Here is a 57,671-nt window from a genome sequence, read left to right as displayed (position 1 = left end):
AGGTTTCTATGTGTATATCCGACGCACCCTCTTTTATCGCTTCGCCTAACATGGCGTTGATAAGCTTGATGATAGGTGCATCATCTTCACTGTCTAACAGGTCTTCAGTGTCAGGCAAGTCTTCGGCAAGGGCGAACAAGTCGCTTTCGTTGCCAAGGTCTTCCATTAGCTGTTTAGCTGCAGAACTATCGCGCTGAAACGCACTCGTTAATAGGTTTTCAAACTCGTCAGCAGGGATAGTTTTAGGTACAAACGGTTCCCCATAAAAGCGCCTAACTTCGGCAAATACGTCAAATGGCGTATTCTCTGTAAAATACAGTACAGCTGGTGTCTCGTTGGTTTCAAGCAGCACCTGATTGCGCTTTGCAAAACTAAACGATAACTGCTTGGGGCCAGCCTCTTCTTCGGGTAAACCGGCCTCTTCACCCATGGCTTCTAGGGCTTCTTCTTGCGCCTCTAGTGCTTGAGTAAGTTGTTCATCCGCCATACTACTCGTTACCTTCTTTTTGCTTCTCTTTCTCTGAAAGGTACTCTTCAAATGAAGGTGGTAGGGCTAGTGCATCGTTCCACTCAGGCATGCTTGGCGTTTCAGCCGATGGCATTAAAGATACGCCCTCTTGCTGACGCTTAAGCTGTAGCGCTCGAATATAGTTATATTTACGGTGACTGATTGAATTCATAGTAGCGCCATCACGCACAATCGTAGGCTTTAAAAACACCATTAGATTACGCTTACGTTTACTGGTCGACGTGGTTTTGAAAAGGTGACCAAGAATAGGGATATCGCCTAAAAGCGGCACTTTAGACACACTTTCTTGTACGTCTTCATCAATCAATCCACCTAGTACGATAGTGCCGCCATCATCAACAATAACTGTGGTTTTAATTTCACGCTTGTTAATTGAAATATCTACCGAGGTTGCGCCGCTTACGCTCGACACTTCTTGTTCAATAAGTAATTGAACTGCATCGCCCTCGTTAATCTGCGGCGTTACTTTAAGTTTGATACCCACTTCTTGACGGTCAACCGTTTGGAACGGGTTAGAGTTGTTCGCGCCTGTTGTAGTACCGGTAATAATCGGTACTTCCTGACCTACAATGAAAAACGCTTCTTCATTGTCCATAGTGGTAAGGTGAGGTGTGGCAAGAATATTAGAATTGGTATCAGTGCTTACCGCTTGGACAACTGCGCCCCAGCCATTTTCGATAACACCGGCAATCAATCCATTAGCACCACCTAAAAGGCTGGCTAATGAAGTATAGTCGCCTTCATCGGTGGTAGTCACAGTTACCACTTCACCGTCGTCGGTAACATAGGCTTCAGTGTCTGTATCATCTTCTGCTTGCTTAAGGGCTACGGCTAATGAACCTACAGGAACCACACCGTTACTAAATTGCGTGCCGCCACCTTGTTCTGAAACCCATTGTACACCTAGCGTTGTGCCATCGCCTTCAAACACTTCAACAATGATAGCTTCAACTTGTACCTGAGCACGGCGAATATCTAGCTGTCGCACCACTTCCTCAAGCGAGCGCATCATATCCGGCTCTGCGGTGATTACGATGGCGTTAGAATCTTCATGTGCGTCAATACTGATTTCGCGGTTTGAACTCGCTCGACGTGACGTGGTGCCGCTGCCTTGCTCTTCTGCTTGAATACTGGCCGATACGCCTTGAAGTACCTTAACTAAATCTTCTGCTTTTGCGTAGTTAAGGAACAATACGCGAGTGTTGCCGTTAGACTCAAGTTCTTGGTCCATGCGCTGAATAAGGTTAATAAGACGCTGACGTGCTTTAACATCGCCACTTACGATAACTGAGTTTGTTCTATCGTCAGCTACTACGCGAGGCTCAGACTTTGCACCAGTATTCGCTTTGCCTTGAGACTTATTAATGCTTTCGATAATACGCACCATTTCAGATGCTGACGCATAACGCAGTTTTACGATTTCGACTTCTTCATCGCCCGCGCGGTCTACGCGTTCAATAATTTCCACAAGACGATTTACTACCGCAGCGCGGCCTGTCAGCATCATAACGTTTGATGGGTCGTGACTTACCACGTTACCGCCACCTGCTTGGTCATTAAGCTGTCGTAAAATGGGCGCAAGCTCTCGCACTGGCACGTTGTATACCGGCACTACGCGGGTGATAAACTCATCGCCGTCTTGTTGCGCGCCTTCTACTACTGGAATATTTGAGGTTTTCGCGTCTTTAGAGCGTACAACTTTTAAAATACCGCTTGGCATTTCAACTACAGCAAAGTCATACACTTGAAGTACGTTTAGGAAAAACTGATAGTACTGATCTTCATTAAGCATGTCGTAACTGCGTACGCTAATTTTGCCGCGTACGTTTGGGTCGACGATAATGGTGCGCTCAAGATTTTTGCCAACAATATTGATGAATTCATTGATGTCAGTATCTTTGAAATTAGGCATGTATTCAGCGGCAGTCACCGAGAAACACAGAAGCGCCGTACACATAGCTGTGCCTAAGCGAGATAATAGTTTATGGCTAGTGCGCCTTTTCATTCTAACTTCCTTCATTTCCTAACATGTCGATGGCTGAATTGCTTGCACAGTTACTGTGCTGACCTCTACACAAACGTTTACCAGTAAAAAACGAGCCGTTACCGTTTTAGTTGTTGTTACGCCTCGGGTAAATCTAAGTAGAGTGTGGTTAAACTGCCATCTCGAATAATCGTTAATTCTATATTTTGTGCATTGCGTAGCTCAGACAGTGCCTCTTGCGATTGTTGCAAGTCGGTAAGATCTAGCCCGTTAATTTGGGTAATAACATCGCCAGCCTGAAGCCCGGCCGATTTGAATAACTCAGGCTCTTTCCCAGGACTAACTTGATAACCAATAAGTTGGCCTTCCTCGGTTTTCGGCGATATTGAAATAAAATCTGTAAAGCTAGCAGGTCGTTCACGAAGTGCCGCGGTTGCTTCTAATGCTTCTTCGCTTAACTGTGATTTATCTTCTTCCTGCTTTGGTGCTGGGCGTTGTCGGGCCTGCGTTTCACGGCGACGATTAGCTTCGTCGTAGTCAATGCCGTCTAGCATCAGGGTTTCGTTTCTTACCCCGTTTTTAATAATGACGCGATCGTTATACACTTTCTGCAGCGTGGCATTCGTGCCTTCAATTTTGTCGCCTAACCCATACACCGCCTGGCTTCCACGGTTTTCGATGATGGCCGTGCCAGCTTCTTGTTCTGAACTTGCTACTACACCCGTTAAAGTTAGATTCAAACGCGTTTCCGGGGCGTCGGTCACTTCGGCAACGGGTTCAGCAGGTTTAGCTGCTGCATTACCAAATAAATTCAGCTGTTGTATTTTCGCTATGTTGACCCCACTTTTGCCTGATGACGATGAAATAACCGGAGCTCGGCTTACTGTGGGTGTCGCAGATAGTTGAGGTTCAGGTATAATTCGCCACACGAGTTTGGCAGCAAATGCAATTAAATACAGGCTAAGCAGAACCACTACTATGGTATGTAGCTGTTTTTGATGCTGGCTTAGATAAACAACCAGAGATTGTGGATTGGGTTTATTGAATGTCATGCTGCCACTAATGGTACTGCTTTATTATAATATAGTGAATTTTTGGTTAACCGCGCTTTAGCAAACCCATAATAGCCTAGTAAAGGTGAGGGTCAAACACTAAAGCCGCACCATTACGAAATTATTACATGAGCCAATCGGAAAGTAACAATACACCACAAAATGTTAGGCTGGACAAGTGGCTATGGGCTGCAAGGTTCTTTAAGACTCGCGCCATCGCTAGAGACATGGTGCAGTCGGGAAAGGTCCAGTACAACGGGCAACGAGCCAAACCTGGTAAGCATGTAGAGCTTGGTGCCATGATTAAAGTTCCCGCGGGATGGGATATTCGTGAAATAAAGGTGCTAGGCTTAAGTGATAAGCGTTTAAGTGCGCCTTTAGCGCAGGCGCTTTTTGAAGAAACGGCTGAAAGTGTAACAAAACGTGAAGAAAACCAAGCCGCTCGAAAAATGAGCGCGTTTCACAGTCCTAAACCAGATCATAGACCTGATAAAAAGCAGCGACGACAGATTATTAAATTTAAGCAGCAATAGTGTGCTGCTCAACAGGATCATTTATGAGCGATTTCGATAAATTACACCGCTTCCTATTTACTCAAGCTAACGTTCGTGGCGAGTTAGTTCGCTTAGATGAAAGCTTAAAAAACATAGTGCACAGCTATGAATACCCAGTGCAAATTCAAACCTTGCTAAGTGAAATGGCAGCGGCGACGTCACTTTTAACGGCAACGCTTAAATTTAAGGGTGAAATTTCACTGCAAATTCAAAGTAAAGGGCCGGTAAGTTACGCGGTATTAAATGCCACACATGAGCAAACGCTTCGCGGTGTGGCGCGCTGGGATGAAACACTGGAAACGCTGCCAGATACCTTTTCTGAGCTATTGTCGCAGGCCGTGTTGGTTATTACGATTACACCAGATGAAGGTGAGCGTTATCAAGGTGTAGTAGCTTTGGATAAACCGTCTCTTGCTGAATGCATTGAAGGTTACTTTGCACAGTCAGAACAGCTCGCAACCAGTGTTCATCTGATGACAGACATGAGCGACCCTAAAAACGCGAAAGCGTCGGGCGTGTTATTGCAAGTACTACCTATCGATGCAAGCGCAACTGACGTGTCGCAGGCCAATGAGTTTGCTCATATCTCTAAACTTACCGAAACACTAACTAAAGAAGAGATGTTCTCTTTGCCAGTTGAAGACATTTTATATCGTCTTTATCATCAAGAAGACGTGGAAATGTACCCAGCAAAAGACGTATCGTTTGCGTGTTCTTGCTCGAAAGAGCGCAGTGCAGAAGCACTTCGTCATGTAGAGAAATCTGAACTTCACGCAATTATTGCGGAAGAAGGCGCGATCAAAATGAACTGTCAGTACTGCCATGCAGAATACCGCTTTGACAGTATAGACGTTGAAGCTATTCACAGCGGCAACTTCGACGTATCCGCTTCGAGTCAGTAGCTATTTGGGTCAATGAATGGTTTTAGGCGTTAGCCACATAGCGAATCATGACTCCCAATACGGTTACTATAGAGAAAAGCACTTCTAATGGAGTGCTTTTTTTGCATTAGATGGATCCAGGAATAATTAACATACTTCACTTGTGGCTAAAAAATGCCCAGTAGTAAGTGTTTAAGTTTTCAACGACCTGTTATCGTCTCGTCTTATTGAGTTTATTGTAATTTTTCACTTCAGCTTTCAAAAAAAACACACGCTTTTTATTTTGAAATTCATCGATCATATAAGCTTCGCTACCCATAATTTCTGCATTTATATTTAGGGAAAACGTTTTTATTGTAATTAATTTACAATATTTATGAAATTGCAGTATTTTGAATAGTGATTATATCCCGTATAAATGCGTCTAAGCCCTTATTTACTTTACACTTGAAGAGGTGATACTTTTTTGAAAGTGCTTTTGAAAAATTACATATAGGGTAACAGCCATGACCGCAGCAGCCTCAATTCAAACGGAACTGAAAGTAACGCCACTTATCGACCTGCCAAATGCAGAGCTTATCGAACGCGCCGTATTGCGCGGCGAAGGTGTATTAGACAAAAACGGTGCGCTTGTCGTTGAAACCGGCAAACGTACGGGCCGCTCTCCAAACGATAGATTTATCGTTAAAGAGCCAACAACAGAGAACGACATCGATTGGGGCAAAGTTAACAAGCCTTTTGACGCTGACAAATTCGATGCACTGTGGGATAGAGTAGAAGCTTACCTGTCTACCCAAGAACACTTTCTTTCACACCTGCAAGTGGGCTCTGACCCTGAACATGCTTTATCTCTTGAAGTAAGAACGCAAACAGCTTGGCAGCACGTTTTTGCCCGTAACCTTTTTATCATCCCTGAGCAGTGGAATGTTAAAGGTGACCAGCCATGGCAAATTTTAAACGTACCTGGCTTCACTTGCGATCCAGAGCGCGACGGTACAAACAGCGATGGTACGGTTATCATCAACTTCGCTAAAAAGCGTGTGTTGATTGCAGGCATGCGTTACGCAGGTGAAATGAAAAAAGCCATGTTCTCAGTACAAAACTTCCTGCTTCCAGCAAAAGATGTGCTACCTATGCACTGTTCTGCCAATGTGGGTGAAGAAGGCGATGTTACTCTGTTCTTTGGCCTTTCAGGCACAGGCAAAACTACGCTTTCAGCCGATCCTAAACGCTTCTTGATTGGTGACGACGAGCACGGCTGGGCACCAGGTAGCGTATTTAATATTGAAGGCGGTTGCTACGCTAAATGTATCGACCTATCTCAAAAGAACGAGCCAGTCATTTGGAATGCTATCAAGTTTGGTACCATCCTAGAAAACGTAGTGCTTGATGAAACGCGCACGCCAGATTATACAGATACATCGCTAACCCAAAACTCACGTGCGGCTTACCCGCTTTCGCACATTGAAAAGCGCGTTGCTGAGAACCGTGGTGGCGAACCTCGCTCAGTCGTATTTTTGACCTGTGATGTAAGTGGTGTATTGCCTCCTGTTTCAGTACTAAGTGAAGAAGCTGCGGCATATCACTTCCTTAGCGGTTACACAGCGAAAGTCGGCTCTACTGAAATTGGCTCTACTAGCGATATTGAATCAACCTTCTCAACTTGTTTTGGTGCGCCTTTCTTCCCACGTCCAGCAGGTGTTTACGCAGAACTACTTATTAAGCGTGTAAAAGCGTTTGGCGCTAAAGTTTACTTGGTTAATACCGGTTGGACAGGGGGCCCTTACGGCACAGGTAGCCGTTTTGATATCCCTACTACGCGCGCCATCATTGATGCGATTGTATCGGGCAATCTGGCTGATGTGGAAACTCAGCACATTGACGCGTTAAACCTAGATGTGCCAGTGGCAATAGACGGTGTAGACAGCAATTTGCTTGTGCCTCAGAACACGTGGGCTGACAAAGAGAAGTACAACGAATACGCCGCTAACTTAGTTAACGACTTTAAACAGAACTTTGAAAAATACGACGTTAGCGACGCTATCGTTAAAGCCGGGCCGGGTAACTAATACTCGGTTCGCCCCTTCCCAACGTTCATCACACTCAACGTGATTGATGTTTTGCCCGCACCGTGTTGCGGGCTTTTTTATGCGGATTGGTATTATTAGGCTTTCGAGAACTAGCTGCTTTAATGGCACCTTTAATATTAGAGCATTGAGTTAAACCAATTTGTGGATACTGGAGTAAAGTTGATGTCGGCCTTGTACTGAAAAAGTTCGCTGTCCATATGACTATCTCTTATCCAGTATTTTCGTTTATCGATAGAGATAAGCCTTAGGGTGTAAGGCACGCCAAATGGATCTAGAGGAGCAGTTTCGATAAGTAGCGAAGTATCAAAAATACGAATCTCTCTTTGTTTGTTGTTTGGTGGGGGAGTTAATTTGTTTTGAGCATCATAAATAACTGGGACATGTAAATACACAACACCTTGTGGGAGGTTATGTTTACTGACAACCTCAAATAACTCTTCGCGATCAAATCCCGATTGTTGGATGTCCCAACTGGAGTCAATAAATACTGTCGCTAAAGCGACGTTATTATCTCCAACATGAATAAATGCGCTAGGCTGAAATAATCTGACAAAGCAATAAAACCCAAATAAAGATGTAATGACACCAAATAACATCCATCGCATTATTCATTTCGCTCTAGATTAACCTTATTCGGAAAGGTTGGCATCGGCGCATAATCAGTTGATGGCATAACGAAGTATTCTCCCATGATTAATAGACTCCCTGTTTATACATCTTTTTATATCAGTAAGTGAGCCAAAGAGATAATCATTAATAACGCAATTGTTGTTAACAAATTTAACATTATGAATACGTATGTTTATTTAAGTTGAGCAATGCACTGGCTATCATTCACCGTACACAAGTAGGCTTTAATTAAGCGCGCATCGTTAATTAAATGTGGTTCGCCAATTAGGTGCGCTTCGCTATGAAGCATAAAGAAGGTTTTAAGCATGATAGACAGGAAACAGCGTATAGCACTTGCATGTGCTGGTTTGGCATTTTTCTCGGTAAATACACTAGCCGAAGTTCAAACAGCGACACTCGAAAAAGCAACGCTAAATATTGATACGGATACCAATGACTTCACGATAAGCGCGTTGCACGATAGTGGCTTTCAAGTAACGTATCTTACTGATGATAATGGCACGCCTTACGCAAATCTACCGTCTATGGCGCTTCCCGAGCCCGCGTTGACTGATGTTACAAACAAAACAGTTAATGGTGTAGAGCTAGTTGAAACTGCGACAACCCTAACCTTAAAGCTCAACAATATTGCAGCGCATGTTGATAAGGCGACGCACGCTATCAGCTATTCTGTTAACGGCAAAATCGTCGCGAAAGAACAAGGCGGACTAAGTATTTCCAGTAAAGGCGTCAGCCTGTCGTTTGCGTTAGATGAAAACGAAAAACTCTATGGTGGCGGCCAGCGGGTATTGGGTATGGATCGTCGTGGTCATAGCATGCCGCTATATAACAAAGCACACTATGGTTACACCACCTCTTCAAATCAGATGTACTTTGGCTTGTCGGCCGTGATGTCGTCAAAAAATTACAGCGTATTATTTGATAACACCGCTTCTGGCGAGCTAGATATTGGCAAAACGAACAGCGACGAGTTGCTATTTAAGGCGCAAGGCGGCCGTGCAAGCTACATCATGGTGTTGGGTGAAAATTTAGAAGATACGGTAAGGTCTACCGTTGCAGTTACGGGAAAACAGCCGCTTCCTCCACGCTGGCTATTAGGTAACTTTGCTTCTCGCTTTGGCTATAAGTCGCAGCAGCAGGTAATGGATGTTGTCGACCAATTTAACACGCAAGATATTCCTGTTGATGCTGTGGTGCTAGACCTTTACTGGTTTGGTAAAGACATAAAAGGGCACATGGGGAACTTAAGCTGGGACACTGCTACTTTCCCAGAGCCTGAGAAAATGATTAGCGAGTTACGCGCTCAAGACGTGAAAACCGTGCTTATAACGGAACCGTTTATTCTTACGACGTCAAAGCAATGGGAAAGCGCTGTTGCCAATAATGCTCTAGCACAAAATGATAATGGCACCCCGTATACCTTCGATTTCTATTTTGGCAATACCGGCCTTGTTGATGTATTCAGTGAGTCCGGCCAAAACTGGTTTTGGCAATACTATGAAAAGCTTGCTGCACAGGGTGTTGCCGGCTGGTGGGGCGACTTGGGCGAGCCTGAAGTACACCCTGATGATATACAGCACATGTGGCAGTCGAAAAAAGTAAGCGGCGCAGAAGTTCATAATGGTTATGGCCACCAGTGGGCGAAAACCGTGTATAACAATTTAACTGCACTACAGCCGGATACGCGCCCCTTTGTGCTGATGCGTTCAGGATTTTTGGGAAGTCAACGGTACGGAATGGTGCCGTGGACAGGCGATGTGAGTCGAAGCTGGGGCGGACTTAAACCTCAGGTAGAATTAGCACTTCAAATGAGTGTTTTTGGAATGGCGTATATCCATTCCGATTTAGGTGGGTTTGCTGGAGGCGAAACCTTTGATGCCGAGCTTTATACAAGATGGCTTCAGTTCGGTACTTTTTCGCCGGTATTTAGGCCTCATGCACAGGATAATATTGCCCCAGAGCCTGTTTTCCATTCCGACCCAGTGAAGTCTATTGCACGCAAGTTTATTCAGCTTCGCTACGACATGCTGCCCTACAATTATTCATTGGCGTTTGAAAATGCACTGAACGGCACACCGCTAATGCGGCCATTGGCCATGGAGTATAGTGAAAGCTCATGGTTTGAAAACGCTGACAGCTATTTATGGGGCGACGCGCTGTTGGTGTCACCCGTTACCAGCCCTGATCAGACTCAATGGCCGACAGCTCTTCCTGAAGGCGTTTGGTTCGACTTTTTCTCAAACACCAAATACCAAGGCGGGCAAACGGTAGATTACCCGTTAACTAAAGAAAACTTCCCTGTATGGGTTAAAGCAGGCAGCTTTATGCCCATGGCAAAAGGGCTTGATCGTACCGAGCAGTTTAATGCTCGCCAGCTAGAGATACATTACTGGCACGACAGCTCTGTAGCTTCATCTTCTTACACCTATTACGAAGATGACGGTAAGAACCCAGCGTCTGTTGAAAAAGGTTTGTACACGATTTTACAGCTACGCTCGTCAGTTGATGATAACGCTGAGTTAACCCTTTTGCTTAGCAGTGACGGCAGCTATATCGGTATGCCGAAGCAGCGCAACATCACCTACGTGGTGCACGGCTTTAGTCAAAAACCTTCGCGTGTTTTAGTAGATGGCCATAGCGTACCAGTAGCATGGGATGAAAAAGGGAAAACGCTTTCGCTTGCATTTAACTGCGACTATCAGCAGTCTGTTGAAGTTGTGATCATGCGATAATGTAAGTTGGGCTCATGAGATAAGAAAGGCCGTTGAGCTGTCTTACTAGGCAGTTTAAGAAGGGTTCACTTTCTAAGTTAAGGGCACTACCTAGATTGTGCCCTTACAAGTACATCCGCTGTAATCCAACTGATATCAACTGTGGAGCCTAAATGAGCCGACTTCCTGCTACCATTGTTATCTTTTCCGGTTTTTTCTTAATTGGTAAGTTATTTCTTTTATGGGGAATACTTTTGCCTGATATTGCCGCCGATCTGAATATGTCAGAGGTCGTCAGTGGTGCTTTGTTCTCGCTGTTTTCTGTGGGCATGATGTTAGGTGCGGTAATTGGTGGTAAATACGCCAGCCGATTTGAGTACATGCCCCTGCTAGCTACCCTATTCAGTATAAATACGGGGCTTCTGCTTTTGGTTTCAGTACTATCATCTTGGCAATGGTTTCTAGTGTTAGCCGTATTAATCGGTGTGGTGAGTTCAACGATTTTTACCATAGGACACACATTGATTGCGCGGATGTACGTTGAAAAGCGCTTTACTATGATGGGCTTAATGGACTTTATGTTTAGCCTAGGTACGTTTGCCGCCTCGTTTTTTGTAACACTGTTATATCTTATTGAACAAAACTGGCGATTGCCCATTCAAGTAGTAGCAGGCGTTATGATTATTCTATCCTGCTATACCTATATTGCTGCGCGGTCGCAGGCGAAAGTCCTCAAAGGTCAACCAAAACAGCCTAAGAAAACCTTGGCATTTGGCACCATCATCAAACAGCCTGTTTTTATATTTCTAACTTTGCTCACGTTTGGCTATGGCGCGGTAGAGTTTGGTAACGCGAACTGGTTTGTCAGCTATGCGCAAAACGGTTTAGGCTTTACTGGCGAACAGTCTAGAAACCTATTGGCTTGCTTTACCGCTGGTATGGTCATAAGTCGCCTGACCTTCCCATTTCTTCTTCGTTTTGTGTCAGTCCATCGCATGATAGTACTTATGGCCACCGCTTCGCTTGCTGGCGTTTTTGCACTTAAAATGATGCCGACTTTCTATGGCATAGGCGCGGGTAATTTATTGCTTGGTTTAGGGCTCGGCGGGCTATTCCCGCTTGCTCTGTCTGCGGCAATGAATATCGACAGCGACAACGGTCCTGTGCTTTCTGGCATTGCGATTATCGGCAATTCTACTGGGGTGCAGATTGCTTCTTTTTCTACCGGGCTTTGGGCTAACTTTGCCCCTCTTACTACGGCATTTTGGGTGATCCCAATAGGGGGTTGTGTATTGTGGCTAGCATCTTACGGTTACAGCAGAAAGATAAAGTACCACAATGATCCCGTAGGCCGAGCGGTCAGAGAAGGCTAAAGGCGGAAAAAGCTGGCTTTGCGCAAACAAACATTTCTAGCCAGTATGCATAGCGCTACAAATTAACGGGGCAACGCAGGTCTATTTCTTTTTAGGAAGCTCTGCGAGGTAGGGCAAGTAAAACTCGGCGACCAGGCCTTGCTGCGGGTGGTTTCTAAGCGACACTTCGCCGTCGTGAGCCTCTACTATTCTTCGAATTATGGCAAGCCCTAGACCAGAGCCAGACGAATTACGCGCTTTATCACCTTGCGCAAACGGCATGAAAACACTGTTTAATTCCTCTTCTGGAATACCTCGCCCGAAATCACGCACTTTGCAGTACACACGCTTTTCGTGACGGTTATAGAAACTGCTAATGGCAATTTCATCAGAGCCGTATTTAAACGCATTTTCAATAAGGTTGTCGATGACTCGCTTCATTGCAATGCGCCGCAGTGATAGTGGCGGGATGGCGTTAAGCTTTAATTCAATATGATGTTTATCATCTAAGTGCCTTGCTTGCACCAGCTCTGCAATAATAGTATTTAAATCGGTTTCTTGGGTTACTTCTTCGGTATCGTAACGTGCATAGTCAATGAACTGGTCAATGATGGCGTTCATGTCCTCTATGTCGTTCACAATGCCGTCTTTTATCCAATCCTGATCTTCTGGCAGCATTTCTGATGCAAGGCGAATACGGGTAAGCGGCGTGCGCAAGTCGTGAGAAATACCTGCTGTCATGATATTACGGTCGTTCTCTAGCTGCTTTATGCCCTGATTCATACGGTTAAAAGCGCGAGTAACCTGGATCATTTCCGTGCTGCCTTGTTCGCGAAGCGGCGCAGGATGCTCACCTTTACCCACGGCAATAGCTGCTTTTTGTAAGGCTGATAAAGGCCGCGTCATTCGCCTAACAAACAACCAGCCACCGGCTACGCTCAATATCCCAATTACCATTAAATACATAGTCAGTGGGGAGATATTCGCTTCGTTTAAGCCCGAAATGGGAATAGAAATCCAGGTGTCTGGGTAGCGATTAAGAGATATCCATACAATGTAGGGCGCGTTCTCGTCGCTTGCTTGTGAGGTTGTGCTAATGCGTACATCGGCAAGCTGCCTAAGCTGTTCACTAACCTGCGTTGATATATAGCTGTAATAAACCGCGCTTTCTAGGCCGTTCTTTCTCGCTACGCTTTCATCAAATACTTGCACCTGCGTTTGCTGAAAGTAGTTGTCCCGTGTTTCTTGGTTAGTTACCAGTAAATCGTTAGCCAGTACCGACTTTACTTGTGTGGCCAATAAACTATTAATTTGCTGGTAGCTTGGATGAATAAAGTAATAGGTGACCGAGATGTAAGACACAATTTGATTTATGAGCAACAACACGCCAATGAGCATGACGGTTTGACCAAATGCACTTTTGGGAATTAAACGCATAGCGCACCGTCTGCTGTATTGCTCATAGGTGGTTAAACTTGCTCGCCATCTGGGACAAAAACATAGCCCAAACCCCATACGGTTTGAATGTAGCGCGGGTTGGCTGGATCATCTTCAAGCATTCTACGCAGGCGAGAAACTTGAACATCAATACTGCGTTCTAGGGCGCTATAGTCTCGGCCTCGCGCTAAGTTCATCAATTTGTCTCGTGACAAAGGCTCGCGGGGGTGAGTAACCAAAGACTTTAATACTGCAAACTCGCCGCTTGTCAGAGTCAACGGCGTATCGCCCGCTGTCATCTCACGGGTGGCGAGATTAAGTTTATAATTGCCAAACTCCACAATTTGCACGTCTTTAGACGGCGCGCCCGGCGCTTCGCTGCTGCGTCTGCGCAATACTGCTTTAGCGCGGGCTAAAAGCTCGCGCGGGTTAAATGGCTTTGGCAAATAATCATCTGCGCCCATTTCAAGGCCAATAATGCGGTCAACTTCATCGCCCTTTGCGGTAAGCATTATAATGGGCATGTCGTTTTCTTGCTGACGCAGACGGCGACAAATAGATAAACCATCTTCCCCTGGTAGCATAAGATCTAAAACCATAAGGTGAAAATTCTCGCGCTCAAGCAACCTATCCATTTGCTCTGCATTAGCGGCACTGCGAACTTGATAGCCTTGTTCTAACAAGTAGCGCTCTAATAGGCTTCGCAGACGCATGTCATCATCGACAACGAGAATTTTAGAGGTTTCCTGACCCATACTCATACCTTTTGTTTTACGTTTGTTTCACTATAACCACAAGATGTGAAATACAAAAGCGACAAAAGCGTAAAAGATAGAGCATGTTTGTTACAAATAGTGTCTAAAGCGGGCAATAACCCATGATGCTATATAACGCTAATCAAAAGTGGCGACATTAAGGGCTTTGGTATTTGCCGAGCCGTTAAGTGTCTTTAGATATAACTGTGTTATAGCATTAGTGCCCTGGTGCGACTGTTCAAAGAACTGATCGCTGACTTTTAAGGCGAAGCGCTGCCATGCACCCGCGTACTTTGCTAAAAAGGCCTCATGTCCCCATTCCCCTTGGCGCAGTTTTACGCGTGCTGGTGCGAAGAAAATCTCTGCATTAAGCAGTTTGGGGTTTGGCTTCTCTTCGGCTTTCCAATCTGTTGCACCAATTAAGGTTACCTCGCTTAAGCTATTGCCAAGCAGCTCGCTAAGGTTATTGATTAGCGTGCCGTTAGCTGCGAAATCAAGAAGCCAGTAGCGCGAATCGCTACTGTCACTTGTAAGCGCAGATAGGTCATCATAGCTATACACTGCATCGTAGCAGCCCGATGCTTTGACCATATCCACATTAGACTGAGAGGTTAACCCAACCACTTGATAGCTGGCGTTTCGCGCCGATTTTTGATCTTTTAGTAGTTGCGCTGTACCTAGTGCGGTTTTACTTGAAGCGCTAGATAACAGTAAGATTTCACCCTTTGCTTTCTCAGCAACATAGTCATCAAGCACAAACGAGGTCATATAAAGGGGTCTGAAATTTAGCTGCCATGCTTCACGGTCTTTGTCGTAGCCAGGGTCCGCCGCACAGCGTAGGTATTGGTCGTAAACTGGGCTGATACTTTTGCGCATTTCATGTACGTCTGAAAACCCGTGTGGGGCGACTTTTCCGGCCTTTATTACCCAGTGGCTCGCCATGGGTAGGTAACCAAATACCTTCTCGCCTTCTTTGATATCAGGATGACAAGACGCTTTGACAGTGGCAAAGCCCCAAACGGGTACTATGCCAAAGCCGTTTGAGTTAATACCATCGTCATTACTTTGTGGTGGAAAAAAGCCCCAGTAGCCCATTTTAAAACCCAATGCCGCGTAGGTGATGTTATTGGCAGAAAAGCCGAAAGTATCGGTCTCAAGCAATACTTCGTCTTGCTGTAAATCGCTTACGTTAATATCGCAGTGAACAACTTTAGTGTTGGCAAGGTTCTGCTGATCTATCCAAATTTGCTGGCTTTGAACTGTAGTCATAATAGGTGCCCGACGGTCATAGAACTGGGTTAAAAGACCCAGTTAAAAAGCTTAATTAAAAAAAGCTCAGTCAAAAAAAGCTAAGCAGTTATAAACCTAGATTGACGCAGGGGAATAGCCATTACGACTTAATGTTTTAAATATATGCCTATAGAAGTGGTGTATACAGCTTGAAGCTACTCGCCGGTACTAAGCCAATCCATTTGATGGCCGGCTCGTCGCTTCTTATTTAAAATATCTTCAAGCAGTGGCGTAAGAATAAGCTCCATTGCCAGTGCTATTTTACCGCCCGGCACAACTAACGTATTAATACGTGACATAAATGAACCGTCAATCATTTGAAGCAAGTAAGGATAATCGACATTCTTCATTTCTCGTCTGAAGCGAACTACAACAAAGCTTTCATCTTGGGTTGGAATTTCTCTGGCGCTGAACGGGTTCGAGGTATCAACGGTCGGGACGCGCTGAAAATTAACGTGGGTGCGAGAAAACTGCGGCGTAATATAGTGGAAGTAATCGTCTAGGCCGCGAACAATACTGCTCATCACCGCTTCACGAGAGTGGCCGCGGTCAGTAGTGTCGCGCACAATTTTTTGAATCCATTCTAAGTTTACAATTGGCACCATGCCAACCAGCAAGTCTACGTGCTTTGCGACGTCATTTTCTTCAGTCTTAACTCCGCCATGTAAACCTTCATAAAACAGCAAATCGGTGTTTTGAGGTAAATCTTGCCACGGTGTGAAGGTTCCCGGCATCTGGTTAAAAGGAACGGCTTCATCAAAGGTGTGAAGGTATTGCCTAAACTGCCCCGTACCCGAACTACCATATTCTCTAAAAAGCGTTTCCAGCAGTTCAAAGTCGTTGGCTTTAGGACCAAAATAGCTGATATGTCTACCTTGCTCTTGAGCTTTACGAATTTCTACTTCCATTTCTGGGCGAGTGAAACGATGGAAGCTATCACCACCAACTACTGCAGCATTAACATTTAAGTTCCTGAAAATATGGCGAATAGCATTGGTCGTGGTAGTTGTACCCGCGCCAGAAGAACCTGTTATAGCAATAATAGGGTGTTTGACAGACATAGGAATTCTTTTTAGAAATGACGGGTACTAGTTATAAGCTGATGCGCGTCAAGAATCAAGGGGGCGACCAGGCACGCACTGTCTATTTATGTCATGTGTTTTGGCGGGAGCCTGCGCGTAATCAACGATCGAGCTTATGATGATGCTGCAACAAACGCATTATTAATTTCGCTTTTTCTTCATCTAAATCAAGTAACCTTCTTACGTGTTCTAAATGATGGATGTCATGCTTCTGACAAGGAGAGGCGTTGCTGTGCAGCTTTTCAAACGCAGTAGGGCTCAAAACATGTTAGTTTAAACGTCAGGAAGGCAAACTGAGAGCGTATTCAATTGAAAAGTACTAAACCCCTAGTATCAGCATTCACCTCTACACTACTTGTCACTATGCTTGTCCCAGCAGCACAGGCGAAGCCAGACACTGTTATGTTTACCGCGAATGCACCCGTTATAGATGGCGTAGCAAATGATGCTGCATGGAAAGGAGGTGATTGGCACGAAATGACCTCGCTGATGTGGGGCACCAATCCCGAGCCCAGTGACTTTTCTGGTAGATATAAACTACGCTGGGATAAAAAGGCGTTGTACCTTTTAGCAGAAATAGAAGACGACCACCTCTCTGATACCTATGCCAACCCGCTTGAGCGATATTGGGATGATGATTGCCTAGAAATCTTTATTGATGCGGATGCCTCTGGTGGCGATCACTTTAATAACTACAACGCGTTCGCTTATCACCTAGCGCTAGACAACCAGGTTGTTGATATTGGTCCGAATGAAGCGGGTGAAGCTGTGCCGCAGCTGTATAACAACCATGTTGAAAACAAATGGCAGCGAGATATATCGGCGCCCCATAAGATTTATTGGGAAGCGGCTGTGCGTGTATTTGACGATAGTTATCAGCATGGAAAAGACAACTCACCATTAACCTTAAAAGAAGATATGGCTCTGGGCTTTATGCTGGCCTACTGTGATGCCGATGGCGGTGACAGAGAACACTTTTTAGGCTCTCATGAGATTACCCCCGTAAATGGCGATAAAAACCTAGGGTTTAAGGATGCGTCTGTGTTTGGGAAAGTGACTTTAGCGAAGTAGTGAAGACGTTAATCAAGGCTTTTGGGTCTTAAAAAGGAGTTTGCGCGCTCCCTCCGGCCAGTGCATTGCTATAAGATAAAGCCGAACCACTGGCTGTGGATGCTCACATATTCAATTATCGAACTACCGAGAGCCAAAGCCGAAGGTGGCTACTGTTCTTTAAACAAAATAACAAGGCCTTGGGGGACTTCGGTGGTCGATAAAACATACGTCATCGAGTTTTTATTGTTTAGTACATATTCCATCGCTTCTTCTTGAGAACGAAACTCTTTTGGTGGGGTTTTTCTTCCACTAAAGCGCATTTGCGCCCAATACCCCTGAATGCGGGACTCTGTAAGCGCAATAAACTTAGTATTGAATATTGTCCTAGCGGTATTGGGTGGTCGCAATCCAACAGGCTCTATATCCCAGTCAGAAGAATTTCCCATAAAGATGTCTCGAATTTGCCATTTTTCAGTTGGAGCGTCTTGTGCTTCCAAGTTAGCAACAATGATGACTTCTTCGCACCTTGCGAATGAAGCAAACATGGCAAAGAGAATGGCAAACAATAGCGAGTGAATTTTCATTAAAACACCCACTCTAGTGCAAATTGGGTGAGTACCGCATTTCTATCAAAAGCCGGGTTTTTAATTTCTGAGTAAAATGAGTTCTGCCCCTCCTCACCACTTAACCAAGTTACCTCAGCTTTGGCAGACATGTTGTGTCTAAAGTCCCAGCGAAGCCCTACTGAAAGTGAATCAAGGTCATAGCGCGGAAGACTATCGACTATTGCGTCATAGGCAAAAGACAATGAAGTGAGTTGTGGTGATTGTCCCTTCGGAATTTGATTTGTTGGAACATCATTGCTGCTATTTGCAGAAGCAATAGTAGTAAATATTTGAAACTCATCAAAGTGATATCCAAGAGTCAGGTAGTATGCATTAACTTCGGGAACACTGATTAAATCTGATTCAATTTTAATAACTTCAGAGTAAACAAAATAATCGAGAGAGTCGTATTGAAGGCTTGCTTGATACGCAACCGCGTCCGAGTCAAATCGGAAAACGTCTGCGTTTTCTGTGTACCCCGCAAGCTCCAAGAGTGTAGCAAAGTCTTGAAAGCCAGGGATGTCTGCGAAGAAGTCAGACGACACTATGGCTGAAGCCCGCGCGCGAAAGCCACCCTTTGATATGCCTAATATAAGACCCCGAATATCGTTTACTTCAATGGCTGTTTCTTCACCTGCACGGTCAAAAGTACCATCATAAGTTCCGTAATAAGCTTCAATTTCTACATTTAATTTATTGAAGTGAATGCGATACGTTGCGCTAAGTCCCTCATAGTTTGAAAATAAGAAACCGCCGTAAACCTGTTCGGGAGGCGTAATCCAGGGGTAAGCAAAACCCACGTCAAGTACGTCGCTATAGCGAAAAAATGGGGTTCTCAATTTGCCTAACTTAAAGCTCCAATTGGAGTTTGCGTTATACGTTAGATAAAGCCATTCAAGACCTGAATCTCTATCGTCATTAGAATGCCCAAGTAATTGGGCGGACAGTTTAAGTTTTTCACTAATGCTTAAGTCCGCTTGTAACGCGAATAAGGACTGTTCAGAAAAGCTAAAATCATTTGAATAGCCTTGGAATTCAGCTTCGCTCGTGTCTAGCTGTCCTCCAACAACCCTAGCAAAGCCACTAATACCTATTGAGTCAGAAAGTGTTTCGCTACTCTCTGCCGCACAGGTAAAGCATGCTAGGCATATTGCCATTATGTAAAGGGTTTTCATTCACCATGAATTCTTTTGTACTTTGATTTCGTTCAAGTATAGACGGTCAAAGTAAAAAGTTGCGTCTTTTTGACCCGTTAAGTGATAGTTATGTGAGCGTTAAGTGAGAGTCTGGCGTGAGCGTTAGGTAAGAGAGTCAAAAAAATAGGCGATATAAAAAACGCGGCTTACGCCGCGTCTTTAATGTTTGTGTTATGTGCGTCGCTTATTAAGCCTCAGCTTCGCGCGCAATTGCACGGTGTGCAATATCAGTACGATAGTACACATCTTTAAACTGAATGGTCTTAAGCAATTCGTACGCTTTTTGCTGAGCTTCGGTAACATTGTTTCCCAAAGCAGTAGCACAGAGCACACGACCACCTGCGGTAACAACGTCACCGTCTTGAAGAGCAGTACCAGCGTGGAAAACCTTTCCTTCAAGTTTAGCGGCTTCTTCGAAACCGGTAATCACGTCACCCTTGTCGTAGCTGCCTGGGTAGCCGCCTGCAGCTAGCACAACACCTACCGACGCGCGCTCATCAAACTCAATGGTTTTGCCCGCAAGCTCGCCTTTACACGCTGCTTGGCAAAGTGGAACCAAGTCAGACTTTAAGCGCAGCATGATTGGCTGGGTTTCCGGATCGCCAAAGCGGCAGTTGTACTCGATTACCTTTGGTGTACCGTCGGGCATAATCATTAGGCCCGCATATAAAAAGCCAACATAGTCGTTACCTTCAGCGGCCATGCCATCAACCGTCGGCATGATCACTTCCTGCATAATGCGGTCGTGAATGTCTTGCGTAACAACCGGAGCAGGAGAATAAGCACCCATACCACCTGTGTTTGGCCCTTTATCACCGTCAGCCGCACGTTTATGGTCTTGGCTGGTGGCAAAAGGAAGTACGTTCTTACCGTCTACCATCACAATAAACGACGCTTCTTCACCGTCTAGAAACTCTTCAATAACTACGCGGCTGCCAGCTTCGCCAAAGGCATTGCCCGCTAGCATATCGCGAATAGCATCTTCAGCTTCTTCAAGGGTCATCGCAACGATAACACCTTTACCGGCAGCTAGACCGTCAGCTTTTACTACGATAGGCGCGCCTTTTTCGCGGACATAGGCAATAGCCGGGTCAATTTCGGTGAAGTTTTGATACTCAGCCGTAGGAATATTGTGGCGAGCTAAAAAATCTTTGGTAAAAGCTTTTGAGCCCTCAAGCTGCGCTGCAGCTTGAGTAGGACCAAATATCATTAAACCCGCGTTAGTGAACGCATCTACCACACCTGCAACTAGCGGCGCTTCTGGGCCTACAATAGTAAGCTCAACATCGTTACCTTGAGCAAAAGAAACTAAGCCTGCGATGTCGTTAACATCAATAGCTACGTTCTCAAGCTTAGGCTCTGTAGCGGTACCCGCATTACCAGGTGCTACAAATACTGTTGAAACATCAGAAGACTGCGCTGCTTTAAACGCTAGCGCGTGTTCGCGGCCACCGCCGCCAATTACAAGTACGTTCATTAACTGTTCCGTTTTGAGTGTTTAATATTATGATTTTGGTTTGGTGAATTTTAGCGTCATGCGATTGCTCTCGCCAATCGCCATGTACTTTTCACGATCTTGGTCGTCTAACGCCAAGCGAGGAGGTAGCGTCCATACACCTTTCGGGTGGTCTGCAGTATCCATTGGGTTTGCGTTTACATCGCTACTTGCTTCAAGTACAAAACCTGCTTTTTCTGCGGCAGCTACAACGTAAGAACGCTTCATGTAGCCACTTTTCTTCATCGCTTCATCATCTGCACTTTCAGGTAGCTCATGTTCCACTACGCCCAGTACGCCACCTGGCTTAAGCGCTTTAAAGAACGCGCCGAATGCATTGTCGATACCCTCGTCACCGTGACGCATATACCAGTTGTGTACGTTGCGAAAGGTCAGCACCATATCAGCGCTACCCGCTTCGCTAATATCTAGCGCTTTCATAGGGTCGAATGCAGTAAGTTCAGCACCTTCATACTTCATGCCCGGCTTCATCTTTTCTTTAAAGCCTTCCACCGACTTTTTGTAGTAGCCGCTGGTTTCATCGTCCACATAAAAGTGGGCGGCAACGTATTTTCCGTCATCTTTTACAACAGAATAAAGAATGTCGGCATACCAGCCGCCACCTGGCGAAATTTCAACGACGGTCATGTCTGGCTGTAGGCCAAAAAAGCGTAGTGTTTGCTGAGGGTTGCGATACTCGTCGCGCACTTTGGCACTAGCAGAGCGGATATCGCTCATCGCGGCGTCAGAAATAGCATCGGCACTGGCGTAGGTTGCTGTTACACCAAGTGTTGCGGCTAACACATATTGGGCTAACTTTTTCATTCTTATTTCCTTTTTCTGTCGAGGGTAGGTAATTGTCTATGCGGACTAGTAAAACATAACATTTATTAGTAACACTATTACTACAAATTACCACAGGTCAGATCAAGCCTATCAGCTAACCCCCATTTGCACTTACGCCTTAGCAGAATAATTCGCAACTTTGTCGCTTCGATAAGATGTCACTACAACCAAGCAAATGACCACAAGTCTGCGTATTAAAAAGGGTTAAGGAAAAATAACAAACACACAGTAAAGTAACAAAGTGCCACTTTACTGCGTGTTTAACTTAGGTGTTGGTTTCCCTCACTAAGCCTGCACTAAAAGATATAGCGTAGATACCTATTAGTGACGGAAGTGACGCATGCCCGTAAACACCATAGCAATGCCGTGTTCGTCAGCGGCATCAATCACTTCTTGGTCGCGCATAGAACCGCCAGGCTGAATTACTGCCTTAATGCCAGCTTCCGCTGCTGCATCAATGCCGTCACGGAATGGGAAGAAAGCGTCAGACGCCATAACAGAACCAGCCACTTCAAGGTTCTCATCAGCTGCTTTAATGCCGGCAATTTTTGCAGAATAAACGCGACTCATTTGACCTGCGCCAACACCGACTGTCATACCGTCTTTGCAGTAAACAATCGCGTTAGACTTCACGTATTTTGCTACCTTCCAGCAGAACATAAGGTCGCGCAGTTCTTCTTCGCTAGGCTTACGCTTAGTCACTACTTCAAGGTCTTCCATTTCAACCATGCCGAAGTCGCGCTCTTGTACTAATAAACCGCCGTTTACGCGTTTAAAGTCATAACCTTCTGTTAGCTGACCAGCCCAGTCGCCACACGCTAGAAGGCGCACATTTTTCTTCGCGCTTACTACTTCTTTCGCTTCATCGCTTACCGTTGGTGCAATAATGACTTCTACGAATTGACGGTCAACAATGGCTTGTGCCGTTTTTGCATCAAGCTCGCGGTTAAACGCGATAATGCCACCGAATGCTGACGTTGGGTCAGTTTTGAACGCACGATCGTAGGCACTTAAAATATCATCGCCAATAGCAACACCACACGGGTTAGCGTGCTTAACGATTACACATGCTGGCTCTTCGAATTCTTTCACGCACTCTAGCGCAGCATCGGTATCAGCAATGTTGTTAAACGATAGCTCTTTACCTTGAAGCTGAGTAGCGGTAGCCACAGACGCTTCTTGAATATCGTTTTCTACATAGAAGGCCGCTTCTTGATGGCTATTTTCGCCATAGCGAAGGTCTTGCTTCTTAGTAAGCTGCATGTTGTAAGTACGCGGGAATGCGCTGCTATCTTCACAACAACCTGTTTCGCATGCAGCACTATCTAAACGGGCACCGAAATAGTTCGCAATCATGCCGTCGTATTCTGCTGTATGTTCAAATGCTTTGATGGCTAGATCGAAGCGTGTGCTGTAAGACAAAGAGCCGTTATTGTCGTTCATTTCAGCAAGTACGCGCGCGTAGTCAGACGCATTAACCACAATAGTCACATCTTTATGGTTTTTTGCAGCAGCGCGCACCATCGTTGGGCCACCGATATCAATATTTTCAATTGCATCTTCTAGCGTGCAATCTTCGTTTGCCACTGTTGCAGCAAATGGGTAAAGGTTCACAACCACAAGATCGATAGGCGCAATGTTGTGTTCTTCCATCACCGCTTCATCGGTACCGCGACGACCAAGGATACCGCCATGAATTTTAGGGTGAAGAGTTTTTACACGACCAGCCATGATTTCTGGGTGACCTGTGTGATCAGAGACTTCTTTCACAGGTAAGCCAGCATCAGCAAGTAGTTTCGCGGTACCGCCCGTCGACAGAAGTTCTACGCCAGCGTTATGCAGCGCTGTCGCGAAATCGAGGATACCGGTTTTATCAGAGACACTAAGGAGAGCACGTTTAATAGGTTTTGGTGTTTGCATAAATTTTAAGTTTCTAATGTTGTAGTGTTGAAACAAAAAGAGCACCGTTTGGTGCTCTTTGGTGGGCAAAGCCCTTGGAATCTTAGTTCATGCCGTATTGCTTAAGCTTCTTGCGAAGTGTGCCACGGTTGATACCCATCATGATGGCAGCGCGGGTTTGATTGCCGCGTGTGTAAGTCATGACTTCTTCTAGCAGCGGCGCTTCAACTTCAGCCAGTACCATTTCGTACAGGTTATCGATGTTTGCGTTATCCAATTGCTTAAGGTACTTGTTAACCGCTTGCTTTACAGAGTCACGCAGTGGCTTTTGAGCTTGCGTTTGTGAAGGCGTAGTTACTGTAGTAGTAAAAGGTGAAGTCACGTTTTGATCGAACATAATACTGTGTTGCTCTTAAGTTAGTCATCACTATGCTGCGGGAGAGATCTGTCGGGTCTCTCGTGTCTGCAGCGCTTGAAAATATGCATTTAGTGCATCGAGTTGCTCATTCGCGTCATCGATAGCGTTAAACGTTTTACGAAACTGACGATCCGTATCGTGCTCCGCGAGATACCAGCCCACGTGCTTACGGGCAATTCTTACACCGGCTATGTCGCCATAAAAGTCCTGCACATTAGCTACATGCTCGTGCAAAATCTCATATTGCTCTGACAGCGGCGGTGGTGCTAGGTTCTCGCCCGTTTCAAGATAATGTTGGATTTGTTTAAATATCCAAGGCTTACCTTGCGCGCCGCGACCTATCATTACGCCATCTGCACCGGTGTAATTCAGCACCTCTTGTGCTTTCTCTGGAGAAGTAATGTCACCATTTGCAATAACCGGAATTGAAATTGCCGCCTTTATTTGACGTATGGTGCTGTATTCAGCTTCTCCTTTATACATACAAGCTCGCGTTCTGCCATGAACAGCAAGCGACTGTATGCCGTTTTGCTCTGCAATGCGGGCAATGTCTACCCCATTGCGATTTTCTGGGTTCCAGCCGGTACGAATTTTCAGTGTCACGGGTACATCTACAGCATTAACTACTGCTTTAATAATCGCTTCCACTGTGTCTGGGTATTGAAGAAGCGCAGAACCTGCTAGCTTCTTATTGACCTTTTTAGCAGGACAACCCATGTTGATGTCGATGATTTGCGCACCGTTATCTACATTAAATTGTGCCGCTTGAGCCATAAGCTCAGGGTCAGCCCCAGCTATCTGTACAGAGCGAATGCCTTCTTCACCCTCATGATTCATACGCGCTTGTGATTTAGCTGTGTTCCACACCTTCGGATTACTCGAAAGCATTTCTGAAACAACAAGCCCTGCACCAAGGCGCTTACAAAGTTGGCGAAACGGTCTGTCTGTTACGCCAGCCATGGGGGCCAACATCAAATTGTTTTCTAACTCGTAAGGTCCAATTCGCATTGTAAAATGTATAGCTCGCCATCTAAAACTGCACAGAAAATATACACCCGGCTAAAACGGGGCGCTAAGTGTACGTGTTTTCGCAAGGCTTGAAAAGGCTAAAAATCACACAAAATTTCACTTCGTGGTCTTGACAGTGAAAAAAATCTGTCACATTAGTAAGCTAACGCCGATTTTTAGACTAAATATTGTACGAAAGTCTTACAGCCCCCGATTTGAAAGGGCTGTAATGTGAAAAAAATTAACAAATAATTAGACGCGGACGATTTTTATTGTATGAATTTTCGTCGCAATATTGAGGTGGTTTACCGTAAAGGTTCTAATTTGACTAGACGTTTAATTAACCGTCTAGTCGTTTTTTCAATCGCGCTTAGTGTTTTTTGCCCGACACTCGCGCCCATTCTCCGTCAATGGCGCTGGGCTCAAGCGTAATATCGCTAGCATAAGCGTCTTCAATTCGAGTAACTTGTTCCGCTAGTATGCCAGAAAGCACTAATAAGCCGTCTTTTTTGCAATAGTTAGTAATGACGCTTTGAAGTTCTAGTAATGGGCCTGACAGTATATTTGCCATAACCACATCGGCTTCTAGTTCGGGTTGGTCTTCGGGTAAATACACATCTAGGCGGTCTTCAACACCATTGCGGCGCGCATTTTCTTTTGTCGCTTGAAGGGCTTGCGGGTCAATATCAATACCTATAACACGCTTCGCGCCTAGCTTTAATGCAGCAAGGGCTAAGATACCTGAACCACAGCCAAAATCGACCACAGTTTTATCTGTCATATCTATGCCGTCTAACCAACGTAGGCAAAGTGCAGTAGTAGGGTGCGTGCCTGTACCAAAAGCAAGGCCCGGGTCAAGCATCACGTTAACGGCATCAGGGTCTGGAACATCACGCCAGCTTGGGCAGATCCAAAGGCGCTCGCCAAACTGCATGGGATGAAAGTTATCCATCCATTCACGTTCCCAGTCTTTGTCTTCAAGCGGCTCTAGCTTGTATTTGAAGTCTGGACCAAGCACCTTCGCCTTACCTAGGCGCTGCAGAATACCTTTCATATCCGCATCTGCTTCAAACAAACCCACTACTTGTGTGTCTGGCCACAGTAACACTTCACCTGGCTTGGGTTCGTACATTGGGGTGTCTTTCGCGTCAACATAGGTAACCGCCTGCGAGCCATTTGCAGTTAGCATGTCACCTATTGATTCCGCGTATTCAGAAGAAGTATTAATTCGAAGTTGTAGCCAAGCCATATTTATCGTTCGTTGGGACCTTTGAGAGTTATTGTACCTTTGCTTGGCGTTAAACAAAATGAAAGCAAGCGAAAAGCGTTAACAATAGGCACCATTTTCTGTATCAGTGAGGCTTTAGTGCCTTAGTCTTTTGTCCACTAGTATGAATCAATAATGCGCCTATAGTAGTTATCAGTGCGGTTCGATTGTAAAGTTAACCGGAGTTTTATGCGTATTCTTATTCCTTTTTTGTGTGCCGTTGCCATTGCTTTGCCTACTAAAGCCCGTGAATTAGACGTAGTGGTTGGCTGGAATAAGCCTCCCTATGTTATTTCACAAGAACACAGCGGTTTTGAAATTGAACTGGTAAGAGCCATATTAGCAGAAATGGGGCATACGCTTTCGCCCATCTATGTTCCATTTGGGCGTACTGCTCGGCTTCTAAAAGATAGTACTGTGGATATAGGCCTTACACAAAGCGCTGCGCACAATGTGGATGATTCTGTCCTATCCGACCCATACATTATTTATCAAAATGTTGTTGTGACAAAAACGCAAAATAACTTTGTTATCAGCGAAGTCAGTAATCTCAAAGGAAAGCGTGTCATTGGGTTTCAAACTGCGCAGTCGGTATTAGGTGAAGAGTTCAAGCAAGCATTAGCGCTAGAGCCGATGTATATGGAAATGGCAAGGCAAGACCGTCAGGTCGATATGCTCATGCTCGATCATGTGGACGCGATTGTTTTAGATAGAAACATTTTCAACTACTTCAAGTCTCAAAACAGCGCCTATGATAAAGAGGAAACAGAATTCCATGAGTTGTTTCCTATCTCAATATATCGCGCGGCTATACCTAACCCAAAGCTGAGAGCAGAGTTTAATGCAACCCTTCATCGCTTTGTTGCAGATGGTCGGTATCAATTACTGCTTGATGAATATCAGCTTGATAATCTGCTTCACAAACTGCCAAAGGCGCCCGCCAAACTGTAAATACGTATTTTATCGTGTAGACAGTGAACCATTTTTGATTCAACGTATATCAAACGTAGCAATACTTTTATGTCCGTCACTTTTTACCTAATCGTAGATAAGGCCCGATGGTACAGAGGTCATGGCATAAGAACGTTCTCACAAAAACAATGCGTTAAGGAAAGCTCTATGTTGAAACAGTGGTATTTACTGGCTGTAACCTTGCTGTGTACCGCCTGCGTGTCGCAATCGCACTATGAAGATAGCGATAGTGAAAGGTGGCTAGATGAGCCAGCATACCTGCAGGCTCAAGCTATTGCTCAAGGCGATATTACATCGGCAGAGCTTGTGAGCGGGTATTTAGCTCGTATTGGTGAGTTGGATAAAAAGACAAATAGTGTCTTAGCGCTAAACCCCAATGCCTTAGCTGAAGCTAAATCAATCGATAAACAATTTGCCAGTGGAGCTGAATTAGGCCCGTTAGCCGGTATTCCAGTATTGCTAAAGGACAATATTGAAAGCGCAGAAATGCCCACAACTGCAGGTTCTATGGCGCTAATCAATAACGACACCGGACGAGACGCCCCTATTGTTGCGAAGCTAAAAGCAGCGGGCGCGATTATTTTAGGTAAAACAAATTTGTCTGAATGGGCGAATTTTCGTTCTGAATCATCGATAAGCGGTTGGAGCGCAGTAGGTGGCTTAACTCGAAACCCTCACATATTATCAAGAAGCGCATGCGGTTCGTCGTCTGGCTCGGGCGCAGCAATGTCGCTTCGATTAGCATCACTTGCCGTAGGTACTGAAACCAATGGCTCTATAATCTGCCCAGCATCTATTAACGGTGTAGTCGGCTTTAAACCAACCGTTGGTTTACTCTCAAGAACGCACATTGTACCTATTTCCTTTAGCCAAGATACGGCTGGACCAATGACCTCAAATGTTCAAGACGCATGGCTAATGACTGCTGTAATGGCTGGGGAAGATGCAAGCGATAGTGCTACTGAAAATACAGCGTCTCATCAACCTAACGTGCCTTCATCGAAAATGCTGGCAACAGATTTAAAAGGCAAACGCATTGGTGTTGTCAGGTATCGCCAGGGCGACAACCCTCACGTACTACAAGTCTACGAAAGTGCGCTAAACCAGTTAAGAGCATCGGGAGCTACGCTGGTGGACATTAGTGATTTTTCTCAGCCTGATTCCTTCTGGGCCGACTCGTACAATGTTTTACTCAGCGAGTTCCATCACAGCATCAACGAATATTTGTCGGGGTCACCAGCAGAGCTCCCTGCACGAAATTTATCTGAGCTTATTGCTTTTAACAACCAAACCGAGCGAGAGCTAGCGTTATTCAACCAAGATATTTTTGAAAAGTCGCTAGACGCGGCGTCTATTGATAGCGAAGCATATCAAAGCGCCCTTCGCCTTATTCAAGATACAGCGGGCAAAAACGGTATTGACGCATTGCTAGCAAAACACAACGTAGATGTATTGGTTGCGCCTTCAAACAGCCCTTCATTTTTAATCGACGGTGTGTATGGCGACCATTCGCCGGCTGGTTTCATTGGTATAGGCTATTTAGCCGCTGTTGCGGGCTATCCACATCTCACAGTACCGGCGGGTGAAGTGAAAGGCCTTCCAGTAGGCATTAGCTTTATCGGTGCTAAGTGGAAAGATGAAGATGTGCTAAAGATAGGTAAAGTCTTTGAAGCTAAACATGGTTTTTTCATTAAGCCAGGTCTTTTACCTACACGTTTTGATGACCCCAGCTTAAAAGGCATACAAAATGGACTAAATGAGAGCCGCTAGATAAAAGCACGTGGTTTGAATGTGAAGTTTGTTAAGCAGTATTGAAACTAAAAAGCCCCCGATAATTATAGGGGGCTTTTGCTATTTACGTATGCTATTTATGTAGCTGCGAGTGATTATTTAGCCTGGCTTTTTAACCCAAGCGCTACACCAGCCATCAGCGTTAACCAGCTTGTTAGGGAAAATGTTACAAGGGCGATATTGTTCGCCATCGGCACCCTGCACGTACATGCAGTTTGCACATTTTGCACCTTCAACGGTTGAAGACGGTGTGTAGTTTAATGCTTTCGCAGTTGGGTCATCAGCGCTCAATTGTTCTTGAGCTTGTGCACGTAACGCTACACCACCTAATGTAAGACCGATAACTGTAGAGCCAGACAGTTTTAAAAAGTCACGGCGATTTACAGATTTCATAACATTCTCCTTAAGAGATAGAAACGATAATGATTCTTTTTTATTCAGTACCTTAAACGCAAAAACCTGCCCAATGAGGCAGGTTTTGTGTAATGTTTAAATACTATCTCTTTTTGAAAAAAGATCGAACGAAATGTCTTATTTTCACTTGATCTAGATTAAATAAACTTCAGAGTAATAATACCTGATTGTAATTATCAGACCCTTCTATCTGCTAAAAGTTCATTTTTTAGCTAGGGGGACTCCGGGTTTGGCGTAGGCAAATTGTGCAACACGCGTAGTGCTATGATAGCTATCTAAACCAGAAATGCAGGCAGTGTTTGCTTTTTCTATATCGGCGTATCCATCTGCATCAATAATGTTCTCTGGCATATGAAGCTCTTGAATTTCTCCAATAACCATTTCGGTTTCGTTAAGCAGTTTTAAATGTTGCGCCACCTTTAAGCCCATCTTGATTTCACTTTCTTTAACAAACGGAGCACTAAATGACTCGCTAAACTGCGGCGTTAAACCCACTGCTTCAAATTCGCTCTCATCTGGAGCGTAGCGAGCAGACGTTTGGTGCGCTTTGTCTAGCCAATCAGTCGACACGTGATTTAGCGTGTAAAAGCCCTGTTGCTTTATATTGCTAAGGGTATCTCGTACCACAGTATGTGGGCGCATTATCATGCCTATAAGTGGCGGGTTAGCACCCACATGAACGATAGAGCTTACAATGGCTAAATTGTTGGTGTTTCCGTTTGTGGTACCCACTAACGTAGCCGACTTAAAGCCAGACAAGCTATTGACTAGATTAGCTCGATATCGCTGTGCAAGCGCATCTATATCGCTGCGTGTAAACTGCTTAGTCATTTTCTCGTTCTGCCTCAATTTGAATGTCGTCACCATGCTGATAAGCGGTCAACTCTATAGGTTGGCAGCACACCTGACAGTCGAGTACTTGGACTTGACCTACATCGTTAACCTCATCTATCTCAACGTCGTTAGGCGCCATACAGTAAGGGCAGGAGAAGCCCATGGAACGGGTTAAGCTCATATTTCATTGCCTTGTTAATCACGAATAGTGTTTATTACGTAATGCTAAGACGAGTGGATTTTCTTTAGCAAAATACCCCGTTGTTTATGAAAAAAACGCGCTGAGGCAATCGCAATAGCCATTATTAAATGAAAGGCTTAATAATTAGCCCGAATAAACAGCAGCAAGGTGAATGAATAGAGGTGATGGTGTGGCAAATAAAGTAGGAAAATGCCCGTGTTGTAACAGAGAGACGCGCCTTACTTATCACCACCTTATTCCAAAAAAAATGCATCGGCGCACCTATTTCAAAAAGCACTTCAGCAAAGCCGAACTGCAGGACGGTATTTATATTTGTAGGCAATGTCATAGCGGCATACATCGCTTTTATGATGAGATGACATTGGCCAAGCACTACTTCAATTTACAACGTTTACTAAATGACGAGCAGCTTTCAACGTTCTTTCAGTGGGTGTCTAAACAGAGAGTTCGTGTTTAATAAATGGCTTGGTCTAATACCGGCCAGTAGACTTTAAATACATTCGATATGGATTTAATTTGATTAACTAGGCTGTATAAATATACACTATTGGTGTTTTCATAGCCAAAGATACCTCATGCGAAAAGATTTACCGCCACGTTATTACCTCACACATTTTCACGAGTTCCTTAAGTTCTTTGAAGGTGCGAACAGCATGCTTTTGAGTGATGAGGCAGCTGATTTTGTCGAGCGTTTTAACGCATTAGACGATGACAAAAAATGTATTGTGGTACGCGCTGCAAATCGCAAGTATGCGGTTATTGACAGAACCCAGTTTAACTACGGCGAAATAACCGAGCCGCAAGCACAAATAGATTGTCTCATTGATAGCGGGTGGTTTGGCGACCTTTCGAACGCGTCGCTTAATGATATCGCCAGCGTTCTAACCAAAGACGCGTTGTTGGCGCTTCTTGCTGAATACGGCAGTACGCAGGGGCTGGCGTCTCTCACTAAGCCCAAACTTGTGACGTTACTTAATGAACATATCGGTGCTAGAGGCTGGCCAGAGAGCTTTTCGCTAAATAACTATTTGATGTGTTTGTTTGATAATGCGCTTCGCTATTTGCTGTTTATCTATTTCGGTAATACCAAAAGCCGTCTGAATCAGTTTTCTATGCGCGATCTCGGTGTAATGAGAACCCGCTCCGATTCGGTAACCGATACTGCACGCTTTGAAAGTAAAAGCGATGCGCAAGCCGCTTGGTTTTACGCCAACCACTATAGCCAGCTAGCCTTTTATAACAATGATATGTTACTTGCCTTAGCGGAAAGTGATTTCCCTGCTACAGAAGGTGTGTCAGCCAGTTTCTATCGCGACCAGTTGCTTTATGCACTTGGGCTTAAAGTGTTGGCTTTTGATAGGGCCAAAGGGTTAGACATTTTAAAACTAGCGCAAAGCGATAAAGCAAAGGAAAAGTGGCTAAGAGAGAGCTATAAAGACGGACAAGAAGATGACGTCAAACAAGCTCTTGAGGGCATTATTGATAATCCTCAATCTGATACGCTATTAGCGTTCGCGGAAGATTTTTATGCCCGTAAATACCATAAAAAGCGTACCAGTACCGTTACCGATATGCTGCGAAATGCAAGTCGGTCGTTAGATATTGATGTAAGCCAAAACCAGCAGGTAGAACGCGGCGTATTGGCCCATTATGCAAGGCAAGGCGTAGAAGGCTGGCGCACAGAAAACCGTTTGTGGCGAAGTTTGTTCGGTCTTACTTTTTGGAAGCAACTTTACGAAGAAGATACGCTGGTTACAGAGTTTGATCGCAGGCCATTATCGCTTAAGCAAAATAACTTCTACGCTAAGTTTGAGCACAGTATTGAGGCATTATTACAAAAGCTCGATAGCAAAGATAAGCTGCGTTTTCACATCCATAAGATGGCCACCATGCACTACGGTAAAGTGAACAGCCTGTTTATGTGGTCTAGCCATTTGCTTACGCCTTTAGAGGCTTTGATAGAACACGGTTCGCTCGACAGTATCTATGCTTTACTTCGCATGATGTGTAAAGATTTTGAAAGCCTGCGCGATGGTTTCCCCGACATTATGGTGTTTGACGGCGCGCTTCGCTTTGAAGAGATAAAAGCGCCGGGCGATCAGCTTCGTCGAAACCAATTGGTTTCCATTCAGCGTTTGCAGCAAGCCGGTTTTGACGTTGCTGTGACGACAGTGAAATGGGTGCGGGACCCTGCACAGCCTTATGTTGTGGTAGATATAGAGACCACAGGTGGCAACAACAACTATAACCGCATTACCGAGATAGGTATGGTGAAACTTGTTGGCGGTAAAGAGGTAGACAGGTTTCAAACCTTATTGAATCCGCAGCGCAGAATCCCTAGCAATATAACCCGTCTTACCGGGATTTCGGACGACATGGTGGCAGACGCGCCGCTTTTTGCTGAAGTTGCAGAACAGGTGGCGCGCTTTACTGAAGACGCTGTGTTTGTTGCCCATAACGTGAACTTTGACTATGGCTTCATTAAACAAGAGTTTGCGCGACTAGAGCAGAACTTCAGGCGACCAAAAATGTGCACTGTTCGCGAAATGCGCCGTACTTATCCCGGGTTGCCTTCGTACTCCTTGGCTAACCTAACTAAGCACTTCCATATTGAAATGGAGCAGCACCACCGCGCGTTAAGTGATGCCAAAGCTGCTGCCGAGTTGTTAAAGCTGGCGTTTGAGAAAGATGATGAATTAAAGAGTCTGTCAGCGAATTAATAACGTTGTTATTAAACTTTTTAGCATATGGGCACTGAACAAAATGCGCGTAAACTCAGTATTGAGTTGAGTTATAACGTGCATATTGAGATGTAAAACATGGCATTAACTGAAGAACAAGAATCACGAGTTATTGAAATGGCGTGGGAAGATCGCACGCCGTTTGAAGCAATTGAACGTTTATACGGGCTGCCGGAAAAAGACGTGATAAAGCTTATGCGTAAAAACCTTAAACAGAAAACCTTTAAAAACTGGCGTGAGCGCGTGTCGGGTAGAAAAACTAAACACGCGAGCTTGCGCCCAGAAGGTGTGGATAGAGGTTACTGCCCATCTCAGTACAAATACAAGAGTGCCAACAAGTAGCGATTTATTTTTATTTTCGAGAACCTTGAGCTTTTTAAAAAATGTAATGCTGTGGCTATTTCTTAGGTGCAGAGATAGTCGTAATGGGTAGAAGAAACGCGGTTAGCTCTTGGCGCAAAGGCGTTGGGAAGACAACCGTGTTTTCTGATTGCAGAATGCTCTTCGCATGGTGAACCTGACGTAAAAGGTTTTGGTAGGTTTCATCATTTTGCTGCAATGCTTCAACCTTGCTCATCATAAGTTCTATAAACTCGGCGGTGGATAAATCGTCGTGCTGCCTTATTTCAAAAGCAAGTGCTTTAAGAACATAAGCCTCCCACTCTTTCCTGTAACTCTCTTTTAAGCGTTCAGGGTATATCGCCAAATCTGCAATATCTTGCGCTAAGTCTACTATATCAAGTGGAGCATCGAATAAGACCCGAAATGCAAGAAGCACTTCGTCAGAAAGTCGAGAAATGGGAAGCTTTTCTTTGAACTGAGCGTAGCGGCTTGGCACAAGAACACCTTTTTATTGCGGGTAAAACTTTTCGTATTTTAGTAATGGACCTAATAATCCTAACTAAATTAACTCGCTTGATTTTAGTAAAACCAATAACTCGATGAAAGTGGGCTAGGTTAAAAATACGTAATCTATAATAATTGAACGTATTGGCAGACCAGCCCGTATCCTATTATGCACTGTTAAAGTGTGTACGCGTTCTTGCTGTTTGGCCCATCGTTTGATGGGCCTTTTTTATTTGGCTTAGCCGTTCTCGTGCTATCGGTTGTGTTAAGGCGCTGAAGAGCGTCGGACACTCAACTTTCAAAGGAAAGCTTTACGCCGGCCAGTAACCGACTCACGCTATCTACAACATCCGCTCTAACAAACCATTCCACATCATGCTTTTCAGATAATACGCCGCTAAATTCCAGCGAGCCTCCGTGACCTGTTCCCAAGAAATCTTCAATTAGTTCAGCGCGTTCGCCAAAGTCGCTGTTTATATAGGAATAGTATGCGAAATATTCTATAGGATATGACGTGTTAAACGCACTGGCTGCAAATTCGCCGCTAGTTCCTACAACGACTTTCGCGGTACTTTCATCAATACGCTGCACCAATTCAATAAACGCAGTATCTTCATCGTTTACTCGAAACCGATATTCTGCACGGGCAAATGTACCGCCGAGCATTTTTTCAAAGCTGGCCTCATAACTGTGGCGTTGCCCCATTTTTGCTGAGTACTCTATTTCGAAATATCCATCTTCTCCGCCAATGTTAAAGGCCTCAGATGCTTCTGCGTTAGCAAGTTGGCCAACAACCACTTCAATGGCGGTGTCGTTTGCTATTTGCTTAACGTGACGTACCCCGTTTATCCAACCGTCTTTTGATAAGCCTGTGGAAGAAACACGCCCTTTGTAAGTTGGAATAATACCTAGCTCGGTTTTGCCGTAATCGTTTTCGTGCCTTAAATAAAGTCGCCTTGCATAGAGATAATCGGTGTTATCGCTGCCGAACGTATTATGACTTGATGAGAAGTCATCGCCCGTAACAACAAAGCTGTTTAGCGACCATGCAGAATTTAGCGCCACAGATGGGTAATAGCGCAGTCGATATTGCTCTCTGCTAGGGCTATTAGAACGTTCATCGTATCGAACTTGAATGTCTAGCTTCTGTGAGAAGGAAGGCGATATTGGCTCTGCGAGAGCGTCAGTTCCAGTAACAATGATGAGTGGTAAAACAAGAAAAACCGGTTTTCGCACTTATTAAACCCTACGCGGCATGACTAATTAGTTTATACATTAAATCTAATTAATTGGCGCAAATAAATTGCAATGTAATGGGTAAAAGGCAAAAAAAAGCCGGCAGGGATGCCGGCAATAAGTGGAGTGGGACTCCAATAAGGGTAAACACACAACAGTATTAAAACTCAGGGAGATGTCTTAAAACTTGTATGCAGTATAGAGTCAGTTTTTAAATAGGAAAAACGTTAAAAATTGATTGTGGTAATCGGAAAATTAGAATGTACTGAGTAGCGAGTAGCGAATAGCGAAGGAAGAAAATTGGGCTACACGAAAAATACTGTGTAGCCCAAAGGGGGGATTAGGCTAAACCTAGCTTCTTCTCTAAATAGTGGATGTTGGTTCCACCTGCGAAGAAGTTTTCATCTGCCATAATGGCGCGTTGAAGAGGGATATTCGTTTTAATGCCCTCAACCACAATTTCTTCAAGAGCATGGCGCATACGAGCAATCGCTTCGTCGCGGCTTTCACCGTAAGTGATAAGCTTGCCTATCATTGAGTCGTAGTAAGGAGGCACGTGGTAGCCCGCATAAATATGCGACTCCCAACGAATACCTAAACCACCTGGCGCATGGAACATATCGATAGGACCAGGGCTAGGAATAAAGGTTTGTGGATCTTCTGCGTTAATTCGACATTCAATAGCGTGGCCACGAATTTGAATTTGCGACTGATCAATTGACAGTGGCTGACCTGCGGCAATGCGAAGTTGCTCTTTAATAAGGTCAACGCCAGTAATCATTTCAGATACTGGGTGCTCTACCTGAATACGGGTATTCATTTCAATAAAATAGAACTCGCCGTTTTCATATAGGAACTCGAACGTACCTGCGCCGCGATAACCAATTTCGATACAGGCTCTACGGCAGCGATCGCCAATTTTTGCACGCATTTGCTCAGAAATACCCGGCGCCGGGGCTTCTTCAACCACTTTTTGGTGGCGACGCTGCATTGAACAGTCACGCTCACCTAGGTGGATGGCGTTGCCTTGTCCATCGGCTAATACCTGAATTTCTACGTGACGCGGGTTTTCAAGGAATTTTTCCATGTAAACCGTTGCGTTACCAAAGGCTGCGCCAGCTTCCGCTTGCGTGGTCTCAATGGCTTTTACTAGTTCACTTTCGCTGCGAACTACGCGCATACCACGACCACCACCGCCGCCAGCGGCTTTAACAATGATTGGGTAACCAATGCGCTTTGCAATCGCTTTGTTGCGTTCAGCGTCGTCGGTTAGCGGGCCGTCTGAACCAGGTACACAAGGAACGCCCGCTTTTTTCATGGCGTTGATAGCAGAAACCTTGTCACCCATAAGGTTGATAGTTTCAGCTTTAGGACCAATGAAAATAAAGCCGCTTTTTTCTACCGCTTCAGCAAAGTCTGCGTTTTCCGCTAGGAAACCGTAACCTGGGTGAATAGCAATAGAGTTAGTGACTTCTGCAGCTGCAATAATGCGAGGAATGTTTAGGTAGCTTTCTGTTGCCGATGCTTTACCAATACAAATTGATTCGTCAGCCAGCAATACGTGCTTCAAGTTTTTATCCGCAGTAGAGTGCACAGCTACGGTTTTGATGCCTAGTTCTTTACAGGCTCTCAAAATACGCAGGGCAATCTCACCACGGTTAGCAATAAGTACTTTATCTAGCATAGTTAAGCACTCGCTTATTCAATGATGAACATTGGCTGGTCGAATTCTACAGGGTCTTGGTTTTCAACCAAGATTGCCTTAACCACGCCGGCTTTATCTGCTTCGATTTGGTTCATCATCTTCATCGCTTCAACGATACAAAGCGTGTCGCCAACTTTTACTTGCTGACCAACTTCGGCAAATGGTTTTGCCGTTGGTGAAGATGCACGGTAGAACGTACCTACCATTGGAGACTTAACAACGTGACCGTCTGGCTGAGCTGGCTCTGCAGCAGGCGCTTCTGACGCTGTTGTTGCAGCGGCAGCTGGCGCAGGGGCCATTTGCGGTGCAGCTGGTGCTGCAAAGCTGTAGTTCATTGGCGCTTGAACACCTGTTGGACCACGGTGGATGCGTACAGACTCTTCGCCTTCAGTGATCTCTAGCTCGGCAATGCCAGATTCTTCCACTAGTTCGATGAGTTTTTTAATCTTTCTAATATCCATGTTCTGTCTCTGCTCTATTTTGGCGATTTCGGTAAATTGATTGCTGCAGTCAACGCGAGCGAATAGCCCATGGCACCAAGGCCAACAATGACGCCAGCTGCAACATCAGAAAAATAAGAATGATGACGAAAAGGTTCACGAGCGTGAACGTTCGACAAATGCACTTCAATAAACGGGATATTGACACTTAATAACGCATCGCGAAGGGCGACACTGGTGTGCGTGAAGGCAGCAGGATTAATAATAATGGCATCAACAGTTCCCATAGCAGCATGTACGCGGTCGATCAATTCAAACTCAGCGTTTGACTGAAAATGCGTTAAGGTCACGTTGCTTGACGCGGCCTGCGCCTGCAAATCATCTACGATGTCTTGCAAGGTTTGCGTGCCGTATTTGTCGGGTTCTCTTTGCCCTAACATATTTAGGTTAGGACCGTTTAATATCAAAATATTCATCTAGTTTGCTGCTATCTTCGGGAAAATGTCACTGTTATTGCCATTTCAACAAAATTTTGTGACAGTTGCACGAAAAAAAGCCAATTTATTTGCTCGTTTATTGTGTTAACTGATGATTATAGTGATAGATAAAGATTTAGCAGCAAAATACTGGTCTAATCAGGTGTTTTCGGCGCAAAGTTCACTGAGTAGTTTGCTCGGTTGCTGTGTGTAAAACCGCAGCAGGCTGCACTCTCAGAAGGCGGCGCCTCGAACCGCTCGCCATATGAGAAGAGGAAAGGTCTCGAATCGAAGCGCCTTAGTCCAAGCGACCACTTTGAGCATCATTAACGTCAGATCCATTGTTTAGCCACTGGTTAACGTGACTAGCAAAGGCCTCTGCTTTCATAAACCCAGTCACACGCGCTTTGGTTAGCTCGTCGCCATTTTCGTCAAAGAACAAAATGGTTGGCAGGCCTAGCACAGTGAAGGTGTCAAAAATCTCCTGTCGTTCTGGTGTGTTATCGGTAAGGTCCATTTGCATCCATACTGTATTGCTAAGCGCAGATATCACTTGCTCGTCTGGGAAGGTGTACTTTTCAAATTCCTTACAGGCAACGCACCAGTCGGCGTACAAATCGACCATCACGGTTTTACCTTGTGCGTTAGCCGCCGCAATTTTATTACGTAAGTCTGCCAAATCTCGCGCAACAACAAAGTCTGGGTGCCCTGCGTGAACACCATCAGCATGTTCGCCCCAAAGTCCGGTGTTGAGACCTGCTTGATAGGTAAGGCCAGCACTTCCCATAATGCCTATTGCAACTACAACAGCACGTACAAGCTTCATCAGTGAGTTTTTGCTGGCGCGGTTAAGTGCCCAGTAATAGCCGAACAAACCGAAACCAAGCAATCCCCATAGGAAGCCAGTGGCAGGGCTATTATATAAACGCTCAATAAACACAATGGCCACGGCAAGCATCATGAAGCCAAAGGTAACCTTAACCACATTCATCCAGTTACCCGCCTTAGGTAGCAGCTTACCGCCCGTCATGCCGAACAGAATGAGCGGTACGCCCATACCTATGCTTAACAAGTAAAGCGAAACAAAACCTAGCGTCATATCGCCAGTTTGGGCGATAAATAACAATATGCCGGTTAGCGGCGCAGTAGTGCAGGGTGAAGCGATAAGACCAGACAATACACCCATAATAAACACCCCTGCAAAGCTGCCGGGTGTTTGATTGTTACTCATGTGAGTGAGCTTTTCTTGATACTTTGCCGGTAGCTGAATTTCAAAGCCACCAAACAGAGCAACGGCCAGCGCCACAAATAGCACAATGAATACGCCGAGTACTACAGGGTGTTGAAGCGCAGCTTGAAACTGCGCGCCGGCTACCGCAACCACTAATCCAAGCAGTGAGTATGTGATCGCCATACCTTGAACGTAAACAAAGGTTAGCCAGAATGAATGCGATGCGGTTTTAGGTTTGCCCTGACCAATCACAATGCCCGACACAATGGGATACATCGGGAATACGCAAGGTGTAAAGGCTAAGCCTACGCCTAGTGCAAAAAATAGAGCTAAAGTAAGAGCAAGGTTATCTTTATCGATTAGCCTTTGCGCTAAATCGAACTGCTCGCTTTGTGAAGAAATTGCTGCGTTATTTGGTTCTGAGGCCGTATCTATCTCAGCAACTGCACTGCTTCCCACTTCATTTAAATACACGACTTTCACTGTTGGCGGGTAGCAAAGCCCTGCGTCAGCACAGCCTTGATAGCGAATTTTAACTACGCCGTCACTGAGTGCTGATTCTATGGGCAAAGTAATAGATACGCCGTTGTAAAACACTTCAGACTCGCCAAAAAACTCATCCTGAATCATTACCCCATTTGGGTACTCAGGCTCGCCAATTTCGGCTTGTTTCGCCACAAACTTAAACTGCTTTAGGTACAGGTAGTAGCCGTTGGCAATATCGAAGCTTACCGTAAGCACATCGTCTTCTTGGTTAAAGTCGAACGCAAACGCTTGGTCGACATCTAAAAACTGGGGTTCATCCACGAACGGATCGTCAAAGGCATTGGGCACCTGAGCCAATGCGAACGTGCTTAATAACGTCATTAAACAAAACGCTGAGAGAACATAAGCAGTAAAGCGCTGGAACAGCGAAGCTGATGCAGTGCCTGATGGAAAAGGAGGTAAAGTCATAAAGTTACAGTTCATTTTTATCTATTTTGCGTTGTCGTTATTTTTATCTGGAATTACGTTTTAACTAGCGCTGTAGCGTGGTTTGTAACCACTGACCGTAAGCGCTGCTAGCCTCAGCATTAAGTTCTAGCCATTCAGGAACATCGTACGGATGCAACTCGCTTACTCTATCAAAGGCCTGTAATACATTTTGTGTATTCGTTTTAATGAGTAGCTGACATTCAGTGTCGGTCTCTATTTTACCCTGCCATTCATAAACCGACTCTATACCTTTAATAACATTCACGCAGGCGGCAAGCTTTTCTTCAACGAGGGTACTAGCAATTAATTGCCCAGTCTTTTCATCGGGTGTGGTACACAGTACAAGCTTTATTGTCATAAACGTTTCCTACTTTTTCGCGCCTGTTACTTTGCTAATGAGTCGATGTGTAATAGACCCGAATCAGCACTCTATTCTTTCATAGCTAACGTATATCGAGGTCGTTATCGGTCGCTTTACGTGGCTATTTAAGCGAAAGGATGGGCACCTTTTCTTGTTATTACGTACAAAGACCTTATAACAGGTTATGAATACATGAAAGAGGAAGCATTTTGCGGGTTTTATTTATACTGTTTGCCCTATTACCTATTTTAGAGATTGCGTTGCTAATTAATGTAGGTAGCGTAATTGGTGGTTGGAATACCGTTGGCTTGGTTATTCTTTCTGCCTTTATTGGTGCTTACTTTGTTAAGCGCGAAGGCGTAAGTACGCTGCAAACGGCACAAGAAAAAATGCAGCGAAATGAAGTGCCGGGTAAAGAGTTGGTTGAAGGCCTAATGCTAGTAGTTGCGGGTATCTTACTTGTGACGCCAGGCTTTATTACCGATATCTTCGGTTTCCTTTTAGCAATGCCGGGCTCACGTCACTTCTTTGCCGCCCAGGTAAGTAAGCATATGAAAATGCGCGTTGTTGCTCCGGGAATGGGGCCGGGAGCTTCAGGTTTCGGTCAAGGTCAGTCTCCGTTTGGAAAAAGTCCTTTCGATGAGCGTTCTCGCTCACACAATAACGATGGTGATGTGTTTGAAGGTGAGTACACCGATCACACCACCAACGACCCAGATAAGCGCTTAAAATAGCGAGCCCCAAAGCCCTTTCCGTCAGGTTACGAGCGCCGTTTACTAAGATAAACGGCCTTCACTTGCCTAGTAAAAATAAGTATTTAGCGAAAAAACCAAATTTTTTACATTTTTTTGCTTAAAAACCCTTGAAGTTATCTGGGTACTACCCCATCTATCCGTGCAGAAACGATTTTAACTGCTCAGCAATGAGCAACCCAGGCACACAACATTCGGACAGTCTGAATGTTGGTAATCACATAAACTTGAATAGTGGAATTTTCAGGAGACTTGAAAATGGCAATTCGTCCTTTACACGACCGCGTAATCCTTAAGCGCGCAGAGCAAGAAAGCAAATCTGCAGGCGGTATCGTTCTGACTGGTTCTGCAGCAGAAAAATCTACACGCGGCGAAGTAATCGCAGTAGGTAACGGTCGCATTCTTGAAAACGGCGAAGTTAAAGCGCTAGACGTTAAAGTAGGCGACACCGTTATTTTCAACGACGGTTACGGCGTTAAAACAGAAAAGCTGGATGGTGAAGAAGTACTAATCCTAAGCGAAAGCGACATTCTAGCGATTGTTGAGTAATTACAACTAACGTTAAAACGAATTTTAGAGGAATTTAATCATGGCAGCTAAAGAAGTACGTTTTGGTGATGACGCTCGCAGCAAAATGCTAAAAGGCGTAAACACACTAGCTAACGCAGTTAAAGTAACACTAGGTCCAAAAGGCCGTAACGTTGTTCTAGACAAGTCTTTCGGTGCACCTACTATCACTAAAGATGGTGTGTCTGTAGCGAAAGAAATCGAGCTTGAAGACAAGTTCGAGAACATGGGCGCTCAAATGGTAAAAGAAGTAGCGTCTAAAGCGAACGACGAAGCGGGTGACGGTACTACTACTGCTACTGTACTTGCGCAAGCAATCGTAACTGAAGGTCTTAAGAGCGTTGCAGCGGGTATGAACCCAATGGATCTTAAGCGCGGTATCGACAAAGCAGTTGCGGCAGCAGTTGAAGAGCTTAAAGCCCTTTCTACTGACTGTGCAGACAGCAAGTCTATTGCTCAAGTAGGTACTATCTCTGCAAACTCTGATGCAGAAGTTGGCGACATCATTGCTCAAGCGATGGAAAAAGTAGGTAAAGAAGGTGTTATCACTGTAGAAGAAGGTCAGGCACTTCAAAACGAACTAGACGTTGTTGAAGGTATGCAGTTCGACCGCGGTTACCTATCTCCATACTTCATTAACAACCAGGAAAACGGTACTGTTGAACTAGACAACCCGTTCATCCTATTGGTTGACAAGAAGATTTCTAACATCCGCGAACTACTTCCTACCCTTGAAGGCGTTGCGAAAGCGGGTAAGCCGCTAATGATCATCGCTGAAGATGTTGAAGGCGAAGCGCTTGCTACACTAGTAGTTAACAACATGCGCGGTATTGTTAAAGTTGCAGCGGTTAAAGCACCTGGTTTCGGTGACCGTCGTAAAGCAATGCTTCAAGACATCGCTATCCTAACTGGCGGTACAGTAATCTCTGAAGAAATTGGTCTAGACCTTGAAAAAGTTCAGCTTGAAGACCTAGGTACTGCTAAGCGCGTAGTTATCAACAAAGACAACACAACAGTTGTTGACGGTAACGGCGACCAAGAAGCGATTGAAGGCCGTTGTGCTCAAATCAAAGGTCAAATTGAAGAGTCTACGTCAGACTACGACAAAGAGAAGCTTCAAGAGCGTCTAGCTAAGCTTTCTGGCGGTGTTGCAGTAATTAAAGTTGGTGCAGCAACTGAAGTTGAAATGAAAGAGAAGAAAGACCGCGTAGAAGATGCACTACACGCAACTCGCGCAGCGGTTGAAGAAGGTGTGGTACCTGGTGGTGGTGTAGCACTAGTTCGCGCAGCAGCTAAACTTGCTGACCTTACTGGCGACAACGACGACCAAACAGTAGGTATTAAGCTTGCACTGCGTGCAATGGAAGCGCCTCTACGTCAAATCTCTATCAACTCAGGTGCAGAAGCATCAGTAGTTGTTAACGAAGTGAAGAACGGCGAAGGTAACTACGGTTACAACGCAGGTAACGACACTTACGGCGACATGCTAGAGATGGGTATCCTTGACCCAACTAAAGTAACGCGCTCTGCACTACAGTTCGCATCTTCAATTGCTTCACTAATGATCACAACTGAAGCAATGGTAGCTGAACTACCTAAAGACGACGCACCAGCAATGCCTGACATGGGCGGCATGGGCGGAATGGGCGGCATGATGTAGTGCGACGAGAGTCGCGTAGGTCGCTAACCTAGCAGGCTATATTGATGGTGAGCACTAACTTTTAGTTGGTGCCACCAGCCCACCTGCAAATTTAGTAGTCGACTCCGGTATTCGGGGAGTGAACATCGAATGCCGGAATCATTACTTCATTAAGTAATGGTGTCGCGCAATCGTGTTTGCGATTGTTTATAAAAGCGAAACGATTCCGTTATCGCATCACAACGAACCAATCGAAATACACAGTCCTAAGATTGTTCTCTCTTAGGTAGCGAAGCTGATGCTATCGCAACACTATGTAACTGTGGGTTTTGATTCGGCCAGAAATAAATGCTTTAGGGTGTTAAGCCTTATAAATAATTCGATCTAAGATCTACCGGCGTAAGCTGTTGTAGTTATTGTCTCACCGTTTTGCTTTTGGCACATCGGTAGTGAGACCTGTTATACGGCTAACAGTAGCCTAGGGATAGTGCGATGCTGGTAACGGCATGGTGCGAAGCTTCCTGACAATGTACCCCTGCATAAGCAGTGTCTTAACTCGTGAGAGTATGCATAGCTGGCTAACAATAAGCTGGCTGGGGGCTAGGCTGGGCAATATGGTTAACGTAAGTGAACTGTTGATAAATACCGTCAACCGCAATGAGCGAAATATTGTTGATGCGCTCTGACCAAAAGGTACGTGGTCGGTTAATCCTTTTACATCTGGGATTACGCCGTCTTATGACCACCGGTAGATAGACAGAACCTACGTTGTTCGTGTAACTGCAACGGTACTCGGTAAGCCCAATTATCCGCCTGATTGTTCTTAACAATCATACAGGCAGGCAATCCGCAAGGAGCGCTGTTGGATGAGTGGGTAAAGGAGGTCTGAAAAAGCGAATGCTGAGCAGTAATAGCTCAGATAGGGGTTCAAACTTTGCCCTAACCTGAAAGGGTGCAGACTTCAGACTGGTCTTTAACTGTGTGAAGGCTTGTAAAGCCGTCTAAAACCAACCCAAATGGGGATTAGCTTCCCTTTTGGGGCGGGCTTTTCTCCATTTTAGGTTAAGGAGGAAAGCAAGATGAGTACGACAATGTCAGTACCTGCATTCTCCCACCCACCTTCGGGCTGGCATACCATTAACTGGTATCTGGTTCACAGGCAGGTGAGAGGGTTACAGGTACGGATCGCGAAGGCGACTAAACAGCAACAGTGGCGCAGGGTGAAAACCCTGCAACGTATGTTGGTGCGTTCGTTTGCTGTCAAAGCATTGGCAGTCAAGCGCGTGACTGAGAACCGTGGCAAAGCAACGCCCGGTGTCGATGGGGAGTTGTGGAGCACGCCAGAGAGTAAATGGAATGCTATAGAGCGATTAAAGCGAAACGGGTACAAGCCCAGACCGTTGCGCAGAGTTTATATCCCAAAGGCAAACGGCAAACGCCGCCCGTTGGGAATACCGACAATGCTGGACAGAGCTATGCAGGCCTTATACCTGCTAGGTCTTGAGCCGGTTTCGGAAACTACTGCGGATCGCAATAGCTATGGTTTTAGACCCATGCGTTCGACCGCTGATGCCATAGAACAATGCTTTGTGAACATCAGTAGGAAGAGCTCAGCCAAATGGATTTTGGAAGGGGATATTAAGGGGTGTTTCGACAACATCAGTCATGACTGGTTACTTGCCAACATTCCGTTGGATAAACAGGTACTCAGAAAGTGGCTGAAAGCGGGATTCATGGAGTCGGGTAGTTTACATGCGACAGAAGCGGGAACGCCTCAGGGCGGGATCATTTCTCCTGTATTGGCCAACATGGCGCTTGATGGTTTGGAAGCGGTGCTTGAATCCCATTTTGGGAAGAAAAATACCAAAGCCGCCTACAAGACCAAGGTCAATTACGTGCGATATGCGGATGACTTCATCATCACAGGAATCTCGCAAGAGTTACTGGAAGATAAAGTCAAACCCCTTGTTGAAGCCTTTATGGCCGAGAGAGGACTAACGCTATCGAAAGAGAAAACACTGGTCACTCATGTTTCTGATGGTTTTGATTTTCTGGGTCAGAATCTACGCAGTTACAACGGTAAGCTTTTAATTAAGCCCAGCCGAAAGAATCTGCGAAATGTGCTCGGAAAGTTGAAGCAAATAGTTGCGGGTAACAAAACGGTCACTGCTGGCAATTTGATAATGATGCTTAACCCTGTTTTACAGGGTTGGGCTAACTATCATCGCCATGTGGTGGCTAAGGAAACCTTCAATTATGTGGACTACAGGGTTTGGAAAATGCTGTGGAAATGGTGCCGAAGACGACATCAAAATCGTCATAAACGCTGGGTTAAGGAGAAATATTTTAAATCAGCGGGTAACCGTAACTGGGTATTTTCCGGTGTGAATGGAAAAGGCAATACCGCCCGACTTGTTTACACCATGGATACGGCAATTAAGCGACATATTAAGATAAAAGCAGAGGCAAATCCGTATTTACCGGAATTTGAAGAATACTTTGAGAAGCGCCTAGAGCGAGCTTGGAAGGAGTCTTTTAAAGGTAGAGATAAGTTGCTAACGCTTTGGCTCAGACAGCGGAAACGCTGTGTTATGTGCAACAACCTGATTACCAAAGAGACAGGGTGGAATATCCATCATGTTATTGAAAGGGTGAAAGGTGGTAGCGATAAACTGAGTAACTTAGTGCTGTTGCATCCCAATTGCCATAGACAACATCACTGTCAATAAAATTGCTATCAGTTTTAGTTACAGTTTTTTATGTGCTAAATTTTATACACTGGAAAGATAACTTGGAGAAGTTTTATGACTTTACAAGGCTTTATCATCGGAATGAGCTTTATTTTGTTGGCGTTTCTCGTAGTCTGGATGCTCAATAACGTTGGAATAGAAAAGCATAAACGCGAAAACCATTCCAACGATAATGGGTGCAGTTAGTCGTCGGTCTTTACCAAAATATCGACTTATAGAGGCTTGAGCCGTATGCGGGGAAACTCGCACGTACGGTTCTTAGGGGAGGAACAGCCAGTAATGGCTGTTCCTTACCCGACAGAATCGCCCCGCTTTTAGGCCCTTATAAATCAAGGGCTTACAAGCCTTCTGAGACTAACTGTGGTACGGTTTGTATCACGGTTAGTTTCACAACATTTTCTTAATCTCCTTTTATAATTTTCCATCAGCTCCTAATTAGCTACCCTTAAATTTCACTTTATAAAATAAGCTCTGTAAGCGTCTCTACGATCTCGTAATGGGTCTGGTATATCTGTGGTCTGGTCGCTCTCAAAGTCTTCTCACAGATCTTCTTAGGATCTTCTGTAGTGCACAGGGGGGGGAAGGTAATGAACCCATTGACGATTGCGGCGTTCCATAACTTTAAACAAGAACGTGTTTTATTTTTGGTCATTTTTTAGCTAATTCCCATCGTAGAGATGACAAAGCAAGTCTAGTAAACCGTCAAGGATTAAGCCGCCATATAGGTTAGTGATAAAGCGTTAAAACTCTAGCAGTAGATTAAGTATATCGAGTTCTATATCCATAACATCAGGATGACCAAAATTGGTCATCTCTAGCCTCGTTCTTCCATCGCTGAACCCAAAATTGATGACTGCGAATCTGGTTTGGCTTTGCTTCATAACTTGAGACGCAAATCTACGATATTTATGAAACAACGAATTTGGTATACAAGTATCCTGAGCTTTGACTTCAACATACAAATCAAGAGAAGGAATATAAAAATCAGGGGTGTATTGATATTTTCCTACAGCGTAGCACAAACAAGTATTGGTGCTCGTTCTGAAGGTTCTGATGAAAGTATGGGGCTCGTACTCATAGGCTAAATGCCGCTTATCGCAACAATAAGCGAATCTTTTTTCAGCAAAAGATTTAAAGCTTCTTGGATGTTGGGCTGGAATCTTCTCAAAGTCGCCTACTAAGATTGATCCTTCGCATAAACCATCGTTGATGATGTTTGTTAAGTATTGTTCAAATAAAAGCATAATGACCCTCTAATTATCCCGTCAATCGACTCTCATTAACGAATTTCAGTAATGCTCGCCTTCAGCCCCACAAGTAAATCCACACTGCTCATTTCGAAGGTCTGGGTCTTCCTTAGTTTCTACTGGTGTGGAGGGATCAAAACTAAGGCATGCATGTCACTGAAAAATCAGTGACATGTAGATGATAGCAAAATTCACAATCTAGTACATGTGTAAATAAACAGTATTAACTTGGATTTTTCGACATAGAGAAGCTTGAGGCTTACGGCTGCAAGAAGATATTTAAAGGAAAGCACTCAGGCAAAGAGGCAACTAACAAATAGGCTTTTTTTGACATTCGCGCCGTTAATAAGGTGTTGAGGCTTAAGGGGGGAGGCGCCATATTTCACGACTGATAAAGTGACCGTGAAGGGAGTCACAATCGCTTATATTGATTAGCCGTTACGGTTAAATCATGCAAGCCAATGATGCGCTTAGAGTGTCGTTATAGGCTGCTTAAATAGATTGGGTAGTGATGACAGAGTGTCAATTTCCATGTTATATATCGATATGTAAACGTTAATTGATAACAGGAAAGTCATGGAAGACATGCCAGAGCTACCCGTAAAAGTCTATTACAACGGACAAGGCGACAGAATCCGTTCGCACCAGATGAAGTCATACTATGTGTCTGAGAGCATAGAGGCATTCAATACGGTTTATAAGGAAGCCTATCTTGAGGCAAACCGTATTTACAAGTCAAAAATTTCATTAGAAACTTACCTTGAAGGTGGCTTTAACGAAGGCTCGATGTGGTGGCTTTTGAAGCTTTTCACTTCTGAAAATGAGTCTCAACAATCGCTTGATAATTCTGGAATTAAAAGTAGAGTTTTCGAGTCTGTGCGTTACGTGTTTGATTTATTGAAGCGCATAGACCTATCAACGACAGAAATTGTGGTTCAGAAAACTAAAGATGGTTATAAAGTCGATGTTGATGGGGAGCCTGTTTTAATGGATGAACTTAAATGCGCAATTTTAACCAACCCAAAGGTAAGGGCTGCAATTAGTAACATCGCGACACCTTTAACTGACGAAGGTATAGATAGTTTAGTAATTGACCAAGGCATGAACTCGCAAGATCGCATTGAGGTGAAAAAAGGTGATGAGTCCAATTTGGTAATAAGGAGAAGTCACAAGCACATTGTCGATGAGGGAAAAATTAGTGGCCTGTACTTCATAGACACACTAAGCTACAACCCAAAATCTAAGTGGAAGCTTATAGATAAAGATAATGTCAATAACAGTCTAAATGTGACGATATCTGACCCTAAATTTCTCAAAAGTGTTTCGCAAAATCGAGAAAAATTCTCAAAAGATGATTTACTTAACATTGAAGGCGTTTGGTATAAAGAACGTACAAAACTGACAGGTAAAGCTACAATCAACTACACTGTCAATACAGTTAAAGAGCATATACCAGCAGAGGATAGACAATGGAAACTTCTTTAGTCTTATTAACTGTTGTATTTCTTGTATTGTTGTTTCGATATCTATGGCCTTTAATAATCCATAGGTTAAAAACTAAAAGGGTCAAGATTACAACAGTTGATTTGGACGGTAAGACTAGTACAGATGTATTGTATTTGTATCATGATGATCCGCTCTGGGATGTAGTTAATCAACTCAAAGCTTCCAATGAGAGTGTTAATGTCTGAAGCCACTCCAACTCAACCGACTAAAGCAATCACTAATGTTGATTTAGTAGGTGGCGCGACACTCTCGAGCTTTGTAGTTTATGTTTTGACGACATGGACACAAAATGTAAGTGCTGAATCAGCTATTCAATTGTATATAAACGAACAAACCATTCCTTTCATAGCTGGTGCTTTGACTTGCATGACGACAAAGCTATGGTCTTTTATAGGGTATGCGGCTCGATTTAAGTTGTACGACATGTCCTATTCAAAAAAGCTAAATTTCATTAATAAGGTTCTAAGTAATACGACCTGCCCAATTCAACGAGCCGATTTAGAAAAAAAGAAGCATGAGTTAAATTTAAGCACTATTTCAAAAGTAATTAGCGAAAAGGCTTAACCATACGGGATATGTTAAGGCTTCAATATATCTATTTATCTAAACCACTCTTTCTCAATCTGACTAGCTTACTTTATCAACGGTGGCTTTCAAACGGTTTACATCATGACGGGCGTAATGACCAAAACTCATAGTAGTTCCCGTCTTGTGTCCAGCAACGTAAGCTACATCAAACTCAGTCAGGTTATCAGCACGTTGACCAGCGGTAATGAAGTGATTACGTAATGGGTGAAAAGACCTAGTTGAGTCATCAGTGACCTTATCGACTTTGAACTTTGAGAATGTCCTCCCTGCTGATTTGTGATCTAAACGCAATGGTAGTTCAATGTCGTTTAACTGGTCCGCTAGGGGAATGTAACGAGGTGCACTTTTAGTTTTACCTTTATGGACCACTAAACACCTAACACCTTCAATGACCTCTACTTCAGCTCTACAAAGTTCACTGATACGAGCACCTGTGAATAGGGCTAGCTTGGTCAGTGGTTTAACACTGTCAGGGCATTCATTAAGAACCTTGTTGAGTTGGTCTTTACTAAATAACTGTTTTCGCTGAGACTCCCTTTTCTTGTAAGGGCTAAGGTCGTGGTCCTCAAAGGGGCTTTGCTTCAACGTTATCTCTCCCAAGAAAGCATACTGGTTATTCGCCGTATGTCTTTCCTAATCAAAGAAACCCTAATAACTACATAAGCAAAAACGTGCTTATAAACGCTTTGAGGCGTATTGGTTACGCTGCTGATATAGTATCGGCCCATGGCTTTAGAAGTACAGCGTCTACCATACTTAATGAAAACGGTTGGGATTTTAACGCGGTAGAGCTACAACTTTCGCACCTGATAGGAACAGAATCGTCCAGACCATATAACCGCGCACAGTATTTGGCAATAAGAACTAAAATGGTGCAATGGTGGTCTGATTACCTCGAATCAATCAAATACGAAGATTAAAATCCAATCAAATGTATCAAGGGATTACCTTGAAGTTTATCGCTCACCATATAACTTTAATATTCTTCGTTAATCGTTAGGTTTTATTATGTTGTAACGTATTTTGAACATATATGAATAAGTAACAATTTAGTTTACTGTTTGTGATTGCAGTAATGCGCTTTAGTGCCTTACGAAGGCTTTAACACACTAAAGCCTTAGTATAATCTATGGTGTCAACCCAAAGGCCCCACCTGTCTGCCATAAATCTACAGAGAAAACTGTCATCGGTTGTATTGAGCGAGAACGTCAGTAAGGCTAATGTAGATCTTCAAATCAAAAAGGAAGTAGTATTTATGGACAAAACAAAATTTATCATGGACCTTCGCGAATTTAATTTTGGTCATATCGACAAGCATATTAATGATTATGAGCAAATTTTATACATATCGACATACAACCTTTATCTGGACGATGGACTGATCGACTTTATCCTAAAGTTCAAAAAAGCTGTAATTGTTCTCAACCCTGTGCCTTTCGCCCAGCAACTTGAAAGAATTGAAGAAAATCCCGCTAAAAACATTACAAATAATTTCTTCTTGTTACTGAGCATGGGAAAAGTCGAAATATTTTTTAATAGATTTCTACATGCGAAAATAGTGGGGACGCGAGAGGCTGTATATGTTGGTTCGTCTAATTTTTCATACCATAGCAAAAACAATATAGAGGCCGGTTTTGTTTCAACCGAGACAGAGCAAAATGGGATAATTCTCTCCTCTTTACAACACAAAGTTTTAGACGGGTCCCTTTCTCTGGACAACTTTATTGCCTCTTCGAATTATTCAGCGGGTACAAACGACATTCAGAGAGTTATTGATAGAGTTGTGCCCATGTATAAAAGCTTGAACGAATGTGTTACGGACTTTAAAAAAACCCTAAACCAAGCTCATCCTGAACGGCCTAAAAGATGTATTCAGCACATTGTTATTGTTCGTGAAATGCTTTTAACTATTTCAAAATATCTTTCGAGCAGATTTGACCATGACAAACTTAACGTTGAAGAATTGCTTATTTCTTCACACTGGATGTCTGTGTTGTATAGCTCGGAAGAGAAAATCAATAAATATGTTAAAGAAAGTAATGCGTTACAAAACATGGCTACTGAGGACAACTTATATGACCAGCTTACTCTTGAAGATTACGAGCGCTTTTATGGTAAAGGAGTTACTGACGACTATATAGCTAACTCTAATGCACTACAAAAAGCACTTGAAAATTTTAGCGTCATCAATGAAGAACTATCAATCGAAACAGAAAAGCTTAAGCGATACCTATATGCGCTTTCAAAGCTTGGCAAGCATTACAGGGCGTACCTTAAAAGGTGAGTCATTTCCAAAGTTACTTTCGATAGTTCAACTTATAAAGACTTAGACTTTTGCGGCATCTTGTAATGGTGAAGACACTAAGCGAACACTAATATCAAACTGCGATAGGCGTATTAAAGTTCCATTTGCAATTGCCATGCGATCACAACAACGTAAATAACATACAAAAGGGAACCTTGTAATGTCAGGATTTTCATCAAAAATTTCACATAAACGATTCCATGCCTCACGAGAGATGACAAATAATGCTTCTTTCCCGTGTGAGCTTTCAGGAAATGATAGGGAATCGATGTGTAATGCGATTACGTTTCAATGTGAAAGTGACAGAGGGCGTATTATTAACTCTGCTGCGGTCAGACGATTGCAACAAAAAACCCAGGTTTTTCCTCTTGAACGCAATGCCGCCGTCCGGAGTAGGCTTACCCACAGCCTTGAAGTCATGCAGGTCGGGAGATTCATAACCAGAAAACTGATAAGTAAGATGCAGAGGTTGGATAGCCACAAAAGTGATATCGAAGGCCTAGAGGATGCACTTGAAAGCATTGTTGAAATGTCTTGTCTTATGCATGACGTCGGAAACCCTCCATTCGGTCATTTTGGTGAGCGAGCCATACAAGATTGGCTGTCATCTAATCTTGGCGACTGTATTCGAGTTGCTTTTGAAGACAAAACGAATGCTCACGAATCAACATATGTTCCCGAGGACTTGATAAAGGACATTATTGGATTTGAAGGTAATGCTCAGGGTATTCGAATCATCACCAATTTACAAAAGCTCAACCTTACAAAGACTCAGATTGCATCTGTTCTGAAATATACTCGTTGCGGCACTGAAGAGCGTCCCAGCGATGAACAGCATCCACAGTATTACTTATTAAAAAAAGTAGGCTATTACTTCAGCGAAAAGTCCATTGTAGAAGAAGTCGTTTCGTTTCATGGACTAGCAAACAGACACAGGCATCCCATTGCGTACATAATGGAAGCGGCAGATGATATATCCTACTGTATAGCTGACTTGGAAGATGCGGTGGATAAAGGTCTTCTGACCATGCATTCACTTAAAGAACTTCTGCTCAATGAATATACCAATTTACGACCTGATTGCGACAGAATGGCACGGATACTTGGTAGTAATCAGTCTTGGTCAAGATATGACGCAAAAGATGTTTCGCAGTTCTTTATAGCGTTCAGAAGCAACTTTGTTGTTGCGCTCGTCAGTTATGCCGCGGATGTCATTTTCAACAATCTGTCAGCTATACTTGAAGGCAGTTATGGTGGACATATCCTCGAAGACAATTCACCTGAATCCTGCATGGCAAAAGCGATGAAAAACGTGGCTTTCAGTTACGTCTTTAACCATCCGGAAGTCGAAGCAAATGAACTAAAAGGATACACAGTAATTACCGGCCTATTGGAAAAATATAAGCCGCTGCTTGAAGCTCCACAACAGACTTTTATTGAAGCACTTAATAACAGCAAAGATGTACCTGTATTTCTTTCCCGACTTTGTAAAAAACTCCCAGCCAAGCATTTGAGAGCCTACAACGAGACAATGGAAAACGGTACTGGCAATAGCGGATCGTTCCCCAATACCAAGGTAATGGAATACTACTATCGTTGTCGTTTGATTCAGGACCTAATTAGCGGGATGACCGACCAATATGCGCTCGACGAGTATCGTCAATTAATGGCTGTGGACGCGGTATAATTATAGTCCCAAAGGTCGCCTAATCATGTTCGAAGTTTCTAATATGGTCTGGCGCATCGAACAAAAAGTCTGACCAAACGTTTCTTGATTTTGGTAATGGAAGGTAAGTTTATGGAAATAAATAGAGTTGATCTAACTGGTTTCAGAAATTTTAAGGATGCATCCATTAACTTCCGACCAGATAGCCTTTTGATAGGTGCTAATGATGTTGTTAAGAGCAACCTTCTCTACGCCTTCTACTAGATGAATCGACCATACTTTACTAGACAGTTGTTCAAATCAAGATATCCAATTTTCTACAAGTAGCCCTTTAACCCGATGAAACTCTCGTTCGTTGTTAGTAACAACGGTCAACCCTAAGCTACGCGCATGGCCCGCGATATGTAGGTCATTTACACCAATCATTTGGCCGGACTTTTCCAAATTGGCTCTAATTGAACCATAATGTTGCGCCGCATTATTGCCATACTCAAGAACTTCGAGCCTGGAGCAGAAATCTTCTACTTGCCTGGTATTATGTTCAACTCTTTGGCTTTTCTCACATCCATGTAAAAGTTCAGCTAATGTAATTGATGAAATAGCCATTCTGCCCGCTGAATCATTGAATTTTGATAAAACTTCCAAAGGACGATTCTTGATCACATAAATACAAATATTAGTGTCTAGTAGGTACTTAATCATCAAAACTTTCTCGAGCAGTTTGTTCTTGACTCGCCCTTTCATTCATAAAATCACCTGTTACAGAATTGCTTGATTCAAAAAAGCTATCCCAAGTATTCTCAATAGGACTTAATACTCTTTCCTTACCTACAACCCGAACATTAACTGCTTTAACAGATTCTTCAAATCGTGCTTCTGCGGGCATCCTAACTGCTTGAGAGCGGTTATTCATAAAAATTTTAGCTGTCGTCATTTATACACCCCTTAGTTGGTATATAGCATTACTATATACATAAAATTGGTATATGGCAAAGGCATATACCAAGCAATGTTATACGTGCTTTGGCGTATTGAGAACATACCTATAGCCAACTAGAAAAACCTTGTGTGTTTCATCGTATTTATCGGAAGCTTAACGCATTATAAACTTTCCAGCGTTCTATGTTTTACTTAGTTTTTATAAACGAAAAATTTACATTGCTTTCTTTCAAGAAGAAGCAAGTTTCACGTTAAATGATCATGAAATTCCTAAAAACAAAAGGTACAGCGTAAGTAAAGCAGACTGCATAATTTGGAAGAGTAATCCTCACATGTTAAATAAATGGAAAATTTTTCATTTAAATGCAAAGAGAATAGCTTGAGAGTAATCAACGAGTGACTTGTGCTCGATAAAAATTGCCTTTAACCTGCCACACCTGCTTCATCTTTGAAGTAGGTAACTAGTGCATTTTTTATAAGGCATACTACTTACTATGGCACCACGTTCTTTCGCTTTTTTAAGCGAATTGAATTCATTAATTAGACCCGCAGTAAACTACACTAATGGTGTAGGCGCTATGCTGTGGTTGGCTAATATGGTGCTGTTGCTGAATGTTGCGCTAGTTATTAGTGGCGCCATGGCCGACGCTACAGAGTTTGTCAGTGCATTTAATGAAAGCTTGGTTTTCGAGCCTTTCGTTATTGCACTTGCTAATCACACGCTTTCACAATTTATCGTTCCCACTATCGCGTTGGTATTAGTCGGTTTATTGGTTAAAGCCACGGCTATAGCAAAGGCGCAAATAACAAAACAGCGCCAGCCTATCCCTTACCTTTGCCCTACATCTCCTCAGCCTTTTGTTCAAACGGTTGGCAGCCGAGCGCCCCCGCTTTTTAGTTAAACGTCTCCGATTTATTAGACACCATGAGTGCTGCGCTTTAAGCGTAATAACGCCACTTTTGGTGCGTTTTTCGATGCTGTAAACCCGTAGTTCCTTCCCGAACTGCTCAGTCATCGCCGTTTAACTTGTGGGTTATAGGAACTTGTTTTGTCTATTCGTAACCTTTTTACTTTGATTGTTGCTGGTGCTGGGCTTACGTTAGCCGGTTGCAGCGGTGGCGTGCTTGACCCCAAAGGGCAAGTGGGCATGGATGAAAAGAATCTTATTATTCTTTGTACCATTCTGATGCTGATTGTTGTTGTTCCCGTTATTGTGCTTACGCTTTACTTTGCGTGGAAATATCGTGCTAGCCGCGACTTTGAAATTTACACCCCTAAATGGGCACACTCTACGAAGATAGAAGCCATTGTATGGTCTATTCCAATTTTAATTGTCATTTCATTAAGCGTAATAACATGGCGCTCGACACATGCGCTCGACCCCTATTCGCCGCTAGAAGGCAAAGGAGAACACCTTACTGTTGAGGTGGTATCGCTCAACTGGAAATGGCTGTTTATTTACCCTGAACAAGGTATTGCAACGGTCAATGAATTGGTGTTTCCCGCTAATAAACCTGTGGCGTTTAAAATCACTTCTGAAAGCACTATGAATTCGTTTTTCATTCCTCAGTTGGGAAGCCAAATTTATTCCATGGCTGGTATGGAAACTAAGCTTCACCTTATCGCAGACGAGCCAGGAACGTATAAAGGTATTTCGTCAAACTACAGTGGCGCGGGCTTTACGGGAATGAAATTCAACGCTATCGCCACACCTACCGAGGGCGACTTTAACGATTGGGTTGCAAGCGTAAAGCAAGCACAAACACCGTTAACTTCGGCGTCTTATGAGCAACTGGCCAAACCAAGTGAAAACAATCCTGTGACTTACTACAGCAACGTTAGTGAAGGCCTTTTTCACGACATCGTGATGAAGTACATGAAAGATCATGGCTCTATGGATTTCTACAGCAAGCCAGAAAATGCCGCAACCGGCGAGCATCACACAATGCCTCAAATGCAACACCGTCATCATCAAGAGGATGCACAATAATCATGTCTTTTTTAGGTAAATTATCTATAGAGGCCGTGCCCTATCACGAGCCCATTATCATGGTGACACTTGCCGTAGTGGCACTGCTTGGTGTGGTTATAGCCATGCTAATCACCAAACACAAACAGTGGGGTACCCTGTGGTTTGACTGGATCACGTCTGTCGACCACAAACGTCTTGGCATTATGTACATTGTGCTGGCTATGATCATGCTGCTGCGCGGCTTTGCCGACGCCATTATGATGCGTACTCAGCTTGCAATGGCAACCAATGGTGCGCCCGGCTATCTACCGCCAGAGCACTACGACCAAATCTTCACAGCTCATGGCGTTATCATGATCATATTCATGGCGATGCCGTTTATGATTGGCTTGATGAACATCATTTTGCCTCTGCAAATTGGTGCTCGTGATGTGGCGTTTCCTTTTTTAAATAACTTAAGTTTTTGGCTAACCGCAGGTGGCGCAATTCTAGTAAATGTGTCTTTAGGGTTAGGTGAATTCGCAAAAACAGGGTGGGTTGCTTATCCGCCTCTAGCCGGGTTGGAGTTTAGTCCCGGGGTTGGCGTCGACTATTACATATGGGCCCTGCAGATATCCGGGCTCGGCACCCTTTTAACTGCCGTAAACTTCTTAGTTACCGTGTTTAAAATGCGTGCACCAGGCATGAAGTTAATGCAAATGCCTATTTTCACATGGACCTGTACGTGGGCGAATATACTGATTGCCGCGTCGTTCCCTATTCTTACCGCTGTGTTGGCTATGCTAACCCTAGACCGCTACATGGACTTCCATTTCTTTACGAATGAAGCCGGCGGTAACTCTATGATGTATATCAACCTATTCTGGGCGTGGGGACACCCTGAAGTTTATATTCTGGTACTGCCTGCATTTGGTATTTTCTCAGAGGTTATATCGACGTTTACCGCTAAGCGTTTGTTTGGCTACAAGTCGATGGTTTACGCATCGGGCGCCATTGCCATTCTAGGCTTTATTGTGTGGCTGCACCACTTCTTTACCATGGGGTCGAGCGCCAATGTGAATGCCTTTTTTGGCATTATGACCATGGTTATTGCCGTACCCACGGGTGTGAAACTATTTAACTGGTTGTTCACCATGTATCGAGGCCGTCTTGTACTAAGTGTGCCTGTGCTATGGACGTTAGGTTTTATGGTGACTTTCACTATCGGCGGTATGACAGGGGTGTTACTTGCCATTCCTGGTGCTGACTACGTACTGCACAATAGCCTATTCCTTATTGCCCATTTTCATAACACCATTATTGGTGGCGCCGTGTTCGGCTACCTGGCGGGCTTTGCGTTTTGGTTCCCGAAAGCCATGGGCTTTAAGCTTGACGAAAAAAC

Annotated in this window: 54 protein-coding genes and 1 pseudogene (2 of these 55 only partly in view); 24 read left to right on the top strand and 31 right to left on the bottom strand. The window is 44.2% G+C overall.

Annotation, left to right across the window (positions count from 1 at the left end):
- From gspE to gspC, 3 genes are all read right to left on the bottom strand, one after another.
- On the bottom strand, window positions 1–487 hold the 5' end (the start) of the coding sequence (gene gspE, locus PCAR9_RS19345) for a type II secretion system ATPase GspE (RefSeq protein WP_269475078.1). 1,073 nt of this gene lie to the left of the window's left edge; only the first 487 of its 1,560 coding nucleotides appear in the window; it begins with the start codon at window positions 485–487; its stop codon lies off the left edge, out of view.
- A 1-nt stretch (window position 488) separates the two neighbouring features.
- Window positions 489–2,534: a type II secretion system secretin GspD gene (gspD, locus tag PCAR9_RS19340; RefSeq protein WP_179984997.1), complete on the bottom strand. Its 2,046-nt coding sequence runs from the start codon at window positions 2,532–2,534 to the stop codon at window positions 489–491.
- 116 nt (window positions 2,535–2,650) lie between these two features.
- The gene (gene gspC, locus PCAR9_RS19335) at window positions 2,651–3,565 is read right to left on the bottom strand and encodes a type II secretion system protein GspC (RefSeq protein ID WP_179984996.1); all 915 of its coding nucleotides are present in this window, start codon (window positions 3,563–3,565) and stop codon (window positions 2,651–2,653) included.
- A gap of 128 nt (window positions 3,566–3,693) precedes the next feature.
- Here gspC and hslR point away from each other — a divergent pair, with 128 nt between their 5' ends.
- The 3 genes from hslR (at window position 3,694) to PCAR9_RS19320 (ending at window position 7,069) form a co-directional block, all read left to right on the top strand.
- Window positions 3,694–4,098, top strand: coding sequence for a ribosome-associated heat shock protein Hsp15 (gene hslR, locus PCAR9_RS19330; RefSeq protein WP_179984995.1), 405 nt, complete (start codon window positions 3,694–3,696; stop codon window positions 4,096–4,098).
- Between the two features lie 23 nt (window positions 4,099–4,121).
- Window positions 4,122–5,021: an Hsp33 family molecular chaperone HslO gene (gene hslO, locus PCAR9_RS19325; protein ID WP_179984994.1), complete on the top strand. Its 900-nt coding sequence runs from the start codon at window positions 4,122–4,124 to the stop codon at window positions 5,019–5,021.
- A gap of 485 nt (window positions 5,022–5,506) precedes the next feature.
- On the top strand, window positions 5,507–7,069 hold the full coding sequence (locus tag PCAR9_RS19320; protein WP_179984993.1) for a phosphoenolpyruvate carboxykinase: 1,563 nt from the start codon (window positions 5,507–5,509) through the stop codon (window positions 7,067–7,069).
- A 137-nt stretch (window positions 7,070–7,206) separates the two neighbouring features.
- On the opposite strand, the gene PCAR9_RS19315 is transcribed toward PCAR9_RS19320, so the two are convergent.
- The gene (locus tag PCAR9_RS19315; protein WP_179984992.1) at window positions 7,207–7,695 is read right to left on the bottom strand and encodes a hypothetical protein; all 489 of its coding nucleotides are present in this window, start codon (window positions 7,693–7,695) and stop codon (window positions 7,207–7,209) included.
- A gap of 330 nt (window positions 7,696–8,025) precedes the next feature.
- On the opposite strand from PCAR9_RS19315, the gene PCAR9_RS19310 reads away from it, so the two are divergent.
- Window positions 8,026–10,452 carry a TIM-barrel domain-containing protein gene (locus PCAR9_RS19310; RefSeq protein WP_179984991.1) on the top strand — a complete coding sequence of 809 codons (2,427 nt, stop codon included), beginning with the start codon at window positions 8,026–8,028 and terminating at the stop codon, window positions 10,450–10,452.
- Window positions 10,453–10,604: 152 nt separating this feature from the next.
- Window positions 10,605–11,804 carry an MFS transporter gene (locus tag PCAR9_RS19305; protein WP_179984990.1) on the top strand — a complete coding sequence of 400 codons (1,200 nt, stop codon included), beginning with the start codon at window positions 10,605–10,607 and terminating at the stop codon, window positions 11,802–11,804.
- A gap of 81 nt (window positions 11,805–11,885) precedes the next feature.
- On the opposite strand, the gene envZ is transcribed toward PCAR9_RS19305, so the two are convergent.
- From envZ to PCAR9_RS19285, 4 genes are all read right to left on the bottom strand, one after another.
- The gene (gene envZ / locus PCAR9_RS19300; RefSeq protein WP_179984989.1) at window positions 11,886–13,220 is read right to left on the bottom strand and encodes a two-component system sensor histidine kinase EnvZ; all 1,335 of its coding nucleotides are present in this window, start codon (window positions 13,218–13,220) and stop codon (window positions 11,886–11,888) included.
- 32 nt (window positions 13,221–13,252) lie between these two features.
- Window positions 13,253–13,975: an osmolarity response regulator transcription factor OmpR gene (gene ompR / locus PCAR9_RS19295; RefSeq protein ID WP_118491268.1), complete on the bottom strand. Its 723-nt coding sequence runs from the start codon at window positions 13,973–13,975 to the stop codon at window positions 13,253–13,255.
- Between the two features lie 138 nt (window positions 13,976–14,113).
- Complete coding sequence (locus PCAR9_RS19290; RefSeq protein WP_179984988.1) at window positions 14,114–15,244, bottom strand: DUF2855 family protein; 1,131 nt, start codon at window positions 15,242–15,244, stop codon at window positions 14,114–14,116.
- Between the two features lie 176 nt (window positions 15,245–15,420).
- Complete coding sequence (locus PCAR9_RS19285) at window positions 15,421–16,326, bottom strand: phosphoribulokinase (protein WP_179984987.1); 906 nt, start codon at window positions 16,324–16,326, stop codon at window positions 15,421–15,423.
- A gap of 330 nt (window positions 16,327–16,656) precedes the next feature.
- On the opposite strand from PCAR9_RS19285, the gene PCAR9_RS19280 reads away from it, so the two are divergent.
- Window positions 16,657–17,418: a sugar-binding protein gene (locus tag PCAR9_RS19280; RefSeq protein WP_179984986.1), complete on the top strand. Its 762-nt coding sequence runs from the start codon at window positions 16,657–16,659 to the stop codon at window positions 17,416–17,418.
- A gap of 149 nt (window positions 17,419–17,567) precedes the next feature.
- Here PCAR9_RS19280 and PCAR9_RS19275 read toward each other — a convergent pair whose 3' ends face one another.
- From PCAR9_RS19275 to prmA, 8 genes are all read right to left on the bottom strand, one after another.
- Complete coding sequence (locus PCAR9_RS19275; protein WP_179984985.1) at window positions 17,568–17,984, bottom strand: hypothetical protein; 417 nt, start codon at window positions 17,982–17,984, stop codon at window positions 17,568–17,570.
- A complete protein-coding gene (locus PCAR9_RS19270) occupies window positions 17,984–19,180 on the bottom strand; it encodes a TonB-dependent receptor (protein ID WP_179984984.1) in 1,197 nt (398 codons plus the stop codon). Before PCAR9_RS19270 ends, PCAR9_RS19275 begins: the two co-directional genes overlap by 1 nt.
- A gap of 208 nt (window positions 19,181–19,388) precedes the next feature.
- Window positions 19,389–20,678, bottom strand: a complete 1,290-nt coding sequence (gene purD / locus PCAR9_RS19265; protein WP_179984983.1) for a phosphoribosylamine--glycine ligase — start codon at window positions 20,676–20,678, stop codon at window positions 19,389–19,391.
- A gap of 27 nt (window positions 20,679–20,705) precedes the next feature.
- Entirely contained in the window at window positions 20,706–21,521 is an 816-nt protein-coding gene (locus PCAR9_RS19260) for a class I SAM-dependent methyltransferase (protein ID WP_179984982.1), read from the bottom strand.
- Window positions 21,522–21,863: 342 nt separating this feature from the next.
- A complete protein-coding gene (gene purH / locus PCAR9_RS19255; RefSeq protein WP_179984981.1) occupies window positions 21,864–23,462 on the bottom strand; it encodes a bifunctional phosphoribosylaminoimidazolecarboxamide formyltransferase/IMP cyclohydrolase in 1,599 nt (532 codons plus the stop codon).
- Between the two features lie 82 nt (window positions 23,463–23,544).
- Window positions 23,545–23,838, bottom strand: coding sequence for a DNA-binding transcriptional regulator Fis (gene fis, locus PCAR9_RS19250; protein WP_012520109.1), 294 nt, complete (start codon window positions 23,836–23,838; stop codon window positions 23,545–23,547).
- A gap of 30 nt (window positions 23,839–23,868) precedes the next feature.
- The gene (gene dusB / locus PCAR9_RS19245; protein WP_179984980.1) at window positions 23,869–24,867 is read right to left on the bottom strand and encodes a tRNA dihydrouridine synthase DusB; all 999 of its coding nucleotides are present in this window, start codon (window positions 24,865–24,867) and stop codon (window positions 23,869–23,871) included.
- A gap of 370 nt (window positions 24,868–25,237) precedes the next feature.
- Complete coding sequence (gene prmA, locus PCAR9_RS19240) at window positions 25,238–26,116, bottom strand: 50S ribosomal protein L11 methyltransferase (RefSeq protein WP_179984979.1); 879 nt, start codon at window positions 26,114–26,116, stop codon at window positions 25,238–25,240.
- A 207-nt stretch (window positions 26,117–26,323) separates the two neighbouring features.
- On the opposite strand from prmA, the gene PCAR9_RS19235 reads away from it, so the two are divergent.
- Window positions 26,324–27,085, top strand: a complete 762-nt coding sequence (locus tag PCAR9_RS19235; RefSeq protein WP_179984978.1) for a substrate-binding periplasmic protein — start codon at window positions 26,324–26,326, stop codon at window positions 27,083–27,085.
- Window positions 27,086–27,253: 168 nt separating this feature from the next.
- Entirely contained in the window at window positions 27,254–28,876 is a 1,623-nt protein-coding gene (locus PCAR9_RS19230; RefSeq protein WP_179984977.1) for an amidase, read from the top strand.
- Window positions 28,877–28,996: 120 nt separating this feature from the next.
- Here the strand turns inward: PCAR9_RS19230 and PCAR9_RS19225 are convergent, their stop codons facing one another.
- The 3 genes from PCAR9_RS19225 to PCAR9_RS19215 all read right to left on the bottom strand — a co-directional run bounded on the left by PCAR9_RS19225 (window position 28,997) and on the right by PCAR9_RS19215 (window position 30,326).
- Complete coding sequence (locus tag PCAR9_RS19225; protein WP_118491294.1) at window positions 28,997–29,290, bottom strand: high-potential iron-sulfur protein; 294 nt, start codon at window positions 29,288–29,290, stop codon at window positions 28,997–28,999.
- 222 nt (window positions 29,291–29,512) lie between these two features.
- Window positions 29,513–30,142: a flavin reductase family protein gene (locus PCAR9_RS19220; protein WP_179984976.1), complete on the bottom strand. Its 630-nt coding sequence runs from the start codon at window positions 30,140–30,142 to the stop codon at window positions 29,513–29,515.
- Window positions 30,135–30,326 (bottom strand): zinc ribbon domain-containing protein, encoded by a 192-nt coding sequence (locus PCAR9_RS19215; protein ID WP_179984975.1) that lies wholly within the window; start codon window positions 30,324–30,326, stop codon window positions 30,135–30,137. Before PCAR9_RS19215 ends, PCAR9_RS19220 begins: the two co-directional genes overlap by 8 nt.
- Before the next feature lie 190 nt (window positions 30,327–30,516).
- Between PCAR9_RS19215 and PCAR9_RS19210 the strand changes: the two genes are divergently transcribed.
- The 3 genes from PCAR9_RS19210 to PCAR9_RS19200 all read left to right on the top strand — a co-directional run bounded on the left by PCAR9_RS19210 (window position 30,517) and on the right by PCAR9_RS19200 (window position 33,430).
- The gene (locus tag PCAR9_RS19210) at window positions 30,517–30,804 is read left to right on the top strand and encodes a hypothetical protein (RefSeq protein WP_232091258.1); all 288 of its coding nucleotides are present in this window, start codon (window positions 30,517–30,519) and stop codon (window positions 30,802–30,804) included.
- Window positions 30,805–30,922: 118 nt separating this feature from the next.
- Window positions 30,923–33,067, top strand: coding sequence for an exonuclease domain-containing protein (locus PCAR9_RS19205; RefSeq protein ID WP_179984973.1), 2,145 nt, complete (start codon window positions 30,923–30,925; stop codon window positions 33,065–33,067).
- 99 nt (window positions 33,068–33,166) lie between these two features.
- Entirely contained in the window at window positions 33,167–33,430 is a 264-nt protein-coding gene (locus PCAR9_RS19200; protein ID WP_179984972.1) for a TIGR03643 family protein, read from the top strand.
- Between the two features lie 55 nt (window positions 33,431–33,485).
- Here PCAR9_RS19200 and PCAR9_RS19195 read toward each other — a convergent pair whose 3' ends face one another.
- From PCAR9_RS19195 to cutA, 7 genes are all read right to left on the bottom strand, one after another.
- Window positions 33,486–33,926: a hypothetical protein gene (locus tag PCAR9_RS19195; RefSeq protein WP_179984971.1), complete on the bottom strand. Its 441-nt coding sequence runs from the start codon at window positions 33,924–33,926 to the stop codon at window positions 33,486–33,488.
- Between the two features lie 299 nt (window positions 33,927–34,225).
- The gene (locus PCAR9_RS19190; RefSeq protein ID WP_179984970.1) at window positions 34,226–35,170 is read right to left on the bottom strand and encodes a hypothetical protein; all 945 of its coding nucleotides are present in this window, start codon (window positions 35,168–35,170) and stop codon (window positions 34,226–34,228) included.
- 340 nt (window positions 35,171–35,510) lie between these two features.
- On the bottom strand, window positions 35,511–36,854 hold the full coding sequence (gene accC / locus PCAR9_RS19185) for an acetyl-CoA carboxylase biotin carboxylase subunit (protein ID WP_118491308.1): 1,344 nt from the start codon (window positions 36,852–36,854) through the stop codon (window positions 35,511–35,513).
- A gap of 14 nt (window positions 36,855–36,868) precedes the next feature.
- A complete protein-coding gene (gene accB, locus PCAR9_RS19180) occupies window positions 36,869–37,336 on the bottom strand; it encodes an acetyl-CoA carboxylase biotin carboxyl carrier protein (RefSeq protein ID WP_015068439.1) in 468 nt (155 codons plus the stop codon).
- A gap of 14 nt (window positions 37,337–37,350) precedes the next feature.
- Window positions 37,351–37,791, bottom strand: a complete 441-nt coding sequence (aroQ, locus tag PCAR9_RS19175; RefSeq protein WP_179984969.1) for a type II 3-dehydroquinate dehydratase — start codon at window positions 37,789–37,791, stop codon at window positions 37,351–37,353.
- A gap of 298 nt (window positions 37,792–38,089) precedes the next feature.
- Complete coding sequence (locus PCAR9_RS19170) at window positions 38,090–39,976, bottom strand: protein-disulfide reductase DsbD (RefSeq protein ID WP_179984968.1); 1,887 nt, start codon at window positions 39,974–39,976, stop codon at window positions 38,090–38,092.
- Between the two features lie 64 nt (window positions 39,977–40,040).
- Entirely contained in the window at window positions 40,041–40,355 is a 315-nt protein-coding gene (gene cutA / locus PCAR9_RS19165) for a divalent-cation tolerance protein CutA (protein ID WP_179984967.1), read from the bottom strand.
- 212 nt (window positions 40,356–40,567) lie between these two features.
- Here cutA and PCAR9_RS19160 point away from each other — a divergent pair, with 212 nt between their 5' ends.
- The 4 genes from PCAR9_RS19160 (at window position 40,568) to ltrA (ending at window position 46,045) form a co-directional block, all read left to right on the top strand.
- A complete protein-coding gene (locus PCAR9_RS19160) occupies window positions 40,568–41,092 on the top strand; it encodes an FxsA family protein (RefSeq protein ID WP_179984966.1) in 525 nt (174 codons plus the stop codon).
- Between the two features lie 276 nt (window positions 41,093–41,368).
- Entirely contained in the window at window positions 41,369–41,659 is a 291-nt protein-coding gene (locus PCAR9_RS19155) for a co-chaperone GroES (RefSeq protein ID WP_012520088.1), read from the top strand.
- Between the two features lie 40 nt (window positions 41,660–41,699).
- Window positions 41,700–43,337, top strand: a complete 1,638-nt coding sequence (gene groL / locus PCAR9_RS19150) for a chaperonin GroEL (RefSeq protein ID WP_179984965.1) — start codon at window positions 41,700–41,702, stop codon at window positions 43,335–43,337.
- Window positions 43,338–44,395: 1,058 nt separating this feature from the next.
- The gene (gene ltrA, locus PCAR9_RS19145; RefSeq protein WP_179984964.1) at window positions 44,396–46,045 is read left to right on the top strand and encodes a group II intron reverse transcriptase/maturase; all 1,650 of its coding nucleotides are present in this window, start codon (window positions 44,396–44,398) and stop codon (window positions 46,043–46,045) included.
- A gap of 81 nt (window positions 46,046–46,126) precedes the next feature.
- On the opposite strand, the gene PCAR9_RS19140 is transcribed toward ltrA, so the two are convergent.
- Window positions 46,127–46,315, bottom strand: a complete 189-nt coding sequence (locus tag PCAR9_RS19140) for a hypothetical protein (RefSeq protein WP_179984963.1) — start codon at window positions 46,313–46,315, stop codon at window positions 46,127–46,129.
- 491 nt (window positions 46,316–46,806) lie between these two features.
- On the bottom strand, window positions 46,807–47,310 hold the full coding sequence (locus PCAR9_RS19135) for a PDDEXK family nuclease (protein ID WP_179984962.1): 504 nt from the start codon (window positions 47,308–47,310) through the stop codon (window positions 46,807–46,809).
- Window positions 47,311–47,889: 579 nt separating this feature from the next.
- Here PCAR9_RS19135 and PCAR9_RS19130 point away from each other — a divergent pair.
- Both PCAR9_RS19130 and PCAR9_RS19125 read left to right on the top strand, forming a co-directional pair.
- Window positions 47,890–48,798, top strand: coding sequence for an LAPAL motif-containing putative phage structural protein (locus tag PCAR9_RS19130; protein WP_197964248.1), 909 nt, complete (start codon window positions 47,890–47,892; stop codon window positions 48,796–48,798).
- 198 nt (window positions 48,799–48,996) lie between these two features.
- Window positions 48,997–49,383, top strand: coding sequence for a hypothetical protein (locus PCAR9_RS19125; protein WP_179984961.1), 387 nt, complete (start codon window positions 48,997–48,999; stop codon window positions 49,381–49,383).
- A 63-nt stretch (window positions 49,384–49,446) separates the two neighbouring features.
- On the opposite strand, the gene PCAR9_RS19120 is transcribed toward PCAR9_RS19125, so the two are convergent.
- Complete coding sequence (locus PCAR9_RS19120) at window positions 49,447–49,992, bottom strand: site-specific integrase (protein WP_179984960.1); 546 nt, start codon at window positions 49,990–49,992, stop codon at window positions 49,447–49,449.
- Between the two features lie 32 nt (window positions 49,993–50,024).
- Between PCAR9_RS19120 and PCAR9_RS19115 the strand changes: the two are divergent.
- The 4 genes and pseudogenes from PCAR9_RS19115 to PCAR9_RS20275 form a co-directional block, all read left to right on the top strand.
- Window positions 50,025–50,327 (top strand): annotated as a pseudogene (locus PCAR9_RS19115) (tyrosine-type recombinase/integrase); the annotation flags it as partial.
- A 335-nt stretch (window positions 50,328–50,662) separates the two neighbouring features.
- Window positions 50,663–51,691, top strand: a complete 1,029-nt coding sequence (locus PCAR9_RS19110) for a phospholipase D-like domain-containing protein (protein ID WP_179984959.1) — start codon at window positions 50,663–50,665, stop codon at window positions 51,689–51,691.
- 181 nt (window positions 51,692–51,872) lie between these two features.
- Window positions 51,873–53,399, top strand: coding sequence for a dGTPase (gene dgt, locus PCAR9_RS19105; protein WP_179984958.1), 1,527 nt, complete (start codon window positions 51,873–51,875; stop codon window positions 53,397–53,399).
- A 96-nt stretch (window positions 53,400–53,495) separates the two neighbouring features.
- Window positions 53,496–53,642: an AAA family ATPase gene (locus PCAR9_RS20275; protein ID WP_420000784.1), complete on the top strand. Its 147-nt coding sequence runs from the start codon at window positions 53,496–53,498 to the stop codon at window positions 53,640–53,642.
- Window positions 53,643–53,678: 36 nt separating this feature from the next.
- On the opposite strand, the gene vapC is transcribed toward PCAR9_RS20275, so the two are convergent.
- Together vapC and vapB are read right to left on the bottom strand one after the other, a co-directional pair.
- Entirely contained in the window at window positions 53,679–54,080 is a 402-nt protein-coding gene (gene vapC / locus PCAR9_RS19095; RefSeq protein ID WP_179984956.1) for a type II toxin-antitoxin system tRNA(fMet)-specific endonuclease VapC, read from the bottom strand.
- Window positions 54,073–54,312 (bottom strand): type II toxin-antitoxin system VapB family antitoxin, encoded by a 240-nt coding sequence (vapB, locus tag PCAR9_RS19090; RefSeq protein WP_179984955.1) that lies wholly within the window; start codon window positions 54,310–54,312, stop codon window positions 54,073–54,075. The genes vapC and vapB overlap by 8 nt, the downstream gene beginning before the upstream one ends.
- A gap of 499 nt (window positions 54,313–54,811) precedes the next feature.
- Here vapB and PCAR9_RS19085 point away from each other — a divergent pair, with 499 nt between their 5' ends.
- The 3 genes from PCAR9_RS19085 to cyoB all read left to right on the top strand — a co-directional run.
- Window positions 54,812–55,219 carry a hypothetical protein gene (locus PCAR9_RS19085; RefSeq protein ID WP_179984954.1) on the top strand — a complete coding sequence of 136 codons (408 nt, stop codon included), beginning with the start codon at window positions 54,812–54,814 and terminating at the stop codon, window positions 55,217–55,219.
- A gap of 147 nt (window positions 55,220–55,366) precedes the next feature.
- The gene (gene cyoA / locus PCAR9_RS19080; protein WP_131136875.1) at window positions 55,367–56,308 is read left to right on the top strand and encodes a ubiquinol oxidase subunit II; all 942 of its coding nucleotides are present in this window, start codon (window positions 55,367–55,369) and stop codon (window positions 56,306–56,308) included.
- Window positions 56,309–56,310: 2 nt separating this feature from the next.
- A protein-coding gene (cyoB, locus tag PCAR9_RS19075; protein ID WP_179984953.1) for a cytochrome o ubiquinol oxidase subunit I crosses the window boundary here: on the top strand, window positions 56,311–57,671 show its 5' portion. The gene runs 628 nt beyond the window's last position; only the first 1,361 of its 1,989 coding nucleotides appear in the window; the start codon lies at window positions 56,311–56,313; its stop codon lies beyond the right edge, outside the window.

Source organism: Alteromonas macleodii, assembly GCF_903772925.1.
GTDB lineage: Bacteria > Pseudomonadota > Gammaproteobacteria > Enterobacterales > Alteromonadaceae > Alteromonas > Alteromonas macleodii_A.
This window is presented reverse-complemented; position numbering and strand designations above follow the sequence as displayed.

Bases quoted from the DNA above. Each gene is read 5' to 3' on its own strand.
- purH (WP_179984981.1), bottom strand. From the start codon at position 23,462: ATGCAAACACCAAAACCTATTAAACGTGCTCTCCTTAGTGTCTCTGAT.
- groL (WP_179984965.1), top strand. From the start codon at position 41,700: ATGGCAGCTAAAGAAGTACGTTTTGGTGATGACGCTCGCAGCAAAATG.
- aroQ (WP_179984969.1), bottom strand. From the start codon at position 37,791: ATGAATATTTTGATATTAAACGGTCCTAACCTAAATATGTTAGGGCAA.
- PCAR9_RS19225 (WP_118491294.1), bottom strand. From the start codon at position 29,290: ATGAAATCTGTAAATCGCCGTGACTTTTTAAAACTGTCTGGCTCTACA.
- PCAR9_RS19215 (WP_179984975.1), bottom strand. From the start codon at position 30,326: ATGAGCTTAACCCGTTCCATGGGCTTCTCCTGCCCTTACTGTATGGCG.
- PCAR9_RS19260 (WP_179984982.1), bottom strand. From the start codon at position 21,521: ATGAAAAAGTTAGCCCAATATGTGTTAGCCGCAACACTTGGTGTAACA.
- PCAR9_RS19315 (WP_179984992.1), bottom strand. From the start codon at position 7,695: ATGCGATGGATGTTATTTGGTGTCATTACATCTTTATTTGGGTTTTAT.
- purD (WP_179984983.1), bottom strand. From the start codon at position 20,678: ATGAACGTACTTGTAATTGGCGGCGGTGGCCGCGAACACGCGCTAGCG.
- PCAR9_RS19085 (WP_179984954.1), top strand. From the start codon at position 54,812: ATGGCACCACGTTCTTTCGCTTTTTTAAGCGAATTGAATTCATTAATT.
- PCAR9_RS19155 (WP_012520088.1), top strand. From the start codon at position 41,369: ATGGCAATTCGTCCTTTACACGACCGCGTAATCCTTAAGCGCGCAGAG.
- PCAR9_RS19235 (WP_179984978.1), top strand. From the start codon at position 26,324: ATGCGTATTCTTATTCCTTTTTTGTGTGCCGTTGCCATTGCTTTGCCT.
- prmA (WP_179984979.1), bottom strand. From the start codon at position 26,116: ATGGCTTGGCTACAACTTCGAATTAATACTTCTTCTGAATACGCGGAA.
- hslR (WP_179984995.1), top strand. From the start codon at position 3,694: ATGAGCCAATCGGAAAGTAACAATACACCACAAAATGTTAGGCTGGAC.
- PCAR9_RS19305 (WP_179984990.1), top strand. From the start codon at position 10,605: ATGAGCCGACTTCCTGCTACCATTGTTATCTTTTCCGGTTTTTTCTTA.
- PCAR9_RS19275 (WP_179984985.1), bottom strand. From the start codon at position 17,984: ATGAAAATTCACTCGCTATTGTTTGCCATTCTCTTTGCCATGTTTGCT.
- PCAR9_RS19205 (WP_179984973.1), top strand. From the start codon at position 30,923: ATGCGAAAAGATTTACCGCCACGTTATTACCTCACACATTTTCACGAG.
- PCAR9_RS19270 (WP_179984984.1), bottom strand. From the start codon at position 19,180: ATGAAAACCCTTTACATAATGGCAATATGCCTAGCATGCTTTACCTGT.
- gspC (WP_179984996.1), bottom strand. From the start codon at position 3,565: ATGACATTCAATAAACCCAATCCACAATCTCTGGTTGTTTATCTAAGC.
- PCAR9_RS19200 (WP_179984972.1), top strand. From the start codon at position 33,167: ATGGCATTAACTGAAGAACAAGAATCACGAGTTATTGAAATGGCGTGG.
- ompR (WP_118491268.1), bottom strand. From the start codon at position 13,975: ATGGGTCAGGAAACCTCTAAAATTCTCGTTGTCGATGATGACATGCGT.
- PCAR9_RS19125 (WP_179984961.1), top strand. From the start codon at position 48,997: ATGTCTGAAGCCACTCCAACTCAACCGACTAAAGCAATCACTAATGTT.
- dgt (WP_179984958.1), top strand. From the start codon at position 51,873: ATGTCAGGATTTTCATCAAAAATTTCACATAAACGATTCCATGCCTCA.
- dusB (WP_179984980.1), bottom strand. From the start codon at position 24,867: ATGCGAATTGGACCTTACGAGTTAGAAAACAATTTGATGTTGGCCCCC.
- PCAR9_RS19135 (WP_179984962.1), bottom strand. From the start codon at position 47,310: ATGCTTTTATTTGAACAATACTTAACAAACATCATCAACGATGGTTTA.
- PCAR9_RS19290 (WP_179984988.1), bottom strand. From the start codon at position 15,244: ATGACTACAGTTCAAAGCCAGCAAATTTGGATAGATCAGCAGAACCTT.
- PCAR9_RS19320 (WP_179984993.1), top strand. From the start codon at position 5,507: ATGACCGCAGCAGCCTCAATTCAAACGGAACTGAAAGTAACGCCACTT.
- envZ (WP_179984989.1), bottom strand. From the start codon at position 13,220: ATGCGTTTAATTCCCAAAAGTGCATTTGGTCAAACCGTCATGCTCATT.
- fis (WP_012520109.1), bottom strand. From the start codon at position 23,838: ATGTTCGATCAAAACGTGACTTCACCTTTTACTACTACAGTAACTACG.
- PCAR9_RS19220 (WP_179984976.1), bottom strand. From the start codon at position 30,142: ATGACTAAGCAGTTTACACGCAGCGATATAGATGCGCTTGCACAGCGA.
- PCAR9_RS19130 (WP_197964248.1), top strand. From the start codon at position 47,890: ATGGAAGACATGCCAGAGCTACCCGTAAAAGTCTATTACAACGGACAA.
- cutA (WP_179984967.1), bottom strand. From the start codon at position 40,355: ATGACAATAAAGCTTGTACTGTGTACCACACCCGATGAAAAGACTGGG.
- PCAR9_RS19230 (WP_179984977.1), top strand. From the start codon at position 27,254: ATGTTGAAACAGTGGTATTTACTGGCTGTAACCTTGCTGTGTACCGCC.
- hslO (WP_179984994.1), top strand. From the start codon at position 4,122: ATGAGCGATTTCGATAAATTACACCGCTTCCTATTTACTCAAGCTAAC.
- PCAR9_RS19310 (WP_179984991.1), top strand. From the start codon at position 8,026: ATGATAGACAGGAAACAGCGTATAGCACTTGCATGTGCTGGTTTGGCA.
- accB (WP_015068439.1), bottom strand. From the start codon at position 37,336: ATGGATATTAGAAAGATTAAAAAACTCATCGAACTAGTGGAAGAATCT.
- vapB (WP_179984955.1), bottom strand. From the start codon at position 54,312: ATGACGACAGCTAAAATTTTTATGAATAACCGCTCTCAAGCAGTTAGG.
- PCAR9_RS19110 (WP_179984959.1), top strand. From the start codon at position 50,663: ATGGACAAAACAAAATTTATCATGGACCTTCGCGAATTTAATTTTGGT.
- PCAR9_RS20275 (WP_420000784.1), top strand. From the start codon at position 53,496: ATGGAAGGTAAGTTTATGGAAATAAATAGAGTTGATCTAACTGGTTTC.
- vapC (WP_179984956.1), bottom strand. From the start codon at position 54,080: ATGATTAAGTACCTACTAGACACTAATATTTGTATTTATGTGATCAAG.
- PCAR9_RS19285 (WP_179984987.1), bottom strand. From the start codon at position 16,326: ATGTCTGTCAAACACCCTATTATTGCTATAACAGGTTCTTCTGGCGCG.
- ltrA (WP_179984964.1), top strand. From the start codon at position 44,396: ATGAGTACGACAATGTCAGTACCTGCATTCTCCCACCCACCTTCGGGC.
- PCAR9_RS19170 (WP_179984968.1), bottom strand. From the start codon at position 39,976: ATGACTTTACCTCCTTTTCCATCAGGCACTGCATCAGCTTCGCTGTTC.
- gspD (WP_179984997.1), bottom strand. From the start codon at position 2,534: ATGAAAAGGCGCACTAGCCATAAACTATTATCTCGCTTAGGCACAGCT.
- accC (WP_118491308.1), bottom strand. From the start codon at position 36,854: ATGCTAGATAAAGTACTTATTGCTAACCGTGGTGAGATTGCCCTGCGT.